This is a genomic window from Kitasatospora sp. NPDC059408 (genome assembly GCF_042751525.1).
GTDB lineage: Bacteria > Actinomycetota > Actinomycetes > Streptomycetales > Streptomycetaceae > Kitasatospora.
In genome coordinates this window covers 1-57,311 of sequence record NZ_JBHYWI010000047.1, presented here as the reverse complement: position 1 = coordinate 57,311, position 57,311 = coordinate 1, and the positions used below count along the sequence as shown (strand labels likewise).

The window sequence follows — 57,311 nt, the reverse complement described above, 5'->3', positions numbered from 1 at the left end:
CGGCCGCCGAGGGAGCTCTCCTGGTCGGGAGCCCAGCTCGTACTGCCGGCGTTCGCCGGGTTGATCAGGACGTGGCTCTTGGCGCCGACCCGCTCGATCGGCCCGGTGCCGGCGGCCGGTGCGGCGGACGAGACCGGCACGGCCAGGCCGAGGGCCGCCACCGATGCCACCAGTGCTGTGAGGAGACCGCGCATGCGCATGGGTGTCCTTTCTTGACTGCGGGATGTCGGGATGTGCTGTCCCGTCAGCTTGGAAGTGGCACGTCAACAATGGGTCAACAACGTGCCAACGACTGCGCCGGCGACCACGGCCGGCCCGGGCCGGTGGCCGGCGTACCGGAAGGTCCCCACGGTATTTCCGTTCGGCTGACGCGAGTTGGCAAATTCGGCATACTAACTGTCCATGAGAGTGGCTCTGTTGACCGCCGGCTCGCGTGGTGACGCGGCTCCCTACACCGGCCTGGGGCACGCGCTGGAACGGGCCGGGCACCGGGTCACCCTGGTCACCCACGCCCGTTTCGCCTCCCTCGCCGAGGACGCGGGCATCGGCTTCCATCCGCTGCCGGTGGATCCGCGGGCGGAGCTGGAGACCGAGCGGGGGCGTGCGCTGCGGCGCAGCGCCAACGACGTGGAGCAGCGGGCCCGGGCCTTCCTGCTCGCCCGGCAGGGCGCGCGGCAGATGGCGGAGGGCCTGCTGGCGGCCGCCCAGGAGGCCGATGTGCTGCTCGTGTCGAGCTCGTTGCAGTTGCCGGGTCACACCCTCGCCGAGGGGCTCGGGCTGCCCGGCATGGGCGTTTACCTCCAGCCTCTGCATGCCACCGGTGAGTTCGCTCCGAGTGTCATGAGTACCCGGTCCTTGGGGCCGGTCGGCAACCGGATCGCCGCGCGGGCCGTGAACGCCGCCGTGGACGCCGTCTACTCCGAGACCGCCCGCACGTTGCGGGCCCGCCTCGGCCTGCCGCCCCGCAGTACCCGCGCCGCCCGCCACGCCCGTGAACGGCAGCGCTGGTCCGTCCGGCACGGCTTCAGCCCGCTCGTCGTCCCCCGGCCCCGCGACTGGCGCCCGGAGCTGACCGTCGACGGCTACTGGTGGCAGTACGACCCGCCGGGCGCCGGACTGCCCCAGCGCGTCCGGGACTTCCTGGCGGCCGGCCCGCCGCCGGTCTTCGTCGGGCTGGGCAGCATCCCGGTGCGCGATCCGGCGCGGCTGGGCGCGACGGTGGTGCGGGCCCTGCGCGCGGCCGGGCTGCGCGGGGTGGTCCAGCGCGGCTGGGGCGGTCTGGAGGCCGACGGCGACGACATGCTCACCGTCGACGACCTCCCGCACGCCGTGCTCTTCCCGCAGACCGCCGCCGTGGTGCACCACGGCGGAGCGGGCACCACGGCGGCGGCCCTGCGCGCGGGGGTGCCCGCGGTCCCGCTTCCCCTCCAGCTCGACACCGGTTTCTGGGCCGCCCGCCTGGCCGCCCTGGGCGTCGCGCCCCGGGCCGTACCGTTGCGCGGCCTCACCGCGCCGGCGCTGACCGCCGCGCTGCTGCGCGTCACCACCGACCCGTCCTACCGGGAGCGGGCCCGTGCCCTGGGCGCCCGCATCCGGGCGGAGGACGGGACGGCCCCGGTCGTCGCCGCCGTGGACCGGCTGGCCAACGCCTGAGGCCGGCGACGCCACCGCCACCGCGGACCCGTCCGAGGGAACGCGGACCGCGGCGCCGGCACGCCGTCCGGCAACGCCTGGAGGCCGCCACCCCGCAGGGTGACGGCCTCCAGTGCCTTCTCGGGGCCGCCGTAGCGTAGCGCGCGCCTCGGACAACGGCCCCGGCGAGGCTCGGCCGGGAAGGGGGGCAGGCGGTGGCCTTGCCCGCGGTGACCAGGGCGGCGAGTGCGGTCCGCTGGACGTACACCAGCAGGCCGACGGTGACGCCGGCCATCACCAGGGCCATCAGGACGTGGCCGAGTGCCGAGACGAGGGCGAAGCCGAGGGCGCCGAGCAGGACGTGGGTGCCGATCCGCAGTCCCACGAGGGCGAAGGCGACCTTGCGGGTGCCCTTGCCGCGCCACAGCAGCTTGGCGAGCTTCAGCCGCTTGCGCAGCAGGGTGAGGGAGACGGTGATGTTGGCCGCGACGAGGACGACCAGGGCGGGCCAGGCGGCCGGGAAGGCGCGCAGCAGGTCGAAGGCGCCGGCCAGGACGCCCTCGAAGCCGAAGAACCAGGCAGGCAGCCGCATTTCGCCGACCGAGGGCAGCACTTCACCGGCCGTGCCGGTCGCGCCGGTGGCGTCGTGGCCGGCGTCGAGGCCGGCGGCTGGTTGGGATTCACGCGCGGCCGGGCACGGCCGCCGCTGCCGGCGGGTTCCCCACCCGGGTCACTCGCGGTCGGTCACCGCGAGCACGATCTTCCCGGTGGTACGGCCCAGTTCGCCCAAGCCCGCCATGCCTTCGCCTAAGAGCACCGTGCCGGCGGCGGCGAGGATGTCGCGGCGCACCTCGTCGGCCGCCGCCGTCCCCGGCCCCGTCGTGCCGGCGCGCCGCCCTCCCCTGCCGGGCCGGTACTCGGGCCCGCGGGGTCCCGGCCTGACGATGCGTCTGATGGGGCGTCCGCCAGATGATGCCCCGTCAACCTCCGCTGTCCGTTTTGCGATGACCAAGACTCGGCAGTGCAGAGATCAAGCCAGTGCGTGCACAATCAGACAATCTGAAAAGATGTTCGAAATTTGGTCAGTGTACAACTATGCTCCTCGCGGTGCCGGGACAACTGTCCTGCTGCAAAGGGGCCCTGACGGGCCAGGGGGAAAACGTGAGGGGTCATGACCTACACGACAAATCGGACAGGATTGCCGCAGGAGCGGCGGGTCCGCAAGAAACTTTCTACTCTGATAGCACTCACTCTTGCCGCCACCGTGGCCGGTACGACCACCGCCCAGGCCCTGCCGTCCGATGTCGGGCCGGCGCCGCTGCCGGCTGACGTCCGCGGCAAGGTCGTCGAGGCCTGGGAGTTGGGCGGCGTCTCGACCAAGGACGCCGCCGCGAAGGCGCTGGTCGGTTCCGATGCGGACCTCACCAGGTTCCTCGGCGAGACCCTGGCCCGGGCTTCCGCCGAGGACGAGCGCTTCGCCGTCCTGAAGATGCTCAGCGACACCGGTGTGGGTGTACGCGAGGCCGCCACGAAGGCGCTGAACGGTACCGACGCGGACGTCCACGCGTTCGTCACGTCGGGCTGGCAGAAGCCGATGAACGAAGACCGCCGGGCGGCGGTCTTCTACGTGCTGAACAACAGTGAGGCGGGTGTCCAGGCGGCCGCCGCCAAGGCGCTGAACGACGGCAGCCAGAAGGCGCTGGAAGACTTCCTGACCACGGGTCAGGCCAAGGCGCAGGAGGAGGACGACCGGTTCGCCATCTTCGCCGCGCTCGGCCAGAACCCCGGGCCCGAGTACACCAAGCAGGCGCAGCGGGCGCTCGCCGGGACGGCCCAGGACGTCCGCGCGTTCCTGGAGAAGGGCCAGTACCTGGCCCGGACCCGGGACCAGGAGACGCTCTCGATCGCGCAGCTCGCCCAGGCGGCCAAGGAGGCCGGCCAGCGCGCCAAGAACGAGACCGAGAACGCCAAGCAGGCCGGCGCCCGGGCCGAGGACGCCGCGGGCAAGGCGAAGGACGCCGCGCAGCGGGCCGCTGCCGAGGCCGCCGCCGCCAAGGACGACGTCAACAAGGCGGGTGCGGCGGCCAACAGCGCCGCGCAGGCCGCCGAGGGCGCGGCCGCCGCCGCGGAGACGGCGATCTCCGCCTCGAACGCCGCCGTCGCCGCCGCGCGCACGGCCGCCTCGGCCGCGCAGTCGGCCGCCTCGGCTGCGGCCGCGGCCGAGCAGGCCGCCTCCAAGGCGTACCGGGCCGCGGCGTCTGCCGCGGGCAACCGGAACGAGGCCGGTGCCGCCAGCGCCGCCGCCCAGCAGGCCCGTGACGCCGCCAAGGGTGCCCGGGACGCCGCCGGTGCCGCCTCCGCGGCGGCCGGTGCGAGCGCCGACGCCGGGCGCTCCGGTGCCGCCGCCGCCCGTGCCGCGCGCGATGCCGCCAGTGCCGCCGAGGCCAGCGCCCAGGCCGGCAGCTCGGCCGGCGCCGCCGGTGCCCAGGCGGCCCGGGCCCGGGACGCGGCCGGCAAGGCGCGCTCCGCGGCGGACCTGGCCACCGCGGCCTCCGGCCGGGCCGAGAGCCTGGCCAACGCGGCCGCCGGGCACGCCGCCGAGGCGAACCGGAGGGCCACCAGCGCCGCCGACCACGCCGACAAGGCGGCTGCGGCCGCCGAGCAGGCCGCCGCGTCGGCCGGCCAGGCACAGGACTGGGCCAACGTGGCGACCGCGCACGCGAACGCCGCGATCGAGGCCGCGACCGCCGCGAACGACGCCGTCACCGAGGCTCAGAGCATCGAGCAGCTGGCCCGTCAGGCCGAGGCCGCCAAGCTGGAGGCCGACAAGCAGCAGGGCCTCAAGGAGGCTGCCGCCCTCGTCAAGGCGGAGGCCGCGGACCAGGCCAAGCTGACCGGCGACCAGACCTCGGCCGCCGCGCTCGACACGGCCACCAAGGACCTGGTGCAGAAGGCCGCCGCCCCCGGCACCGACCCGAAGACTGCGGCGGGCTTCGGCCGCAAGGCCGCCGTCAACCTGCTGGGCAGCGCGGGTTACTGGACCCGGGACGCCGCCCGCGCCGCGCTCGCCGACAACGACGACGGCGTGGTCGCCTGGGCGAAGAAGGAGTACCAGGACGGCCTGCGGCTGGACGACCGCGACAAGGTGACCTACCTGTCCACGATCGGCACCTCCACGCTCGCGGGCGCCGCCCAGCGGACGCTGGAGAGCACGGACCCGACCGCCGTCGCGAAGTTCCTCTCCGGTGGCGCGCTGGACGTCCAGGCCGACGACCTGCGGTACACCATCTTCACGATGCTCAACGGAGCCGGGACCGCGGTCCAGCGGGACGGCGCCGCCGCACTGAGCAACGGCAGCGCCAAGGCGATGTCCGACTTCGTCCACACCGGCTACCAGCGCGCCGTGGCCGAGGACGACCGGGTGACGATCTTCTCCGTCCTGAACGGCCAGGCCGGTCCCAACGTCAAGGCGGCGGCCGAGGTCGCGCTCGCCGGGCCGGCCTGGATGCAGCACGACTTCGTGACCACCGTCCAGTACAAGGCCGCCGTGCTCGACTCGGACACCGACACCCACGTGTCCTCGGTCCTCGCGCTGATCGCCAACGCGGCGAAGGACGCGGTCACCGCCACCCAGAACGCCCAGCTGGCGTACCAGGTCGCGGCCAACGCCCGCAACGCCGCCCAGGAGGCCAACGACTGGGCGAACAAGGCCCAGGCGTCGGCCCAGCAGGCCAAGGGCTACGCGGACGACGCGAAGGCCAAGGCCACCGCGGCGGACGCCTCGGCGAACGCTGCGGCCGCCTCCGCCCAGCAGGCCAAGTCGGCCGCCGCGACCGCGCAGAAGGCGAACCGCGCGGCCAACTACTCGCTGAACCAGGCGGTCGCCTCCGCCGACAAGGCCACCGCCTCGGCGGCCAGCGCCCGTGCCTCGGCCGCCAGTGCGGCGGCTTCGGCTACGGCCGCCGGCAAGAGCGCCTCCGAGGCCTCCGCGGCCGCGCGGGAGGCACACAGCATCGCGGCGGACAAGCGGGCCCAGGAGCAGGCGGCGGCGGCAGCCGCGGCGGCTCAGGCGGCCCGTCAGGCCGAGGCCGCGAACGTCAGCCCGTCCAACAACCCGGCCAACGACAAGGTCAACGAAACGGCGTCCGCCACCCCGCCCGGGGGCTCCGGCGGAAGTGGTGGAACGGGTGGAACGGGCGGCGACGGCAAGGACGGTATCCGCAACTTCGCCACGGAGACGGGGCACTACAGCACCATCTGGGGCCTGGCCGCAGTCGGTTCGCTCGTCGTCCTTCCGCCGCCCCTCGGGGAGATCAGCTTCGGCGTCTTCGGAGCGTTCTCCCTCGGTGCCGGTCTGCTCAGCACCGGTGCGTGGCTCCTCGCTGACGGCTTCAACAGCAAGGATTTCCTCAACGCGGCGACCAGCACGATCCTCGGCACGATCGGAGGCCCCTACGGCAAGATCTACGGCGAGATCGCCGGACCGGCCGTGAGGACCAGCATCAAGGGCGCCAAGGCAGTCGGTCAGAAGATCATCGAGGGTGGGTCCGCCGTGGCCTCCGGCATTGTCGGCCTCTTCACCTGGTGATCTCCTGAACCGTCCGGCGGTCTAGGCTGCCGAAAAGCGGCGAGTCAATTCGAACGGGACCGTGGGGCCGCGTCCGGCGCGGCCCCACGGTCGACAAGGGGTGGACATGTACGTACTCGACCTCAGCACGACCTCCTGGTGGCTGATCGCGGCCCTGTGCGCGGCCGTCAACCTCGCGCTGCTGGTGCCTTCGATGCCGACGCGCGCGACCCGGATCCGCGTTTCGACCATGCCGGTGGTCTTGGCGACGTTCACCTACATCGCCTCGATCGCCAAGCCCGACTACCCGCCCCAGCTGCTGCTCTCGATGTACTCGATCGTCTGCCTGATGATTCCCGCGAGCCTGCTCGGATTCCGCAAGAAGATGGCGCGGATGGTCCTGGAACGCCCCGAGGACGGCAGCCTGCCGCTGGAGCACTACGGCCTCGCCCAGGAAGCCATGATCCGTTTCGCCCTCGCGGCGGTCGCGATGGGCGGCCTCTTGTACCTGTTCAAGCCGTAGCTGCCCGGCAAAGGGCCGTTCGGAATATCAATTCGCCCATAGACTTCGTATACATACTCACGTTTCGATGATTCTTCTCCCGGCCGGAAGAATGATCTTCCGGAACGTCATCCGTTCGTGATAGCAATACTCCCGGTGACGGCCTCCGGGTCATTCGCGCAGATGCCGTGAACCACCGACTCCGAAACGTTCCAGGGGGGATTCCCATGCGCTCCATTTCCAAGCTGCTCGTCGCCGGCGCGGTCGCCGGCTCCGTCGCGTTCACGGGCGTCGCGGCCGCCAACGCGGCGACCGGCGCTCCGGCCGGCTCCGCGGCCGTCACCGCCGACGACACCCCGCCGCCGCCGGCCGTCGAGGACTTCGCCTACCCGGGCGCCGACAAGATCTTCACGGACCGCGGCATCAAGCTCATCACCGGTGACGGCCACATGCTCCTCGTCGACTGCCCCACCCCCGGCACCACCAAGCCGGGAGTGCTGCAGATCGACACCCGCGGCATGGGCGACCGGGACACTATCGGCCACGGCAAGTTCTGCTTCCAGATCACCGGGAACAGCGCCTCCCTCAAGCTGGAGCTGCCGTCCGTCTACGGCATCACGACCCCCGACTACGCGGTGACGGCCCACATGGTCACCGGCACCGGCGACCAGGCCGTGGACAAGACCTTCACGCTGCAGCGGAACATGCCGAACGCGGTCGGCGAGGCCACCGAACCGCAGCGCCGCCCGTACACGCTGCTGGACCTCACCGCCGTCAAGTGACGCCCCCCGGGCCCCGCCGCGCGACCGCGGCGGGGCCCGCGCCGTCCCGCCCCGATACCGGGCGGAACACCCCCGGCCGGCTGCCTCCGGGGTTGCTTCCGAGCCTGCCATGTCATGCGACCTCCACCCTGAAGGCCGTCTGAGTGACCGGGGCGTCACCTTCCGTGCTCGGGCGTGCAACGTGTGGTGCGATGCCGACGTGAAGTCCGGGGGCGGGCCCGGAAAGCCGTGCCCGCCCCGGATCCGTGGACGATCGAAGGGAAGCCCATGGTGCTCCGCGTGCTGGCCGCGACCGGTGTCGCTACATCATTGTTCGGTTCGTCGGCTCTCGGCGGCAGCCCGCCTCCGCCTCCGCCCCCGCCGCCGGACCGGATGGTCATCGACAGCGTGGCGGCCGCCGGTTCCGGCTGCCCGGCGGGGACGGCCGCCGTGGCCGTGTCCCCCGACAACACCGCCTTCACCGTCACCTACAGCAACTACATGGCCCAGGTGGGACCCGGGTCGGCGCCGACCGACTTCCGGAAGGACTGTCAGCTCAACCTGCTCGTGCACGTCCCCGGTGGTTCCACCTACGCGATCGTGTCCGCCGGCTACAGCGGCTTCGCGTCACTGGCGCCGGGCGCGTCCGGGACCGTGCGGGCCGGATACCACTTCCAGGGCGACCCCCGCACCATCCACAAGACCCATCACTTCAAGGGCGGATTCAACAACGACTGGCAGGTGACCGACACCGTGGACACCGCCGCCCTGGTCTTCGCCCCCTGCGGGGAGGAACGCAGCCTCGGCATCGACACCGAACTGCAGGTCGATCCCGGCACGTCGAGCCCGGGCGCCACCAGCTTCCTGGGGATGGACTCGACGGCCGGCGGGATCAAAACCGTGTACCACCTGGCCTGGAAGCAGTGCCCGTGACCTCTTGGCGCTGCGGCCGGTGGGTGCGTCCGGGCCAGCGGCTCCCGTGATCGGTGGCAGCACCGCGTCGGGGCGGCCCGAGCCCGGGCCGCCCCTTCGCCGTTCCCGCCGGGCGTCGTCGGAACCTTCCTCGGGTAACTCCGGTCAGCGGGGTACCCGGTTGTCGGTCGCCAGTACGTCGCCCGGCACCGTCGAGCCCACCTGGCGCCGCAGCGCGCCGATCGCCGGATCGGAGATGGAGACCGTGAGCCGGTAGTACGGCTGGCCGGTGATGGTGTTGTGCGAGTCGGTCGGTGCGATCAGGCGTTGCTGGAGGGCGAAGCCGTCGAAGCCCGGGCACAGGGCCGCGGCCGGGAGGCTCACCTGGACGGACGCGCCGCTCTCCGGTCCGACGTGGACGGTGCCGCCCGCGCCGGACGGGGCGTCACCCGACGGGGCGTCGCCGTCGTGTGTGAGCGGGAGTCCGTGGGCCCCGCCGACCAGGCCGTCCGGGCCCTCGATCTCCACCGCCACGCCCTGCGGACCGAGCGGCGCGGACAGGTCCAGCGCGTTGCCGCCGGGGCCCGGTGCGAGGTCCAGACCGATGGTGAAGCGCCCGGGGTCGTTCGCCGCGTCCCGTGAGAACCCGTAGGAGCCGAGGGCGAGTTGCGGTCCCGGCGGCGGGGCGTCCGCCAGTGACCCGGCGAAGGTGAAGGATCCGGGCGCCGGATCGAAGTGGTGGAAGCCCTTGGCGCCGCACCTGGTGCCGTCGGAGACCCCGCCGCCGGGCAGCGCGACGTCCGCGGTCGGCCGGGGCGAGGCGGGCACACCCCGCGGGTGGCGCGCCACCGGGCCGGCCCCGTTCAGCAGACCGGCCGGGTCCGTCCCGACCGCGACGGCCACCAGCGCCGCGAACGCGGCGACCGCGATCAGCGCGGTGCGCCGCCGTCCGGGCCGCAACCACCGTGAGCGGGCCGTGCCGGAGGCGGCCCCGGGCGTCCAGCGGCGGCCTCCCGGGTCCACCGGCGGCTCCTGCCGCCACCGCGCGGCGAGCATCCGGGTCCGGGCGGTCGGCTCCTTGACGGCGGCGTCCTTGACGAAACGCTCGTCCAGGACGAGCCCCTCGAACGGATCGGGTGTCGCCCGGCCCGGCTCGGCCGGCTCCGGCTCGCGGGACGGGTGCTGGTGGGGGTCTTCGGCGGTCGGCACGGCGCCAGTATGCCCGCCCGTTCGGACACACCGACCTGTGAGGCGGCCGGGAGCCGCCCCGCTGCCCCGACGGGGACTCACGCCGGCGGGCGGGTGCTACCAGTCGGCCAGGTTCCAGCCGCCGAGGCCGTTGTCGGGGGCGACGGTCTTCTCCTTGGTGTTCACGACCTTGACGACGTCGCCGATCAGCGAGCTGTTGAAGAACGACCCGGCCGGGGAGGTGTCGCTGCCGCCCTCCACGTCCTTGAGCGCGACGCAGCCGTGGCTGGTGTTTTCCTTGCCGAACGGGTCGCCCTTGTACCAGTAGTTCCCGTGGAGGTAGGTGCCGCTCCTGGTCAGCCGCATCGCGTGCGGGGCGTCGGGGATGTCGTACTCGTTGCCCATGCCGACGGTCTGGGAGTTCATGTGGGTGACCTTCTCCTTGGACATGACGACCATGGTTCCGCCCCAGGAGGGGTGCTTGTCGTCGCCGAGGGTGGCGGGCACGGTGGTGGTCCGGCCGTCCCGCACGATCGTCAACAGGTGCGTGGCGGCGTCCGCGGTGGAGACCTGGGAGCGGCCGATGACGAACGGCTCGTCCTTGTCGACGTCGCCCCAGACACCGGGGGCGACCTCGACGTTCTTCAGCCGGTAGTGGATGGTGACCTTGGTGTTCGGCTTCCAGAACTGCGCCGGGCGGAAGTCGATCCGGTCGTCGCCGAACCAGTGGCCCTTCACCTCGGTGCCGTCGTCCGTCTCGAAGGTGATGGCCTTGGCGACGGCGTCCTTGTTCACGATCCTGCTGCCGAAGTCCACCTTGACGATCATGCCCACGCCGTAGGTCTGGCCGTCGGCGATGTTGTCGTTGCTGGACACCCGCTTGCCGGGGGAGACGGTGGTGAAGGCGCTGGTGGCCGCGGAGACCAGGCCGTCGGCGTCCTTCGCCTGGGCGTTCACCGTGTACGCCGTGCCGGGGGCGAGCGCGGCGGCGGGCTTCCAGCCGGTGCCGTCCGGGGTGATCGAGCCCTGGACGGGCTTGCCGTCCTTGTCGGTCACGGCGACGGCGGTGAGCGTGCCGTGGGAGACGCTCACGTGGAGCGCGGTCGGTGCGACCGCCTGGGCCCCGTCCTTCGGCTCCACGTCCAGCACCGCGGTCGACGTCCTCGGCGTCGCCGCGGTGGCCGCCCCGCCGGGGGTGCCTGAGGGGGTGTCGCCGGGGGTGCCCGAGGGTGCGCCGGAGGCGGCGGTGTCAGCGCTCTTGTTTTGGCCGTCGCCGCAGGCCGAGGACATCAGCAGGACCCCGCCCATCGCCAGTGCCACCGCCCCGCGGTGGAAGACGACGTTGGTGCGTATAGCGGCCCGGGCCGCTCGAACAGTGCTCACAGTTGCTCCCTCTCGGTGTTCGACGTCAGCTTGTGCGCCGATTCGTCCCGGCTGCAACGGTGGGCCGATGATCAGGGACGCGGGGACGCTTCTACCGTGTTTGAGCTGGGAAGACGTAACCTTCCTGGGACGCGTTCGCGGGCGCCGGGACGGCGCGGCCGATGCCAATGCCGATGCCGCCGGTCCGCGTCCAGGTGATCCGGCTCCGGCGACGGCCGCAGCCGGGGGGCGCGATCACCGCGGGGGTTCAGGAACGGGGTGGAGGATCAGTGTCAGAGGGGACCGGGGAGTTGAGGGAGGCGGACGGGGCAGCGCGGCTGCTCCAGGAGCTGAAGAGCCGTTCGGGCCTCAGTTACGGCGCGCTGGCCAAGCGGCTGCACGTGAGCACGTCGGCCCTGCACCGCTACTGCAACGGCGACGTGATGCCGGCGGAGTTCGCCCCGCTGGAGCGCCTTGCCCGGCTGTGCGGGGCGACCCCGGAGGAGCGCACCGAGCTCTACCGGCTGTGGGGCATCGCCCACGAGCCGCGGGGCAACCGGCAGGCCTCCGCCGCGGCGGCACCGGCACCGGCGCCGACGCCGGAAGCGACACCGCAACCGGCCGCGGGAAGTGTCACAGAGGACGAGACGGCTGGCCCGGCGCTCACCCCCGCAGCGCCGCCACGCAGGCGTTCGCGCCGGAGCGTACTCGCCGCCGTGACGGCAGTCGTCGTGCTCGCCACCATCGGCGCCGTCGCCACCGATCTCAAGACCCACAGGGACGGTGACCCCGTGTCCGCTCCCGCCCCGGCGGGGCCTGTCGGCACCGCGGACCAGGGTGCGAGCGCCCCGATCACCGTCACGGTCCGCCCGTCCCTCCGCGACGCCGAGTGCGACCAGTACGTGGTCGACCGTCCGCCGTCGGAAGTCCCCCGGCCGCCCGCGGTGGCGGACGTCCCCGCCTGGGCCTCCGAGGTCGGTGCGGTCCCCGGCCACTACCAGTCGATCGAGCTCACCGTGCAGGGCACCGGCGGCGACACCGTGGTGCTGACCGCCCTCAACGTCCGCGTCGCCCGGACCGCGGCCCCGCTGGCCTGGAACGCCTACTCCATGGGCCAGGGCTGCGGCGGCGGAATGGACGTCCACTCCTACGACCTCGACCTGGACGCGGCCCGCCCCCGTCCGGTCCTGACCGGGGGCAGCACCGGCCTGCCGCTCAAGGTGAGCGAACGGGACCCGGAGGTCATCGAGGTCACCGCCGAGACCACCTCCCACGACGTCAGCTGGTACCTGGAACTGGAGTGGTCCAGCGGCAACCGGACGGGCACACTGCCCATCGGCCTGGCCGACGGCGCGCCGTTCCGCACCAGCGCGGTCAAGGGCCGACCGCTGTACAGCTACCCGGCCGGCGGCAAAGCCTGGGAGCCGAGCCCCTTCCAGAAGTGACGGCCGCACGGGGGTTGTGAACTGCTGGGGATCGAGGTCGTCTTGGTGCACGTGGGTGTCCGTGAGTTCGTTTTCGATCATGGCTTGTTGGATCGATGAAGCGACTGTCGGTGGCGTGTGCCAGGGTGGTGGCACTGACGGAGAGGGGGAAGCCGCTACGGCTGATCGACGCACCGTTCGTTTCCCTTGGCCCGTCGGGTGTGACGGTCCGTGACCGTCTCAAGGGCCTGACCCCCGAGGACGAGAAGGTGCTGCGGCTGGTCGGCGAGCACCTCGGTTCGCTGGCGTCGCGGGATCTGCTGGGCACCCGGCACACCTCGACGCCGCGGACCTGACCGAGGCCCGGTGGCGGGAGAAGTGGGAAACCGCCCGGTGGTTCCTCGCCACCGATGGCGAGTCCGGCAAGCGGTTCGGCAACGAGACGATCCGCGTCACCCCCGACGGCGAAGTCAGCATCAAGTTGCCCGCCCCGCTCACCGGTCTGGCGAAATCGACGCACGGCCGGTACGTCCTCGCCGCGAAGGTGTCCTTCTCGCACAGGGGCACCGAGTGGGCCGACCGTGTTGACTGCTACGTGTGCCCTGCTGACGGGCCTCCGGCAGCAGGAGATCGCCAGGGGGAGCGGTACGGTCGTACCGCCGTGACCGGTTCGGCGTCGTCGGCACCTTCCTCGGGTAACTCCGGTCAGCGGGGGATCCGGTTGTCGGTCGCCAGTACGTCGCCCGGCACCGGAGCCAGGTCCGCTTCGGGCGGGCCCGGCCGGAGGACGGCCCGGGTGTCCAGCGGCGGCCCCCGGGGTCCACCGGCGGCTCCTTCTGCCACCGCGCGGTGAGCATCCGGGTCCGGGCGGTCGGCTCCTTGACGGCGGCGTCCCCGATGAAGCGCTCGTCCAGGACGAGCCCTTCGAACGGGTCGGGCATCGCCGGGCCCGGTGCTATCGGCTCCGGCTCGCGGGACGGGTGCTGGTGGGGGTCTTCGGCGGTCGGCACGGCGTCAGTATGCCCGGTCGTTCGGACACACCGGTTCCTGCGGCCGGGCCGCCCGGCATCCCGGGAAGCCGGCCGGGAGCGACCGCCCCGGCGGTCACCGCGGTGACCGCCGTCGGGACGGGCCCCGAACCACCGGACCGACTCCACGTTCCCGCCGCCGCTGTGGCCGTGCCGGGCCGTCAGGCCGTCCGGCTCCGTCCAGGCACAGGTACAGGCCCGGACACGGACACTGGGCCCGTTCGGTGCTCCCTGGGCATCCGCGCCGGCCTTTCACGGAGGGCCGGCAGGCGAGCGGTCCTCCGCCGCCCGGCTACCGCCGCCGGGGAGGCGGCTGTCCCGGCGGCGATCCGAAGGTCCGGCGCAGCCTGGCGGCGTCCCGGCGGCGTCCCAGGGCCTCCAGGACGTCGGCCTGCACGGCCAGGGCGTGGGCGAGTTCGGGTGCGACGGCTTCCGGGGCGGCCGCCGCGAGCAGCCGGTACAGCTCCACGGCCTCGGTGGCCGCGGCCAGTGCCGCGGGCAGGTCGCGCCGCGCGCGGCTGCCGATCCAGGCCACGGCCGACAGCGACCGTGCCAGTTCCGGCGCGCACCGGGCAGGGTCCTCGCCGGCCAGGGCGCGGGAGCGGTCCGCCGCCCCGGTCGCGGCGGACAGCGCCTCCTCCCAGTGCCCGGCCATGGCCAGCCGGATGCCGAGGTCGCTCTCCGCCCGCGCCAGCTCCGGCCCGTACCGGACGGGCCCGGAGCGGTCCAGCCACCGGTAGGTCGTGACGGCCCGTCGGGTGGCGTCGGCCGCCTCCTCCCACCGCGCGAGCGCGTGCCGGAGGTCCCCGAGGCGGGCGCAGGACTGCGCGAACCGGGGCAGGCAGCGGGGATCGTCGGCCGCCAGGCCGAGGTACAGGGCCGAGGCCAGGGCGGCGGCGAACTCCGCCTCCTTCCACCGGCCGCCCGTGTCCGGGAGCGCCGTCGCCCACTCGTCCAAGGCCGCAGCGGTCTCCCACTGGAGCCGGCGCGCGCCGAACCCCGTGACGAACCGCGCCGCCTCGGACACCCGCGCCGCCTCGGACACCCGCTGCGCGTCGGACACCCGCTGCGCGTCGGCCGGCCCGGCTTCGCCCGAGGCGAGCCCGCCGACGGCGATGCGGAGGACCGAGGCGGGAACGTCCAGACCGCCGGCGCCCTCCGCCGGGGCCTGCGGGGGGCGGATCCGCAGGGCCGCGGCCGCGAGCGCGAACGCCTGCTCCCAGCGCTCCAGACGCACCAGGAACAGGCTCAGGGTGGTCAGGGAAGTCACCAGGTCGTCCGAATGGACCGGGAAGTCCGCCTCGGCGAGCTGGCACCGGATGCGTACCGCGGCGCTCATCGGGGCGACCGCATCGGCGTCCCGGCCGAGCCGTCCCAGCATGTGCCCGAGGTCGTGCAGTGCTACGGCGAGGGGCTGTTCGAACCGCTCCGGCGAGGTGGCGGACAGGTCCTGCCAGAGGTCCACCGCCTCGCGGGTGGCCGCCACACCCTCCTCGGGTCGGTCCAGCGTGCCCAGCAGGTGGCCCTGATCGGTCAGCGCGGCTGCCAGCGCCGACCGGTGCTGCTCCTCCCCGCCGCGGGCCGGCCCGCGCCGGGCGGCGATCTCCTCGGCGACGGCCTCCAGTGCCTCCGGCAGGCGTCCCTGCTCACGCAGCAGTCCGGTCAACTGCCGGAGCGCGTCGGCGGTCTCCGGGACGGGGGACGGCTCGCCCGGCGGGGCCGGATCGTGCGGCTGGGCGGGCTCGTGCGGGGCCGGATCGTGCTGGGCGGGCTCGTGCGGCTGGGCGGGCTCGCGCGGGGCCGGGACGGCCTCCCACGCGCGCAGGACCCGGACGGCCTCCCGCAGCTGCGCGATCGCCTCCGGCCGACGGCCGAGCTCCCGCAGGCAGCGGCCCAGGTTCGCGAGGGACTTGCCGAGCCGGAGCCCGAAGGCGGCGGGATCGCCGTGGGCGAGCTCCCGGAAGGTCGCGGCCGCCTGCTCCAGGTGCGCCAGCCCTTCCTGAGGACGGCCCAGCACCGCCAGGCGGCGGCCGAGTTCGAACAGGCAGTTCCCGAGATCCGCCCGGTGCCGCGCCGGATGCACCGCGCTGAGCGGGCGCAGCAGCGCGGCCGCCCGCTCGGTCGGTGCCACCGCCTCCTCCAGCCGCCCGACGTTCTCCAGGCAGCGGCCCAGGTCGTACAGCGAGGTCGCCAGCGACTCCTGGTGGGCGACGGGGTCGGTGTCGGCCAGCTGCTGCTGGATCCGCACGGCCCGTTCCGTGACCGCCAGGGCCTCCTCCGGCCGTCCGGCGCGGGTGAGCCGGTTGCCGAGATTGGTCAACGCCGCCGCGAGATCGTCCTGGTGCCCGGCCGGGTTGGCCACGGCCAGCCGTTCCAGGATCGCCACCGCCTCCGCGGCCGCCGCCAGGGCCTCCTCCAACCGTCCGGCGCGGGCGAGCCGGTTGCCGAGATTGGTCAGGGAAACGGCCAATCCTGCCTCGTGGGCGGCCCGGTTGCCGCGTGCCAGCACCCGCTCGATCTCCACCGCCCGCTCGGCCGGGGCGACCGACTCCGTGCGGCGGCCGAGCTCTCCCAGGTACGAGCCCAGAGTGGCCAGCGCCACCGAGAGCCCGTGGTGGTGCGCATCCGGGTCGGTGGCCGCCAGCGGCTCCAGGAGCTCCACCGCTCGCTCCGCCGTTCCGACGGCCTCCTCCCACCGTCCCGCCCCCGCGAGCTGGTTGGCCAGGGTGATCAGCGCGACGGCGAGCGACGACGCGTGCTCCCCGCGCCTGTGGTGGATCTCGACCGCCCGCCGGGCCGCGGCCGTTGCCTCCTCGGTGCGCCCCAGCTTCCCCAGGACGGAGGCCAGGTTGCCGAACACCGTCCCCAGACCCTCCTCGTAGCGCTCCGGCTGCCGCTCGGCCAGACCCCGCAGGAGCTCCACGGCCTGCCCGTAGGCGATCAGTGCCTCCTCCTGCCGCCCACGGTCCGTCAGCCAGTGACCGTGGGCGTTCAGGGCCCTGGCCGCCTCGGCGCGGTCGGCCGGAGGGCCGGGAGCCTCCTCGCCGCCGAAGCCGTCCTCGCCGCCAACGCCGTCCTCGCCGTCAACACGGTCGATGCCGTCAACGCCACCGGAGCCGCCGACGCTGCCGATCCCGCCGATGCCGGCGACAAGGGCCCCCGTCAGCCGCACACCGAGGGGGCCCAGCACGTGCGAGGGGAACGGCAACGCCGAGACCGCCCGGGCCAGCGCCGCCCGGTGCAGGGGCGTGGTGTCCAGGGCGTGGTGCAGCGCCAGCAGGGTGTGATCGCTCTGGGTGAGCCGGTGGGCGTTGTAGTGGGCGGTCGCTGCGCGGGCCAGGACGGTGACGAGCTGCGCCTGCTGCTGCGCCGAGGCCCCGGCCAGCAGCGCGGCGGCCGGCCGGTCGCCGCCGGTCAGCAGGCCGGAGGCGTGGTACTCGGCGACGCGGTCCGGCTGGAGCTGCCCCCAGTAGCTGTCCGCCCCGGCCGGGTAGAGCGAGTGCAGCCACGCCGCCAGCTCGCCCGCACGTTCCCCGGGGAGCCCGGGCACCCGGCGGAGCGTGGACCGGGCCTGCGCGGGGTCGGCGGCACCGCAGACCGCGGCGACCGCCACCGCCCGCGCCAGCGTGCTCCGGGGAAGGTCCGCCAGCCGGAACGGGGGAAGGCCCGCCGTGTCCTCCCAGTAGCGCTGCTCGTGGCGGAGCAGGCTCGCCTCGGCGGGCTCGCCCGCGGTGCCGGGCAGGGGCGCGGGGCCGGCCTGGAGCAGGGCGACCAGTGCCGTCATCTGCAGGGTGAGGACGGACTCGTACGCGGCGTCGGCGAGTTCGGCCGGGGCGGGGACGGAGCGCGCCAGGGTGGGCCAGTCGGTGCCCGCCAGTCCCGGGACGTGGCCGGCGATTTCGGCGAAGTCGTCCACCGCCTGGGAGAAGGCCGCTCTGCGGGCGGCGACGGCGTCCTCGGCGTCGCCGGGAGGAAAGAGCGCGGTGAGCTCGACCAGGGGTGCGGTGGCGAGCAGTTCGCGGGTGAGCGCCGGGGCGCCGAGCACGTCGGTCCGCCACTCGCCGTCGGCCCGGGCCAGCAGGAGGAGGCGGGCGCGGCCACGGGTGCCGGACAGCAGCCGGATGACCTCGCGCACCAGCCGGGGCCGGCCGTCCGCGTAGTCGACGACGAGGGCCAGGGGGAGCGCGGTGTCCAGACCCGCCGGCTCCAGGCCCGCCGGCTCCAGGCCCGCCGGCTTCGTGCCTGCCGGCTCCAGGCCCGCCAGGTCCTCCGTCGTGTCCGGCAGGTCCGTGCGCAGCCGGCCGGCGATCCAGCCGTCGCGGTGCATCGTCTCGCTCCAGCGGCGGGCCAGCCGCGTCTTGCCCTGCCCGCCCGGCCCCACCAGGACGCGCACCGAGATCCGCTCGGGGCCGTCGGACCAGGCTCGGAGTTCGGCCAGTTCCCGCGCGCGGCCGTGGAAGCGGACCGTCTCCGCGTCGGCGCGCAGCAGCATCGCGGCCGACCGCAGGTCACGGCTCCTGGCGGCCGGCTCGAACAGGCGGCGGCACTCGACGGCCTCCAGGAGCGGTTCCCACGGCGGATCCGTCGCCAGGGCCGCCCGGAACGCACCGTCCTCCAGCAGCGCCCGGGCCGGGGTGGCCGTCAGCCGGGTGCCGGAGGCGGCCCGGCGGTCCTGGCGGATGACCCCCACCAGCAGGTCGCCCGCCAGGACCGCGGCGCCCGACATCCCGGACCAGCGGCTCACCGTGGCGGCGGGCCGGCCACCCAGCGGCACGGTCGGCGCGCTGCTGGAGACCTCGTACCGGCCGGCCAGGGATCCGGTGCCGGGCTGGATGACGCCGGTCAGTTGCTCGTCCAGGCGCCGCCCGTCCGCCGGGTCCCGCTGCATCCGGGGGAAGCCGGCGACCGTCACCTCCTGCGGACGGGTCCCGATCAGCCGGCCCCAGCGCTGCGGGGGCCGCGTCCGGATCTCGCCCAGTGACGGCGGCACGGTCCAGCCCGGCCCGAGGACCTCCAGGAGCGCGGCGTCGACCGCCTCGTCCTTGCGGTACCAGAGCACCCGGGCCGGATGCTCCTCGCCCGGCCCCGCCCCCGCTCCCGGCCCCGGCCCCGCTCCCGCTCCCGGCCCCGCTCCCGGCCTGGACACCGTCACGCCGGCGGCGTTCGTCCCCGCCGGACCGTCCAGGACGTGGGCCGCGGTCAGGACCAGCCGGGGGCCGACCAGGTACCCGGTCCCGAAGCTGCGCGCGCCGGCCTCCGGCGCCCCTGCCCTGATCTGCACCCGACGGTCGAACTCCACGGTGCCCCCCGCCGACGATCACGGCCCGGTTACTCGGTGTCGCTCACGTCGATGGCGCCGCCGGCCGGGAGGTGGGGCTGCAGCCGCAGCGTGACCCGGTGCGAACTCGTCTCGGTGCGCTCGCGCTTGCCGCCGAACCCGACCACGCTGAACCGGAGCCCCGCGTCCGCGCCCTGGGAGCGGGCGAGTTCGAGGCTGAGCTCCAGGGTCACCTCGCCGAGCCCGAAGAGCACGCCCTGGTCGCCCTCCGCAGCCACCCGGTCCAGCGCTTCGGCCAGTTGGTCGCGCAGCAGCGAGACCGCGTCCGCGAGATCGAGCCAGTCGCCGGGGGCCCCTTGCACGTCCGACACCACGACTCCCTTCGTGCGTGGCCCGTGGGCGTCAACTGCCCCCGGGGTGGCCTGACTTCACAAGCTACCAGCCGGATCCCGGAGGCGCTGGCGGAGCGGCGGATCACGCTGCCGGGTGTCCTCGGCCGGACCGCACGGCGCACCGGGCCACGTGTGCCACCTGCCGCCGGTCGTCACCGCCGAGGGCTTCCCCGCATTTCCCCACGGCTTCCCGCGTCCTGCCCGGCGCGAGAGCCTCGACGTCCTGGGCGCGGTCCTGGCGACCGGCGGAGTCGGGCCGCCGGCACCGCCTGGAACTGGACGCCCCCGGCGACCTGATGTCGGTCACCTCCCGCCACGGCACCCGCCTCGAAAGGCGCACCGGCACCCCGCTGACCGCACGGTGGTCCGGCAGCCCCTGCCGGACCACCCCCGTCCGCCGCAGGGCGTCCGCTCGTCGACCGGGTCAGCGCCGCAGGCCGAGCAGTTCGGCCGTCTCGGTGCGCCGGTTCCAGGCGATGACGGCCAGCGGCACCATGAAGATGAACGGGGTCCCGGCGTTCTCCCCGTGCATCGCGGTGAGCTGGGTGAGGAACGCGAACGCCAGGAAGACGATGAGCGCCGCCGCGGCCGGCCCGGCCAGCCGCCCGACCAGCAGGCCGATCGCCCCGGCGAGCTCCACCAGCCCGGTGAGGTACATGAACCAGTGGCCCCAGCCGATGGCGTCGAAGACGGTGGTGGCGGCGGGGAGCGCGAGCAGCTTGGGCAGCGCGCTGGCCAGGGCGAAGAAGAGCGCGAGCAGGACCCGCAGCGTCCAGACCAAGCGGACGGCGGCCTTGCCGGACTTCACGGCGGTGGCGGTGGTGGCGGTGGTGGCGGTGGTGGCGGTGCTGGACATTTCAGGTCTCCCCGGTGCGGCTGTCGTTGCTTTCCCAGGTTTGACCGCCGCCACCGTCCGAACTCATCGGTCCGGTGAGAAGAAATTTCCCGGGCCTTCCAGCAGCCCGACGCTTGGGCCGGCTAGATGGGCTCCCCGACCTCCAGGACGACCTCGCGCGGCGTGCCGGACGTCTTGATCTGCGCGCTGACGACTGCGCCACGCTGGAGAACCACCCAGGTCTCGTATCCGCTCGGCGTGGCTTCGAAGATCATGTACTCGCTGCTCGACACGCTGTCGACAGCCCGGGCCGATCCGCTGACGGACCCGTAGCCACCGAGGAGTTCCTCCCCGCCGATGGACTTGGTCGGCGGGCCGAGGGTCTCGACCAGCCGGTCCCTGGTCATCCCCACCTGCAGTCGAGCCGCCGGGTGGTCCTGCCAGTTGCTGCTGTTGCTCTCGGCCTTGGCCTTGCGCTTGAAGAACGGCATGTCGTACGGGCTCCCCTCCGTAGGCCGCCCGCCCGCCCGGAACAGGCCGTACCCGTCGACGGGCGGTTGCACCAGGAAGTCTGACCCGGGATCAGGATCGACGGCAACACCGAAGCCGGGCCGGACGGGGAGAACGGAACACGGCCCACTGCTTCGCCAACGCGGTCACCGGGTGAAGGAGCTGTGGGCGGTCGGGTCGAGCAGGTGGCATCCCAGGCTCATATCTCGCTCAAATCCCTTCCATTATAGGTGAGTTGAGCCACATCCTCGACGTGTCCGTGATGTGCACCATCCCTTCTGCCGGAGGCAGTGATGAGCACGAAGCGCATGGGAGTCGCCCGGAAGGTCCTCGTGGCCGTGGGAGTGGCCGCCGGCCTGGCGTTCGCGAACGTGAGCACCGCGAGCGCAGCCGGATATCCCGAGGGCGTCTGGAACACCAACCACAACTTCGACGTGCACTTCTACTCGGGCGGCTGCCGCGTGGAGGCCAAGTTCAGCTATACCGGCGGCCTCATCTCGAACACGCCCACCTGGGTCGGCACCGCCGTCCGCTCGGGCGAGCGCACCTGCAACCTCTTCGTCTACACCGTCTACAAGGGTGCGGACGGAAAACTCCACGGCGTCTACGACCGCGGGCGCCGCGACGTCATGGTCGCCGGCCGCGGCCAGCGCTGCTGGATGGTGGTAGGAGTCCAGCGGCCCGACTTCACCTGGTTCAGCCAGACACTCTGGTCCACCAACCCCGGCAACTGCGCCAAGGCGACGTTCTAGGGGCGGGAGAGACCCGGGCGAGCCGAGCGGGCCGCACGGTGACCGGGCCGCACGGTGGCCGGGCTGCCTCGGGATGAGACCCGAGGCAGCCGCCCGCCTGTCCACCATCGTCGCCTCCGGCCGGCCCCACCGGGCCGCCTCGTGCTTTCCGCGCCGCCCCGTACAGCGGGGGCACCCCGGTCGACAGACCCCGTTGTCCCGGACGACACCGAGCAGCACGCGTCGGCCGCTCGGCTGCGAGGCGGCCGCGCCCGGCGACCGCCGCCGTCCCGACCGCCAACTCCGGGAGGACGCCTACCGGAAGTCCTCCGCGTGGTCCCGCACCCACGAACGGAAGCTGCGCGCCGGGCGGCCGAGCACCTGGTGCACGGTGTCCGTCACGCGTTCCGGCTCATGGGTGAACGATTCCCAGGCCCGCAGCCGGGATTCGACGAACGCCGCGTTCCCCCAGGCCGCGGTGAGCTCGGTGCGGGCCGTCTCCGGTGCGAGCTCCTCCCAGTCCACCCCGGTGCCGGTCTCCTCGCCGATGATCCGTGCCAGTTCGGTGTGCGAGAGCGATTCGGGCCCGGTGACCACGTACTTCGCGCCGTCGTGCCCCTCCTCGGTGAGGGCGGCGACCGCCACGTCCGCGATGTCCCGTTCGTGGACCAGGGAGCGTCGCGCCCCGCCGTACGGCCAGCGGACGACGCCCTGGCGTACCTGGTCGGCCCAGCCGAGTACGTTGCCCGCGAAGTCGATGGCCCGGACGAAGGTCCAGCGCAGGCCGGAGGCGCGGATGAGCCGCTCGATCTCCTGGTGGAAGATCACCGGCGGTTCGTCGTCCGCGAGGTCGGCCACGTCCGCCGACAGGTAGACGACCCGCTCGGCGTGCTTCGCGATCAGCTCCACGACCCGCGGCTGCACCGGGATCCCGGGCCACATCAGGTAGACGGCCGCCACCCCGCCGTCCAGTGCACGTTCCAGGCTCTCCGGAACGGCCAGATCGCCCCGCACGGCCTCGACTCCCGCGGGCACCACGGCCGTCGAGACGTCCCGCACCAACGCCCGCACGTCGTGCCCGCGTTCGGCCAGCGAGGCCACGACGTGCCGGCCCACGCTGCCGTTCGCACCGATCACCAGAATCTTGGTCATGACCGCCCGAACGCCGGGCGGCCCCGCCCTATGCCCCGCCCCGCGTCTGCCCCGCACCACCTGTCGGCCCCTCGGGCTATCGTGTCGGCCCACGCGGCGCCCGCCTCGCGCGGTGCGAGGAGCGGCCGCCGACGAGGGGGAGTGCACATGCCCAAGGGGCTGGCCCAGTTCGGCTCAGGGCTCCACGCGACGAGGGCCCGGGACCAGCGCCTCGGCCCGGCCCCGCCGGGCAGCGGCGACAGAGGCCTGCTGCGCAGCGGGGCCGTCCCCTGCCTGCTGACGGTCCTGCGGCTGACGGCACACCAGCAGGCCGACAGGGGCGTCGGCATGGACTTGGCGGCGGCGCTCGTACGGGCGGGTCGGCCGGGCCTCGGTCAGCCCGTGGTGTGGCGCAGGACGTCCAGCACCTCGCCGGTGATGGCCGCCTCGGCGTGCTCGAAGTCGGGGGCGGTCAGCTGTGCGGGGTCGGCCGGCAGGCCGGTGAGCACGGGTGTGTGCAGGTGGCCGCCGGGGATCTGCGGGGCCAGGGCGAGCCGGAGCAGGTTGGAGCGGTAGGCGACTTCGTTGGAGAGGTAGCCACCGCCGCCGCCCTCGACGGAGCGTGAGCCCGGAGTCGGGCCGTCCTCGCGGTGGACGGGCTGCGTGCCGCCGACGGGGATCTCGGTGACGTCGGTGTTGAGCTTGACCGGGTAGGGCTGCTGGACGGTGGTCATGGCGGCGGTCGGCAGGCTGGTGGCGATGAACTCGGCGCCGGGGGCGAGGCCGGGCGGGTCGGCGGGGTGGTCGGGGCTGCCGCCGCCGAGGGCGTCGAGGTTGTCGGGGTAGGGATCGGCCGAGCGGGCCCGGCCGGCCCAGGCCTCCAGGGTGAACAGGCCGGGGTAGCCCTGGCTGACCGTGGTGATCAGGTCGGCCGCGCGCGGGCCGGTGCCCAGGCGCGGGGCGAAGGCGCGGTCCACGACCCCTTGGTCGAAGTCCGCGTAGCGGACCGGGAGGACGACCGTACGGATCTCGGCCCGGTTGCCGTCGGTCAGGGTGACCTGGCGGCCGTCGAGTTGCAGGGCGGCCGAGCCGGAGGGGTTGGCCCCGCGGAGTTCGGAGTCCAGACCGAAGGGGTCGAAGCCGCTGACGAAGTACCGGCGCACGCCCTGGGTGCCCCGGAAGCCGTTGTCGACCAGGCCCCGGGAGGCGTCCTCGAAGCCGCGGCGCAGGGCGGCGCGGTCGGCCGGGAACCCGGGCTGCCACTGCGCGAGTTGGAGGCTCATCGCCACCCGGGTCCAGTACAGCGGACGGTCGTCCCGGGCCGGCAGCGTGCCTGCGGGGCGCCGGCCCTGGGCGCGGTCGACGGCCGACGTCCACAGCGCCTCGCCCCAGTCCCGGAGCAGGCGCTGCGCGTCGGCGGCGGTGCGGGCGGTGCACAGGGCGGCGGGGAAGCGGCGCACGAAGTCGCCGAACCCGCCGCCGTCCACGAGCGCCGCGGTGCGGGGGTCGGAGAGCCGGGCCTGTTCCTGGTCCGGTGTCACGGTGACGTCGGTGCGGCATCCGCCGTCGGCGACGGCCGGGCCCGCGCCGGGCCCGAGCAGGGCGGCGAGGGCGGTGACGGTGCCGAGGAGGGCGAGCGCGCCCTTGGGTACCGGGCGGGTTGTACGAGAGGTCCGCATCATGGCGTGTGACATTACACATGGCACTGAAGGGGCACCAGCACGCATGCGGCGGACCGGCGTTCGTGCAGACGCCCCCGGACCGGTGACGCGGGCCCGGCCGGTCGAGGGCCTTTCCTGCGGGGTCCGTGGTTCGCGCCCGGGACCCCCGCAGGCCCGCCGTCCCGGCCCACCCGGGCCGGGACGGCGGGTGACCGTCAGGCCCGGTGCCGGAATCGGAGGGTGGGCCGCGGTGTCGCACTTCGATTCCTTCGAATATAGGACACGTCGTGCCCACTCCTGGTGTGTTGAAGGTCTTCCTCCCTGCGCTCCCGCTTCTGCCCCTGCTGCTGTCCGTCTTGCTGTCGGCGCCGGCGTGGGTTTGCCGGCCCTTCATGCCGGAGCGGAAGCAGCGGGTCGTGATCGAGGTGGTGCAGAAGCTGATCGACTGGACGCGTGCTTGCGCCAACGGCCGATAGCCGCCGGAGGAAGCGACGGGGGCGGGTGGCTGCCGGCAGCCCCCCGCCCCCGGCCGGTTCCGGGCGGCTCAGTGGTCCGGGACGGTGTACGCGGCGCGGATGCCGCCGTGGACGGGGAGTTCGGAGGCGGTCAGGTAGCCCGAGTCCGGGCCGGCGAGGTACGTGACGGCGGCCGCGATCTCGTCGAGCGTGGCGAAGCGGCCCATCGGGATGTGGGCGAAGCGCCGTCGGGTCTCCTCTTCTCCCATCCGCTCGAACATCGCGCGGGTCTCGGGGGCTTCGACCGGTCCCAGGGCCAGGGTGTTCACGCGGATACCGCGGCGGGCCAGGTGGGTGCCCAGGTCGCGTCCGAGCTGGGTCACCGCGGCCTTGGCGGCGGAGAAGGCCATCTGGGCGGTCGCGGCGCCCATGCCGGCGAGGAAGGAGCCGGTCAGCACGACCGAGCCGCCGGGGTTCATCACCGGCACCCCGTAGCGGCAGCTGAGCACCGCCGGGGTGAGAACGGCCCGGAAGACCCGCTCCCAGACCTCGGGGGACGTCTCCAGCAGGCCGTGGTCCTCGCGGTCCATGGGGCCGGCGTTGACGTGGAGCACGTCGATCCGGCCGGACTCCGCGTGGATGCGTTCGAACGCCAGTCGTGTCTCTGCCTCGCTCCGCAGGTCCGCAGCGACCACCGGGAAGGGGACGTCCAGCGGCCGCCGGTCGATTCCGATCACCCGCCCGCCCTCGGCGGTGAGCCGCGCCGCGACAGCACCGGCGATGGCTCCGCCCGCGCCAGCGATGACACAGATCCGCCCGCTCAACCGCCCCTGGTCCTCGCTGTTCCTGCTCACGGTCGCCCCTCTCGTCGTTCCGCTCGATGCCGCCAGCAGTCTCCCCGCCCGGTCCGGCCGCCGTCGATGAGCCGGGAACCGGGGAGTCGTTCGGCGGCGGCCGCTGTTGGTGGCCCCGTCCATGGAGGGTGCCGGCGGTGTGGGCGGGCCCGGCGGTGGGGTGGTACATCCCGGTGTCGGACGGCAGTTCGGGGGAAGGGAAGAGGCCCGGTGGGCCGCAGGCCCGCTCCTCGCGGCGCCGCCCGGAAGCTGCTGCCGGTACGGTGGACCGGCCGGGCCCGCGGCCGCTCCGCAGTTTTTCGCTCGTGGCCCGGAGGGGAGGCTGTCCGTGGAACCACCGGAGCGCAAGCACGAGCACGTCGCCGACACCGTCGCCAACACCGTGAGCGGCGGCACGTTCCACGGGCTGGCGGTTCAGGGCGGGGTCGTGCACGTCCACGTCTCCGAACCGCCCGCCTTCCGGGGGCCGGCGGGCGTGCCCCTGCGCTCCGTCACCGACCACGGCGGCGACTTAAGGTGTTCTTCCTGGGGCTCCGCCGGTTCTCCGGCCCGGGACGCTAGCGGAGCGCATTGGCCGGCGACTGGGTCAGGACGCAGGTGAACCCGACGCCCCAGTCGTCGCGGTCGTCGCAGCGCAGTTCCCGGTTGCCGAAGGCGTCCAGCAGGTCCTCCAGCGGGATGACGGTCGCCTCGGCGTCGGGCTCGGCGACGTGCCGCACTTCGATCCAGCCTTCGCGGACGAACCGGACCACCGGAGCGAGGTCCGCCGCCACGTACGCCCGCAACTCCTCGCCGGCCAGCCCGGACGGCAGATCGTCGAGGATCCCGAACGGTCCGGTCAGCCAGCCGCTTGCCTCCATGGCGCACACCCGGACCCGGTCCTCGTCCTCCGTCAGGTCCAGCTGATGGATGGTGGGCGGGGCGCCCGGAGCGTATGCCGCGGCCTCCCACTGCCGGTGCCCCGCCTCGGTCGCCCGCAGCGAGAGGTCCGGCGCCTTGGACCCGCCGTCCGGCGTCCGGATCCACGTCGCCGGGTCGGCCGCCATCTGCTCCAACTCGGTGCCCACCACCTCTGGGCTGTCCTCCTGGACGAACATGGTGTCGAGCGCCCGACGCAGCGTCAGCCACCCGCCCGCGACCAGTCGAAGCGCCGCCGACGCCAACTCGGGTACTCGCGCCGCCTGCTCCTCGAGCGAGGCACCGCGCCACCTCGGCGCCTCGGGCGAGCCCGCCCAGCGCAGCACCGCCGCGACGTGCTGCGCGGTGCCACGCGGATTGGTACCGCGAACGGCGCGGCGGACCAGCACCTGCTCGGTGAGGGTCAGTTCGTCCCAGGTCTTCACGGCACAGGATCTTGACACATTCGCCCGCTTCGACCTGCAAGGTTTCCCCCTGCAGGACCGTCTACCGGCCCGGCGCCACGGCATCCTCACGTGGCAGCTCGCACCGGTCAAGATCGCGTGTCAGAGGACACTCACTGCCCCCGCCGGGTGTCCTGTGACACCGAACCTTGAGCGCGTGCCATCGAGGTTTGATCGGGGACCGGGCATCTATAGGGGTGAGTAGGTCTGGTACTTGCCTTGCAAGGATGAGGCGGCTGCGCTGGCCACGTCGGTGCGGGGGCTGGCTGCGCATTCTTCGAGGAACGTTTTGACCGCGGGGCCTGGCCATCCCGCTGCGGCGGCCGTGGCCCAGAACCGGAGTCCGTCGTGAGGGTCCAGGGGGCCGAGGAAGTCGAGGACGTAGTCGATCGTGGCCGCGTCTGGAGTGAGACGCTGCATGGCGACCGATCGCAGGGCGCCGTCGGCGAGCATCGGGGTTCCGCTGTCGAGGCACCATCGCAGGGAGCCGGCTATGTCCTCGGGCGTGCTCAGCCGGACGATGGCGTCGCCGAGGGCGACATAGACCATGGTGGCCCTGATGGGGCGCTGGGCCAGTTCCTGAAGCAGACCGAGCGCAGGTCGGTGGCCGCACGTGCCGAGAGCCATGACGATCTGGTACTGCGTCTCCCATGTGCGGGTGTCGCGAACCTCCCGTTGAAGGGCCTCCAGCAGCGACGGGCCTGCGATGGGGTCGGCAAGCCGACGCAGGCGCGTTGCAGCGGAACGCCGCTTGGGTGAGAGCCGGTGGCCGAGCTGGGCCACAGCCTCGTCCAACGTCAGTGCCATCTCGGTCCCTATCTATTCGGTTCCATCTCGGTGACAACGTAGGTCTTCGCACTGACAGGCGCCCTGCTGCACCTGATCACCAGCCATCAAAACCGATCAAACTTCGATGGCATGAACTTGCCGATGGTCAAGCATCACTGGCAAAGATCAAACTTCGACGGCACGGGATACCGGCCTGCGGACCGCGGCCAGCCTCACCCTTGAGGGTTCTCGATGCCGAGGATCTCGCGGTGCCCGTCGGCGTTGACACCGACCGCGACCAGGGCGTGGACATTCACCACCCGGCCGCCCTCGCGGACCTTCGGGGTGAGCGCATCGACCCAGACGAACGTGTAGGGGCCCTGGTCGAGCGGGCGGTTGCGGAACTCGGCCACCCGGTCGTCCAAGTGCCTTGCCATCTCCGATACCTGGGACTTGGACAGCTGGGTGACGCCGAGGCTCTCGGCGAGCTTCTCGACCCGCCGGGTGGACGTCCCGAGCAGGTAGCAGGTCGCCACGACGCTGATCAGGGCCTGCTCGGAACGACGCCGGGGCTCCAGTAGCCAGCCGGGGAAGTAGGAGCCGGAACGAACGCGCGGGATCGCCAGGTCGATCGTGCCGACGCGGGTGTCCCAGCCTCGATTGCGGTAGCCATTACGGGAGTTGACGCGGTCCTCGCCCGGGCAGCCGTACTCGCCGCCACAGGCCCGGTCGACGTCGGCGGACACCGTCGCCTCGGCGAAGGTCTTCACCATCGCGCGCAACAAGTCCGGACTCGCCGAGGCCAGGTTCTCCTCCAGCAGGGCGGCAAAGGGCAGACTGCCGGGTGCAGTCATCGTGCGGATCTCCTTCAAGAGCTTGGTCGTTCTCGAAGAATCAGTCGGTGGCCGTCTTATGTTCTCGGGCGACACCCGCTACCGGGACGAAACCCCCGGATCAGGTGTAACCCGTACACCACTTCCCTGGACGCTACCTGGGACTCGGCTCCGGGTCGATCGGAGTCGCCGGGGACCGGCGCGCTGCCGGCCGTGAAAGCCTGTGGATCTGTGACTGGCGCCCATGATCGACTGAGGGCATGAGCTTGTCGGTTTATGTGTTCGTCGTCGGTGAAGGCGGCAAGAGGAGCCTGCTGGATGTCCCGGAGGGCAGTTCCTGCCTAGCGGGATTCGAGAGCTGGCGCACTTCCGTGTGGGGGTCCGAGGCCGTGCGCTCGTTGGGGGTGACCTTCTTCCCGGTCCTGGCCGACAGTGACCTCACGGTCAGGCCGGACCAGGTGGCGGATTTCCTGGATGAATGCGCCTTGATCCGGAGCAACCTCGAACTCGTCGCGCCCAGCGCCGACCCGGCGAAGTCGCATGCGGAGTACGTTCGGCAGATCTCCGAGCGCCTGCGGAACATCGAGGACGCCGCCGCGCGTGCGCGGGGGGTCAGCGGAGGCGTGATCATCTGGTAGGGCGTCCGTGCCGGACTATTCCGGTGGGAGGGATGGCCGGGGCCGGGGGAGGCCGAGGTCGACGGCGGGCCGACGGTAGCGGCGGCCGGCTTCGTCTCTCTTGCCGCGAAGGACGGTGAGGGTGAGGTCGATACCTTCGATCCCACCGATCCAGCCTTCGACTTCAGCACGCTGGCGCCGGTCGAGGAGGCCCCCGCCGGTCTGGCCTGCCCGCCGCCGTCCCGTCGTCGTTGCCGTTCCGCGCTGACTGGATCGTGCTGCTTTCAGCGTGAGGCGCCCGGGTCCGTAGGCCTTGAGGGCGTTTCGACGGCGTCGGGCAGGGCGTCGGGGTCCTGCGACACCGGGACGCGCAGCAGGTGTTGCTTGCCGGGGCGAGGGGCAGAGGATCTGCCCGACTGCCGTGAGCGCTGCGGATCCTGAAACCCGATCACCGGCCCGAACGCGCCGCCCTCCATCGGTGTATCGTTGCCCCGAGATTAAACGGGGAGCAATCCCCATTTCTGGGGCTGGGGAGAGAAGGACGCCATGAACGGCACGGCACTGGTACTGGGCGGCGGCGGACCGGTCGGCGGCGCGTGGCTGACCGGCGTACTCGCGGGCCTCACCGCCGGCGGGATCGACCTGACGACCGCCGACACCGTCATCGGCACCTCCGCCGGAGCCGTCTTCGGCGCCCGGCTCGCGAGCGGCGAACCCGCCCGCGAGCTGTACGAACGTCAACTGGCCGACCTCGACCGGGTCGAGATGGACGTCACCGCCGCGCAGACCTTCCGCTTCCTGTGGGCAGCGATGGCCACCCGCAACCCGGATCGCTCCGTCCGGCGCCTGGGCCACGCCGCCCTGACCGCGCGCACCACCCCCGCCCACGACCTGTCCGAAACCGTGCGCACCCTGCTGCGCGACGCCACCACCTGGCCCGCACAGGCGCTGCGCATCACCGCCGTGGACGCGGAGACCGGCAGCGTCGAGGCCTTCGATGCGGGCTCCGGGCTCGACCTCGCGGACGCGGTCGCCGCCAGCTGCGCCGTCCCCCTGGTCTGGCCGCCCACCGCCGCCCTGGGACGGCGGTGGATCGACGGCGGTACCCGCTCCACCGGCAACCTCCAGCTGGCCGCCGGCCACCGGCAGGTGCTGGCCGTCTCGCCCGTGCCCACCGCCGTCGGGCCGCATCCCAGCGCCCAGCAGCAGGCGGCGGAGCTGCGCGCCGCCGGCACGCACACCACCCTGATCACCCCGGACGCCGACGCCCGCCGCGCGATGGGACGCAACCTGACCGCCAACGCCCGGCGCCCGGCCGCCGCCCGGGCCGGCCACCGCCAGGGCGCGGCCCTCGCCGCCTCAGTCGCCCGCATCTGGCCGGCCGAGCACACAATCGGAGGGTGAGCGGCGGGTCCGGGCGGCGGCCGGGCCCGCCACCCGTTGAGCAACGGCCTCGCGTTCAGGTGACCGCCGCCCACGAGTACCAGCCCTACGCCCACTCAACTCCGTGCTCGGCGAGCTCGGCGAGGCCTGCGGCTGCGGGTCAGGAGCAGGTCTTGTCCGGGTGGTCATGGGTGATGGCGCAGATCATCGCTTTGGCCCGGCCGTTGTTCGGATACTTGCGCTGGAGCTCGTCCTCGAAGTTCCGCCACTGGCGTGCGATGTCTTTGACGGCGAGGTCGTAGGCGCGGTCGAAGTTGTGGTCGATGACCGAGCGCGGGCTGTCCTTCGTGTCCTTGTTCAGCACCCCGTCGTGGGTGACGCGCCCCGCGCAGTTGGAGGCCGTTCCGCTGTGGTCGCGGTCCGGATAGCAGCCGGTCGCCAGGTCGTGCGGGATGTGGCCGGTGGCGTCCTTGATCCAGTCCGCCTTGCTCATGGAGCTGTAGCGGCTGATGGAGAAGAACGCGGGGAGGTCGGTCCTGCCCAGCCCCGGGGGGTTCTTGACGCCGATGGCTCCCGGGCCGGCCCGGTCGGCCCAGTTGCTGTGGGCGTAGAAGTCCTCGATCTGGTGCCAGCCGCGGCCCAGGTCCTCCAGGACCTCGCACTTCGCCCGTCCCGGTTGGTCGTTCCAGTCACAGGCCGGTGAGATGGAGGTCTGGGCGGCGACGACGTGCCCGTTCGCGTCGACCAGCCGGTCCGCGGCGGCGACGGCCCGCTTGAAGTTGTGGACGGAACTGTCGATGCAGTCGATGATCTCGGCGTCGGCCTGCCCGCGGGTGCGGGGGTAGCCGCCGCCGTACCGGGGGTCGAGGTAGTCGGCGTTGTCGCAGTGGAGCTTGCCGATGTCGAAGTACTGGCCGTGGTCGTTGGCGACGATCGCGCCCGAGCTCCCGTTCGCCATCGCCGTCAGCGAGTTCGGGTGCCAGCCCGCGGCTCCCAGGGCGGCCCGGGTGATCTTCTCGTGGTTCTCCCCGCTGAAGGCGTGCGCCGGTGCCGCGGCGCCGAGGACGACGGAACACGACAACGCGAGGCAAGCGGCGCCGGGTCCGCGCAGGCGCCGCCGGCGGGAAGCGGAGGTGGAATTCATGAGATCTCCAGGTGCGTGATGGACGTCTTCGGCGGGCATGCATCCGGGCACGGCGTCTCGTCAGTGCCCGCCCAGGTCCGTGGCGATATTCGCTGACGAACCATCAAGGTTCGCACCCGATACGTTAGTTGCCGGGATCGACTTCCGATAGACCGCCAGTGCCTCACGATTTCCGGCCGCGCGCTTGCGCCGTCCCTCTGCCACGAGGCTGTCGCCGTGCTGCACCGGGCCCGCCGGCCCTGTCAGCGCTGCCGGCGTCCCGGCCAGCGGCGAGCGAGGCCCTCCCGTAGACGGTTCACACCGGTCAGGATGGGGCCGAAGAACGGAATCGCCGCTGCCAGCAGGCACTGGGCGCTCGCCGCGACCGGCAGGTGCAGGAGAAACAGCCCGTAGGCGCACGCCAGCGGCAGGACGAACGACGTCCCTGCCACGGCACGGCCGGTCCGCTTCAGGCCGCGGGGGACCCCGCGGCCCGTGTTGTCCGCCGCCCACGCCTTGACCGCGATGGCGAAAAATGCGAGGACCACGGCGGTTACTTCCACGGTGGTCAGGACAACGGTCACGAGAACATCGATTACCAACTGCGACATCCGGTCATCCTTGCTCGGATCGCCGGCCCCGTCTTGAGTACGGGTACTCAAGTCTGTTACTGCTGATGCGTTTTGCCTCTGGCTACGGCAGTCGCGCTGGTCCGTGGTGCTCGCGATGGGCACGTGGCCGGAAGGGAGGCTCACCAGCCGGTCACGGTGCCGTGTCGTCGGGAGCACCGGACCCACGGTCCGCGCAGCGATCGGCCGGTGGAAAGCTCGGCCAGGACCCGCACCCTCCAGCGCCGGCCCTACGCCCACTCGACTCCGTGCTCGGCGAGTTGCGCGAGCTGACCGGGGCCGATCTCGGCCCGGCGGGCCTTCGTGTTGTTCCGGAGCGCCCCCAGGCCGACCGGCCGCCCTTCCGAGCCGTCGCCGGCCCGGTCCGGGGTCCGCGCCCGCTCCCGCTGCGCCGGGCGGCGGGGGCTGACCCCGCCGCCCGGCCTGGCCCCTCGCGTACGGGGCGCAGCCGGTGGGCGGGGCTACTGGAACGGTCGGGCGAGGATGCCCAGCTGTTCCTCGGCGAGGGCGCCTATGGGGCCGGGGGTGCCGAGGTGGGCCACGATGGTGGTCTCGAACAGCTCCAGCATCGAGTGGGCCTCGTGGACGGTCTGGAGGGTGTAGCCGGCGTGCTTTTGTCGGTCGCCGCCCAGGGCGGGGATGCGGCCGGTGATGACCTCGTTGTGGATGGTCTCGGCGGTCTTGATGGTGTGGCGGTACTTGTCGCGCAGGAAGTCGACCATCGCCTGGGTGTCGTTCATCGTGTCATAGTGGCGCACTGGCCGCCGGAGCACACACTTTGGAGGCGAGGAGGGTTTCGTGGGCTGGCTCCCGTGTGCGGTGTCGGCACACCGTTCTGCGGGCCCGTCACCGACACCCCCGTGCCCGGTCCGGCCCGAGTGCTCCGCCCGCCCCTCCGAACCCGAGAACGAGGGCTGACCTCACCGCCCGGCCCTCCTCGTCTGGGACGGAACCGGTGACCGGGGAGGGGGCGACGGGAGTGTCCGACCGGCCACCGGATCGCCGGACGCGTCCTCGACGATGCGGTCATCCCGTTCGACGCGGTGCCCGGTACGCCCTGTACAGGTCGTCGAGGCGCAGTGGCGCGGGTTCGGGCAGCGGTGTGTCGTCCGTCGGCCGGCAGGACTGGAAGAAGTAGGCGAGCAGGCGGCGGGACGCGGCCATGGAGGCCGCCGGGGAGTCCCGCAGGACGCCGTTGTTGGCCAGAAGCAGCAGCGTGACGTCGCTGCTGTCGAAGTCCTTGCGCAACTGTCCGGTGTCCTTCGCGCGCTGGACCAGCAGGGCGAGGGATTCCCCGGCGCGGGCACGTTCACGCCGGACGTCGGGCGCGTCGGGGAATTCGGCGAGGAACGCGGCGCTGAAGCCGCGGTCCTCGGCCTGCATCCGGCAGATCCGGGTGAGGGCGGTGCGAAGTCCGCGCCAGGGATCGTCGTCCGCAAGGGCCTCGTCGACGGCCGCGACGCACTGGCCGAGTTGTTCGGAGAACGCGGCCGCGATCAGCGAGTCGCGCGTCGGGAAGTGCCGGTAGAGGGTGGCGGCACCCACACCGGCCCGGCGGGCGATCGCGCTGGCAGGCACGTCGGGGCCGTCGAGGGCGTACGCGTCGCGAGCGGCCCGCAGGAGCCGGGCGCGGTTGTTCCGGGCGTCGGCCCGCTGCGCCGGGGCGGGGGTGCCGGCGGGGGAGGTGGACGGGTTCCGAGACAGTCCGTCAGGCATGTCTCCCACTTAAACACAAACGGAAGAGGTCGACCGTTTAGCGGGTTAGCGTGACGCGATGCCGCGGGTTCCCGCAGCCGGCCTCCTGCCGCGGAGGCCGGCGACCGCGGGTTCTCCCGTCGAATGCCGTGCCGTGTGTATGGAGGCTTTCCGTGTTCGCTGTGCAGTACCACCGCTACGGCGGTTCCGAGGTTCTTGCCGTCGAAGAGGTCGAGGAGCCGCACGCCGGGCCCGGTCGAGTCCGGATCGCCGTGCGTGCCACCGGCGTCACCCCTGCCGACTGGTACCTGCGTTCAGGGATGCTGCGGGACTTCGTTCCCTTGAGCCTGCCCCACATACCGGGCATGGATGCCGCGGGCATCGTCGACGAGGTGGGGGAGGGGGTGACCGGCACCGCCGTGGGAGACGCGGTCTTCGGTCTCGTCCCCTTCGCGGACCGGGGCGGCGCCGCGGCCGAGCACGCCGTGCTGGAGGCGTGGGCGCCCAAGCCCCGGTCGTGGTCCTTCGGGGAAGCCGGCGGTGCCGCGGGCAACGTCGACACGGCCACGCGCGTACTGGAAGCCCTGGACGCCGTCGAGGGCATGACCTTGCTGATCGAGGGCGCCGCCGGCGGCGTCGGGACCATCACCGCACAACTCGCCCGGGCCCGCGGCCTCACCGTGATCGGCACCGCCGGCGAGGGCAATCACGGTTTCCTCGAGGGGCTCGGCGTCGTACCCGTCACCTACGGGCCTGGCCTGGCCGATCGCCTCGCCGCACTGGCTCCGCGCGGTGTCGACGTGGTCCTGGACGCGGCGGGCAAGGGCTCCCTCGCCGAACTGGTGGCCATCGTCGGCGACCCGAACCGCGTGGTGACCATCGCGGACTTCGACGCCGCCCGGCACGGAGTGCGGTTCTCCCGCTCCGAGGCCGGAGGGTCACCGGGCTGGGCAGGGCTGCCGTTGGCGGCGGACCTGGCCGATCAGGGCCGCCTCATCGTCCCCCTGCACGCCGCGTTCCCGCTGAAGGAGACCGCCGCGGCCCATGACGCCAGCGCCGCCGGCCACGCACGCGGAAAGATCGTCATCACCGTGCCCTGAGTGATCGCCCTCGAACTGCCCCGTTCACCAATGCTGTTGGGACCGGCGGCGGCAACGCCGCCGAGCGCACACCGCACGCCGACCCCCGCCTGCACAGTGGCCGGCACCGGCCCCTCCCCGACACCGATGACCGGTCGCACACCAGGCCGGGAATTTTCCGCGGCCCGACCCGGAGACAGCGCGCCCGGCCGTCGTCATGATGTTCTCCGGGACGCTGGCTACGCGTTGGTAACAACGAAGCGTGGTCACACGCGTCCTCCGACAGGTCATCAGGAATCCCAGCCACCCGGGGGAATCATGCGCAAACGCACGTCCAGGCTGCTCGCAGCCGCCGTCACCGCCGCCCTGACCGCCACCGCCACGGCCGCCACCGCCGGCCCGGCGTCGGCGACGGCGCGCTCCACCACCGCCACCACCGCGAGCGACCCCTTCTACTCCTACGACGACAGCACCCCGCTGGCCTCGTTCGCGCCGGGCACCGTGCTCAAAACGCGGACCCTGCCGTACCACGTCCTGGGGCTGCCCACCCCGGTGACGGCGGTCCAGCTGCTCTACCGCACCATCGACGCCCAGGGGCGCCCGTCCGCCAACGTGACCACCGTGCTCCGCAGCCTGACCGGGGACAGCGGCAGAGCCGTCTCCTACCAGTCCTTCTACGACTCGCTCGACCCGGAGGACGGCCCCTCCCGGGCAGTCGCCGGGAACCTCAGCCTGGGCGGCGCGATCCCGAACATCGAGGCGATGTACATCGTGCCGCTGCTCGCCCAGGGCTACAACGTGGTGCTCCCGGACACCGAGGGCCAGAACGCCGACTTCGGAGCCGGGCCGGAGTACGCCACCACCACCCTGGACTCGATCCGGGCCGCGAGCGCGTCCCCGGCGACCGGCCTGACCCCGGACACCCGCTTCGGGCTGATGGGGTACTCCGGCGGCGCCGTCGCCAGCGCCTGGGCGGCCGCGCTCGCACCCGGCTACGCGCCCGAGGTCAACGCCAGACTGGTCGGCTACGCCGAGGGCGGGCTGCTGGTGGACCCGGCGCACATCAACAGGTACATCGACGGCTCGCTGGTGTGGAGCGGGATCATCCCGATGGCGCTGGTCGGGGCCTCGCGCTCCTACGGCACCGACCCCACGCCCTACTTGAACGACTACGGCCTGTCGGTCCTGCGGCAGCTGGAGCACGGCTCACTCACCGACGCCGTGGGCCACTACCCCGGGCTGAGCTGGAAGGCGATGGCCAAGCCCCAGTACGCCGACCCGAACTCGGTGGAGCCCTACGTCATGGCCGTCAACCGGACCAACCTCGGTTCGGCCCCGACCCCGACCGTGCCCGGCTACCTCGCCCAGGGCAACGCGGGCATCCTCGAAGGCACCTTCGCCAACCCGGCCGGCATCGGCACGGGCGACGGCGTGATGGTCGCCGGGGACGTGCGGGCGCTCGCCCGTCAGTACTGCGCGACCGGCACCGCGGCGGTCGCCTACCAGCAGTACGACTTCCTCAGCCACTTCGGCGTCCCCGCCGTCTGGGCCCCGCAGGCCCTGGCCTGGCTGAACGACCGCTTCGCCGGCCGCCCGGCCCCCTCCGACTGCGGTCACATCCCGGCCGGCAACTCCCTCGCCCCGGAACAGCCCGTACCGGCCTCCTGACCTCCGGCCAGGCGCCGATAAGGCGCGCCGGGGCACCCCGGGAAGGCACGGGACCTGGTGATCACGGGGCAGCGACGCCCTGTGATCACCAGGCGGTGCAGGGGACCAGGCCCACGACGAGCCACGCCCTGCGGACCCGCGCCGCCGGGACCGGCAGGGCGACTCGCCCCGACCCCGGCGCCCCCGGCCCGAGGGGACCGGGCGAGACCGCCGCAGGCGTGTCACCGTCCCGGAGCAGGCCTGTGCAGGGCAGCTACTGGCAACCGGTCAGAGGCGCCGACAGCGTCCGGCGGAAGAGGCACTCAGGTAGGGGGCCACCCGGCTACGGCTCTCGTGGGGGCGACGACGCCTTCCAGACCGACGACGGTTCCGTCCCACTGCGCATCGACAGTTCAGGCGAATGCCCGGCCGGATGATCCCGGCCGGGCATTCGCCTGACGGAAGGGCTAGAAGGGCGACCCTCCGTGTCCGATGATCGACTTGAGCATGCCGGGCGATCCCACCCCGTATGCGCCGACGAGTGAGTAGCCGAGCGCGGCCTCACCAGGAGTGAGGGGGGCCTGGGATGTCCAGGAAGCCTCGATCGAGCCCAGGGATGTCCGCTCGAACACGGCCAGCTCAGCCCCGTTCCTGCTGAATCGGGTGAGGCATTCCGAGACGGGCTCGAATGCGTAGGAGGCGTCGCGAAACTCGACGCCGACGCGATACGACCTGCGGGTGGCGAACCCTGTTCCGGGGATGGCCCGGCCCGATCTTGCCGCGCCCGGCCCGGACGACGGCGACCAGGGCGCCGCCCACCACCGGGCGGACCGGACGGCGAAGGCCTCGCCCGGCCGCGGACAAGGGGCCCGGTTCGGCCGCCGAGGCGAAGCGCCACCGGTTCTCGGCGGCGCCGGTCCTGACTTCCCGGCGCAGGCCACTGACCTGCGGTGGGGAGTTTCACCGGGAAGGCGGTGAGTTTCGCTCCGGGGCGCCGGTGAGTGCCCGTCCGGCTCCTCCCCTGATCGGGGGAGCGCGGTTTCCCTCCCGCCCGGGAGGCGCGCACGGGGCGCCGTGTTCCAGGATCGGTCAGGGCCGGAGCGACCGGGCCGAGTGCGTCCGCCGCGACCTCTCCGGGCACTGACCGCGCCGGGAACCCCGGCGAACACCAAAACCGCACGCACACTCCAGAGGTGACATTCCATGAACTCACGTACGCCGCTTCGGTTCCGCGTCCCGCGTCGCAGGACGACTCACGCCGCCGTCGCCGTGGCCGTCGGGGCCCTTGCCCTCGGCGCGCTCGCCCCGTCCGCCGTCGCTGCCCCGGGGGCCGCCGGGCCGGACGCCGTCCAGCAGCGTCTGGACGCGATGGTGAGCCCCGATCACGTGCCCGGCGCTCTGGCCGCCGTCCGTGACCAGGCAGGCCACACCCGTACCTATGCCGCGGGCGCCGGGGACCTGGCCACCGGAGCGAAGGCGCCCCGGGACGGCGAGGTGCGGATCGGCAGCGTCACCAAGACGTTCACCGCGGTGGTCGTGCTGCAGCTCGTCGGCGAGGGCAAGGTCCGCCTCGACGACCCGGTCGAGACCTACCTGCCCGGCCTCCTGCGCGGGCAAGGGATCGACGGGCGCCACATCACGGTGCGTCAACTCCTGCAGCACACCAGCGGACTTCCCGACTACGAGGACGACGTCACCGACGACATCCTCCAGCGCCGCTACCTCTCTCCCCGCGACACCCTGGACATCGCGCTGCGACACGACGCCGTCTTCGCCCCGGGAACGAATTGGGGGTACAGCAACACGAACTACCTGGTGGCCGGGATGATCGTGGAAAAGGTCACCGGACTGTCCCTGGCCAAGGAGATCGACAAGCGCATCATCAAGAAGATCGGGCTGCGCCACACCTACCTCCCCGCCCCCGCCGAGACCACCCTTCGAGGACCTCACCCCCACGGCTACCACAAGGACGGCCCGGACGGATCGTTGCGCGATGTCACCGAGATCGACCCCTCCGCGGCCTGGGCGGCGGGCGCGATGGTCTCCACCAGCGCCGACCTCGCCCGGTTCTTCTCCGAGCTCATGAAGGAAGGCCACCTCCTCGGCGGCCCCGAACTCGAGCAGATGCGCACCACCGTCCCCACGGGCGCGCCCGGCTACGACTACGGACTGGGGATCATGAGGACACAGCTGTCGTGCCACAAGACCGTCTGGTGGCACAACGGCAGCATCCCCGGCTACGGAACCTGGAGCGCCGCCACCGACGACGGACGCGCCGCCAGTGTCACGACGACCGTCGACCCGACCGGCATGGCGGACCTGCAGCCGGCCGAAAACGCCGTCGACGCGGCCCTGTGCGGCTGAACCACGACTCCCCGGCGGCTGCTCCCTGCAGTACGGGCACGGCCACGGATCACACCGCGGTGTGATCCCGGTCGAGGGCCGCACGCGTACGGTACTCACCTGGAGGCATTCCGTAAGCCGCTTTGAACGCCCGGTTGAAAACCGCCGGGTCCGTGAATCCCCAGCGCGCTCCGATCATTCCGACAGGACGCGGCATGAGGCCGGGTGCCGTCAGGTCCGCGCGACAGCGCTCAAGTCGCCGTCCTCGGATAAAGGAACCGACGGTGTGCTTCTCATCGTGGAACAGGTGGTGCAGATAGCGGACGGAGATGCCCTGGGCGTCGGCAACCACCTGCGGCGACAAACCCGGCTCCGACAGGTGCCTCTCGATGAATGCCCAAGGCCCCGCCGGCTTCCACGGCGACCGCGTCCTGGAACAAACCACGATCACCGGTCACGAGAAAGAACCTGGCTGCCCTCCAGACAGAGGAGTACCCGATGAACACGGCAGCAACGAACAGCAAGAGCACCCGGACACGACAGCGGATCGCCGGCACCGGCGCTGCGGCGGTTCTGAAGAAGGTGAAGGTCCTGGCGGTCACGGCCGCCGCGGTGGCGGCGCTCGGCGTCGGCACCGGTGCCGCGCACGCTTCGACGGCGCGGCCGGCCGCCAACCGGTGCCAGAGCGTGCACACCTACCGGACCGGCGGCGAGTACATGGAAGTGCACGGCTGGGGCGGCAAGGGCGCGGTCGTGGACACCTGGGAATACGCCTCCCAGAACGGCCACATCCAGGACAACGAGCGCTGGTGCCTGGAGCCCGCCAGCGGAGGCGGCTGGTACCTGCACCCGTACTACAACCTGGGCCTGTGCCTGGACCTGCCCAGCACGGACGAGATGGTGGTCTGGAGCTGCAACGGCCGGAGCAACCAGCGGTTCTCCTTCAGCAACGGCGCCCCGACCGGCGGTCAGATAACGCCGAAGTCCGACCCCGGCCTCAGGATCAACGCCGGCTTTGCACACGAACAGCTGTTTGCAATCTCGTGGAACAGTACCGACATCACCTTCTGGCTGTAGGCCGTAACGCGAACAAGGCCCCGGGCTCGCGGTGGAGTGGGGCCCTCGCCTCCTGCCTCACCTGATCACCGGCCGCCATCACCATCGGCCGACGCCAGAAGCGCGACCACCAAAGCACTGGAGGCCGGCTGGTCAGACCCGGTGGCGTGGGGTGAGCAGACCGCTCTCGTACCCGACGATCACCAGCTGGACCCGGTCCCGGGCGCCGAGTTTGTCCAGCAGATGGCTCAGGTGGGTCTTCACCGTCGCCGCGGAGACGTGCAGTTCCTGCGCGATCTCCGCGTTGGACCGTCCGGTGCCCACCAGGTGGAGCACCTGCCGCTCCCGGCCGGTCAGACCGTCCAGTGCGGGCGGCGGACCGGCCGGTTCGGTGGCCGGGTGACGGCAGAACTCCGAGATCAACCGCCGGGTGACGCTCGGCGAGAGCAGGCTCTCCCCACCTGCCACCACCCGGATCGCGTGCAGCAGTTCGGCGGGCGGGATGTCCTTGAGCAGGAACCCGGCGGCTCCGGCCCGCAGCGCCGCGAAGACGTGCGCGTCCAGGTCGAACATGGTGAGCATCAGGACCCGCACGTCCGGGTCCCGCTCACAGATCGTCCGGGTGGCCTCGATGCCGTCCGTGCCGGGCATCCGCACGTCCATCAGCACCACATCGGGCCGTTGCTCGGCGACCACCTCGATCGCGGCGGCGCCATCGGCCGCCTCACCGACCACGATCAGGCCGGGTTCGGCGTCGATCAGCATCCGGAAGCTGCCGCGAAGCAGCGCCTGGTCGTCCACCACCAGGACACGGACGGGCTCGGTCACACGGTTCTCCAGACGTTCGTCGTTGCGCCCGGGGGTGGGCGCCCACCCCCGGGCGGTCCGGCGCCCCGGCGCCGGGTGGTTCATCACGCCGGCCCTGATCAGGGCTCTTCCCTCGCCGACGCCAGGGCCTGGTACGGCAGTTCGGCCCGAACGGCGAAGCCGCCCCCGGAAAGCGGCCCGGCCTGGAAGCGTCCACCGAACAACTCCACCCGCTCCCGCATGCCGATCAGACCATGGCTGTGACCACTCCCGTGCCCGGCCGCCTCGGCGGGCCCGGCCGCCTCGGCGGGCCCGTGCCAGGTCAGGTACCCACCGTACCGGCCCGGTCGGCGCGCGCCGCGGCCTCCCGCACCACCCTCGTCGGTCACCTCGATCCGCAACTCCCGCCCGTCGGCGACCAGTTCGACCCGGCAGCGGGTCGGCCCGGCATGCTTGAGCACGTTGGTCAGGGCCTCCTGCACCACCCGGTACGCCGAACTCTGCACCCCCTGCGGCAGGTCGGCAGTGCCCTCGGTGCGCAGTTCGGCGGTGAGCCCGGCCGCGGTGGCACCGGCCACCAGCTCGGGCAACGCCGCGAGCCCGGGCGCCGGCCGGAGCCCGTCCACCCCGTCGGCTTCCGGCTCGGACCCGCCGGCCCGCAGCACACCGAGCATCTGCCGCATCTCGGCCAGCGCCGAGCGGCTGGCCGTCTCGATCACGCGCAGGGCCTCGCCGGCCCCCTCCGGCACGCGCAGGGCCTCGCCGGCCCCCTCCGGGCGGGTGGCCAGCAGGTGATTGGCCACGCCCGCCTTCACCGCGATCACCCCGACGTGGTGCGCCACGATGTCGTGCAGCTCCCGGGCGATCCGCAGCCGTTCCTCGGCGACGGCCTCCACCGCGACCCGCCGGGCCGAGCGGGCGGCGTGCGCACGACGCTCGCGCACCGCCCGGCCGAGCACCCAGGCCATCCCGGCCAGCGCCAGGCCGGCCACGTGGAGCACGAGGTCCTGCCCGCCGCCGGCCGGGGAGCCCGAGACCAGGAGCAGCACCAGCGCGCCGGCGCTCACCACCCCGATCACCGGGGTGGGCACCCGCCGGGCCGGGGTGGTGACGGCCACCTGGTAGAGCGCGAAGGCCACCGCGAGGAACGGCTCCCGGACGGCGCCGGCCACCGAGGCCACCACCGAGGCCACCGCGACCACCGCACAGACCGCGGCCGGACGGGCCCGGCGCAGGGCCAGCGGCAGCCCCATCGCGGCCGCGAGGGCGATCCGGGCCGACCACCCGCCGTGGGAGCTCCACGCCGGGCCCGGCAACGCCAGGAACAGCGCGGTCAGCACCACGGCCGTCAGGCCGTCGACGGCCACCAACTCGCTTTGGCGCAGCGCCCGGACGGCACCGTCGCGGTACAGCGTCGGCCAGGTCGGTGGGAGTTGAGCCATGCGCCCACCGTATCCACCCGGCCACGCGGACGCCTCAGCCGCGGGAATGACCGACCGTGGTAGGAGACGGCGCCGGCGGAGCTGCGCCGCCTCCACCGCGCGGCGGAGGCCACGGTTCGGATCGCCGGCCGATGCGCCGCGGCGCTGCTTCACGGCAGCCTGATGCCGTGATCGAACTACGGCAGCTGACCAAGCGCTATCGCGGCACCGTCGTCATCGACGGGCTCACCTTCACGGTCCGGCCGGGCCGGGTCACGGGCTTCCTGGGCCCGAACGGGGCGGGCAAGTCCACCACCCTGCGGCTGATGCTCGGCCTGGACCGCCCCGACAAGGGCCACGTCCACTACGGGGGCAAGGCCTACCACGAACTGCGCGAACCGCTGCGGCACGTCGGTGCGTTGCTGGAGGCCAAGGCGGTGCAGAACAGCCGCACCGCCTACCACCACCTGCTGTGGCTCGCCCGGACCAACCGCATCGGCCGGGCCCGGGTCCGCGAGGTGCTCGCCCTGGTGGGCCTGGAGTCCGTCTCCTCCCGCAGGGCCGGCGGCTTCTCGCTCGGCATGGGCCAGCGGCTCGGCATCGCCGCCGCACTGCTCGGCGACCCGCAGGTGCTGCTGCTGGACGAACCCGTCAACGGCCTCGACCCGGACGGGGTGCGCTGGATCCGCACCCTGCTGAGGGGCCTGGCCGCCGAGGGCCGGACGGTCCTGGTGTCCAGCCACCTGATGAGCGAGATGGCGATCACCGCCGAGCACCTGGTGGTGATCGGACGCGGCAGGCTGCTCGCCGACACCAGCATGGACGACTTCATCGCCGACAACTGCCGTCCCCGGGCGCTGGTCCGCACCTCGGAGCCGGACCGGCTGCTGGGCGTCCTGACCCGCGCCGGGCTGACGGCGCACCAGGAGGAGCGCGGCGCCGTGGTCGTCGACGACGCCGGAACGCAGGAGGTGGGCCGGATCGCGGCCGAGGCCGGGCTCGTCCTGGGGGAGCTGTCCACCCGCACGGCCTCCCTGGAGGACGCCTTCCTCCGCCTCACCAGCGGCGCCGCCCAGTACCGGGCCGAGGCCTTCACGGGGAGGAGCCGGCATGTCCTCTAACGCGCCGACGGCCGTGGTCCGGGCCGAACTGACCAAGATCGGGACGGTCCGGTCCACGCTCGTCCCGCTCGTCCTCGCCCTGGTCGTCAGCGTCGGGACCGGCGTGGTGAACGGCGCCTCGGCCCGCTCCGCGATCGACCGGCACAGCCCCCTGCTCCGCCCCGACTTCAATCCGGCCGACGCCGGCTTCGTCGGCGTCCAGCTCGGCCAGCTGGCTCTGATCGCCTTCGCGGTCCTGCTGGTCTGCACCGAGTACGGCAGCGGCATGATCCGCACCTCGCTCGCCGCGGTACCCAGCCGCGGCCTCTTCTACCTCGCCAAGATCACCGCCACCACCACGGCGGCCCTGCTCGTCGCCGTACCGACCACATTCCTCGCCTTCCTCGCCTCCCAGACGGCCCTGGGCCCGCACGGCGTCGAGCTGAGCCACCCCGGAGCGCTGCGCGCCGTCCTCGGGGCCTGCCTCTACCTGACCCTCATGTGCCTGTTCTCACTGGGCATCGCGACGATGCTGCGCAGCACGGCGCTCTCACTCTCGCTGCTGTTCGCCCTCGTCTTCGTGCTCTCGCCGGTGGCCAACACCATCCCGGCGCTGCGCACCCTCGCCCGCTACCTGCCCGACCACGCCGGTGCCGAGGTCATGAAGGCCGATCCGGCCCTCAGTCCGGGAACGGGTCTGCTGGTCCTCACGGCCTGGACGGCGGCGGCCCTGCTGGCCGGCTATCTCACGCTGCGCAGCCGTGACAGCTGAAGACGGTTGTCAGAGCCCCGGCAGCCTGCCGCCGGGCAACGGCACCGGACCCTCGGCGCAGCCGCCCACCACCCGCCCACCACCTGGCCGGCCCCGGCTGCTCCGGCGGCCGGAGGCGGACGTGGCGGACGTGGCGGACCCGGCCGTGCCGGCGAACGCGGCGGTGCCGCCGACCCCCGTGCGTCGGCGGCACCGTGCTGCGGGCCCGGTCAGCCCGCAGCGGCGAAGGCGGCCTTCAGGTGCGGGACGTAGTCGGCGACGGCCGGGGCGAAGCAGGTGTAGCTGTGGGTGCCGGCACAGGCGGGCGACAGGCTCGCGCCGTTGCCGTAGTCGACGTACCGGCTCGGGATGCCGAGCCGGTCGAGGCGGATCTTGACGTTGTTCGCGGCGATCTCGGTGAAGTGCTCGATGGTGTCGTTGTTGCCGGTGTAGAGGGTGACGTCGGTGTTGGCGAGCCTGGCCAGGTTGGCGGGGTCGGCGGGGTTGACCTCGTTCCAGATGTGGTCGGCGTTGAAGACCGGGTACGGCGAGCCGAAGATCGCGTCACTGTCGACCACCGGGCCGTAGTCGGCGCACGGGCCGGCGCCCGGCACGGAGCTGCTGGCCCCGCGCATCGCACCGATCACGTTGAGCTCGGTGGCCAGCACCGCGGCCCGGATCGCCGGGAGGCCGAAGTCGATGCCGCCGGAGAACGAGACGCTGTGCCCGAACAGGTCGGGCCGGTTCTCGGCGTAGCGCAGTGCGCCGTAGCCGCCCATCGAGACGCCGATGACAGCCCGGTGGCTCCGGTCGGGCAGGGTGCGCAGGTTGGCGTCGATGAACGGGACCACCTGGTCGAGGTGGAAGGTCCGCCAGTTCGCGGCGCCGACCACGGTGTTCTGCATGACCCAGTTGGCGTACCAGCCCTTGAGGCCGCCGTCCGGAGTGACGGTGATCATGGAGTCGTCGCGCAGGGCGGGCACCGCGGCGGCGTCGTCCGGGTTGCCGGGGCCGCCGTGCAGGAAGTAGGCCACCGGCCAGCGCTTGGCGGGGTCGGCCGCGTAGCCGGACGGCAGGAAGATCCGGATCTTGTGGGTGCCGGCCAGCTGCGGGGTGGTCACGGTGATGGTGAAGTCGGTGGCCGAGTGCACCTCGGGGGTGCCGACCTGGGTCAGCCGAAGCCGTCGGCCAGCGCGGGCGGGGTGGCGGCGGTGTCCGCGTGGGCGGGGGCGGCGCCGAGCAGGGCGGAGACGGTCAGCGCGGCGGCGGCCAGGGCCGTGCCCAGGTGGCGCCGGGTGGGCGGCGGGGTGGTGGTCATCGTGCGGTCCTTTCGCGGTGGCTGAGGGTGGCTGAGGGCGGGTCAGAGCACGCAGAAGGCGTCGGAGTTCGACTGCCTGGTGTCCCGCTGGCCCTTGGTGCCGCCCAGCAGGTGGTACTCGGTGTTCGCCCGGACGATCTGCTTGGTGCCGTCCTCGCTGCTCAGCCACTCGCTGTCGTAGCCGAGCACGTCGCCGCCGTGGCTCCAGACCCACTGCCCGCAGGGCAGCTGTTTGTGTATGAGGCCGAGGCCGTAGGCGCCGATGCTGGCGATGGCCGGCACGGTGGTCTTGAGTTCGGCCTGCTGGGCGGGCGGCAGCAGCTTGCCGGTGAGCAGCGCCCGGCTGAAGGTGGCCAGGTCGTCGAGGGTGGAGACCATCGCCCCGGCCGCGCCGAAGACCTGGACGTCGGAGGTGGTGACGTCGAGGATCACGAAGGCGAACCCGCCCGGGTACTCGTAGCCGTGCAGGTAGTTGCCGTGCAGGGTCGGGTCGCTGGTCGGGAAGCTGGTGTCGGCGAGCCCGAGCGGGGTGATGATCCGCTGCTGGATCTCGGCGGCCGGGCTGTTGCCGGTCACGGCGGTGATCACCATGCCCGCCAGCACGTAGTTGGTGTTGGCGTAGCCCCAGGTCTGGCCCGGGGCCGAGGTGGGCGCCTGCTGGCGCAGCGCCAGATCCACCAGCGCCTGCGGGGCGAAGGCCTGGTACGGCTGCTGGTTTGCGGCGTAGTTGAGCGCGAGGATGCCGTTCATGTATTCCGGCAGCCCGGAGGTGTGGTTGAGCAGCTGACGGATGGTGATCTTCGAGCCGTCGTAGCCGTTGGCGTTGACGGCGCCGGGCAGCCACTTGGCGACGGTGTCGTCGATCGAGAGGCGGCCCTCGGCCTCCAGCTGGAGCAGCACGGTCGAGGTGAAGGCCTTGGTGTTGCTGCCGATCCGGAACTGGGCCTTCGGGTCGGCGGGCGTACGGCTGTCGCGGTCCTTCACCCCGGCGGCGACGTACTGCACGGTGTCCCCCTGGCGGACCAGTCCGACCACGGCCGGGTAGCCGTCGGCCACGCCCTTGGCGGCGCCGGCCTGGAGCAGGGCTTGGGCGCTCGGCACGTCGGCCAGGGCCGGGGTCGCGGTGGCCGGCGCGGCGAGCGCGGCCAGGATTGCGGCGGCAGCGGTAGTGCGGACCAGCTTCATCGGGTTGTCCCCCCTCGGACGATCTATGACCATGCCCATGACATCACGGGCCATGGAACGGCGGAACCCACGCTGGCCAGAGAGGGCACCGGGCAACAGGCCAACCAACCGGCCATTTACGACCGGACACATAACAGCTGCTCAAACCACCCGACACAACCCCCTACGCCCACTCCACACCGTGCTCGGCGAGCCGCGCGGGCTGGCCAGGGGTCAGCTTCGACCGACGGGCCTCCTGGTCGTTCAGCCAGGCACCGAGCGCGACTTCCACCACCACTCGCTGCTCCTCACCCCCCCCGGGACCGGCCTCCAGGGTTTCCACCAGCTCCCTGTGCAGGCGGGGAACTCAGGGACGCCGCTCCCGCTCGACGAAGACCGCCAGCGCCGCCAGGCCCTGGGCGAACCGGTTGGCGCGGGACACCCTCGGCTTCGCATCTGCCGCGGCCTTCGCGTCCGCCAGCTCGGCGTCGGCCTCGATGCCGACCGCCGACAGCAGGTCCCGCTGCTCCTCCGCCAGCTCGGGCCAGCCGGCCCGCTGCGCCCGTACCCAGCGGCCGAGCTGCTCGCCTTCGTGGACGGTGTCCTCCGGCAGCGCGGTCCAGTCGGCCAGGCCGTCGGTGCCCAGCCACCACAGCCGGGCGACGGCGCAGGCGCGCTGTCAGGTGATCGGCCAGGCGGGGTACCACCAGGGGGCGATCTCCTCCAGCGCCCGCCGCCGCTGCGCCGACGCCCCCGGCCGGCTGTTGGCCCGCAGCTTGCAGCTCCGAGAGCCTGGTTCCGATCGCGTTCCCGCCGTGCTGCGCCGCCAGGTTGCCGTCCTGGCCTTTGGCCCGGATTGGGGCCCGGTCGAGGCCAGTCTCGAACCGGGCGTCGGACACGGACCAGATCATCCCGAGCTGCTCCAGCATGTCGACTCGGTGGTGCGCCGGCTCACCGGCCGTGTGCTCCCCATGACTTCGATAGGACTCCGCCTCCAGTCAGCCGATGAGGTCAGCCGGCGGCGCGGGCACGGCCCTGGCCCTGACCGGGCTGGCCACTCTGCGCGGGCTGCGCACCACCCTCAGCAGGTACGGGCCTGTCCCGGAGACCGTGAGCAGTTCTGCTTGGCGGCTGAGGGAGTTGACGGGTCGGGGGCGCCTGGGAGTGGTCCTGCATCGGCTTGTGCGTCTGAGCGCCGTATCCCGGGAGAGGAAGGTGTGTCAGGCTGATCTTCGTACGGGGGAGCGGCTTCCGATGGGGTTCCGTTAGGTGACGAACCAAGCGGCAAGCAGTCCCCGCGGGTGGCCGGACCGAGGCCTATATGGCTGTGCTGTGCCCGGTGGTGGGCCTGCCGTTGAGGAAGGGCAGTTCAGCTGGTCGTCGCCGGATCGTTGAGCTACCTGTCAGTCATTCGCCATTCACAAACGGCGCCCCTCGCACGGACGGATGTACCAGCGGTGGCTATGGGTGGTGCGGGCAGGTAACGACCCGGGGGAGGGCTCCATGGACACGCGAGTGACCGGCTATTACACGGCGAAGACCGCACAGATCATGGAGAAGTACGGACCAGGGCCGCGGGTGCACTTCCACATCGGTCACTTCACCCCAGGGGCGCAACCCCCGACTCCGTCCTCCCTGGCCGAATTGCGTGCGGGCCTCGTCGCCGCGCAGGAGCGCCTCGTCGCAGAGGCCGTCGCGCACTGGTCGGGCGTCGCCGCGCTCGGTCACCGTGGCCTGGACGTGGGGTGCGGTCTGGGCGGGACGAGCCTGTGGTGGGCCAAAGAGCTCGGCTGCGAGGTCACGGCTGTGACCGCGGTGCCCGAACACGCCCGGCTGGTGGAGGAACTGGCCGGATCCGCCGGGTTGACCACCGTACGATGCCGGGTCTCGGACGCGCACGACACCGGGGACCAGGCCCGTTACGACACCGCGATGGCCTGGGAGGCGGCCTGCTACTTCGACCGGCCCCGCTGGTTCGCCGGCCTACGCCGGACGCTGCGGCCTGGGGGAATGGTCTTCGTCGAGGACGTGTTCGTCCGCGATCCCGTCCCCTGGAAGCCCGTCTTCGACAGGTACTGGCGGACCGACGTCGCCTCGGTAGACACCTATCGGCGAGCTGCGCACACGGCAGGGTTCACCCTCGTCGACGAACGGGACCTGACCGCCGAGACCTCCGCGTTCTGGGACTGGAGCATCGCCTGGAACGCGGAACGTTCTCGCCTCCCGGGTGCCGACCTCCCCCGGCTGCGCGCCTCCACGGCCGCGCACCGGCGCATGCGGACCGCCTGGAACGAGGGCGGTATCGAAGTCCGACTGCTGGCCTTCGAGCGGACCGGGGCATGATCTCCCTCGATGGCGTCGTCCTCGACGCGCTGCGGACCTGGGCGCGCGGCCTGGACATCGCGGAGGACCATCTCGTCGGCGGGCTGACGATGGCCCACTACGTCCGCGACGGGACCGAGGAGTCAGGCACGGGCCTGGGCGGCGGATCCGGCCCGCTGTTCGCATTCGCCGCGGACATGGCTTTCCTCGTCTGGCTCAACGACCACATCGAACGCGGCGAACCCGTTGTGCCCGGGCGACCAACGGTGGACGACCACGTCGAGCGGCTCGCCGTCGTGGTGCTGGCCGGGCATCAACTGCCCTACGAGGAACGGCACTGGTGGCATGCCACTCTGCGCGCCGCATGGGCCGCCGACCGGGCGGCCACCGGGCCGGCGGTCGGCAGGTGGTCGTACGCCGAGTACCTCGACAACGGCGTTGACAGCATCAACATGCCCCACGTCCTATCCACGATCAGCGTCCTGTGGGGGAGCGGCATCGCCGCGCGCCGCACGGAACCGGACGTTGCGGCCACGATCCGCGTCCTCGGGATCCGCCAGCGGCTCTCCAACGACCTGGCCAGCCTCGCCAAGGAACAGCTCTCCGGCGACCCCGGCAACGCGGTCCTGCTGATGGAGCGGTGGCTCGGCCAGGAGCAGGCGGCCCGGTTCGTTGCGGACGAGCTGGACGGCCACGACCGCCTGCTGACCACAACCCTCGCCCGGCTGCCCCCAGGTGACCCGGTTGTCGCCGCCGCACTCGCGATTGTGACGGGACTCCAAGGAGCCCAACGCGACCTGACACGCTACAGCGCAGCGCCGTAGGAGCCCTGCGCCGCCAGCTCCACTACCCCCCGAGGGAACCGAGCGGCACCAACATCGCCGCGCCGGCCCGGACGGGGCTGGGGCGCCCGCAGCGCGCGAGCGACCGGGAGGCGGAGAAGGTACCGGTCGTCGTCGGTTCCGGCGGTGTACGCGAGCTCGGCGGCAGGCTGGTACACCCCGGTGCCGGCCGGCAGTCCCGCCGCCTTCGCCGCCAACGCCCTGGTCCAGCGTTTGCGCCCCTGCTCGCCCAGGTCCGCGCGATCGCCTGCGGCCGGACCGTACCGATCGCGTCCGGACCGGTCACCGCAGGGCCGGCTTGGTCGGACCGGCCCTCATGAGTTGGGCGAGGCGGTCCCAGGCCGGGGATGAGGCCCCTGCCTGGGTCTGCGCGGCCAGCTGGGCGATCCTGGGGTTGTCGACGGGTCCGGCTTCGGACGAGCCGTGGTGGCCGGCGAGCCACGTGCGGGTGCGCTCTGCGAGCGCGGGCAGGCGGGGGTCGTCCGGCGACCAGTCGTAGGCGGCGTCGGTCTCACGGTAGAGGGCGCTGAACTCGCCGTCGGTGATCAGCTCCTGCTTCTGCGCGAACCACCGGTCGGCGTCCTCGGGTGAGGCGGCGTGCAGGAGGATCCAGCCGTCACGTTCCAGACGCACCTGGCGCTCGCTGACGCCGAGCTCGCGCAACCGGTCGAGGTAGTCGGCGACCTCCGGGGAGACGAACAGCCGATCGCCGCTGCGCAGCCGGGCGAGGTTCGCACGGGCTTGCCGTAGGTGCGCGATGCGGTCCCGGAGGTCTTGGTCGATCTCGGCGATGGCCGTGGCGAGCGTGTCGGGGTCCCCGTCCAGGAGGTCCTTGACGCGGGCCAGCGGTACGCCCGCGCCTGCCAGCGTCCTGATCTTGACCAGGGTGAGGGCTTGTTGGGCGTCGTAGCGCCGGTAGCCGGACGAGTCGCGGTCGGGCTCGGCGAGCAGGCCGCGCTCGTGGTAGTGGCGGACGGCCTTGGCGGTCACCCCGGCGTAGTCGGCGAGTTGGCCTATCGTGAGCATGCTGGAGATCCTCTCACCCGGGGGCCGTGCGGGGGCCGTCCCGGGGGTCGTTCGGGGGGCCGTCGCGGGGGGCGTTCCGGGGGGTCGGACCGGGCAGGTCAGACCCGCACGGTCAGTCGGCCGCCGCCGTTGCGGAAGCGCGCCCGGCCGTCGCTGACGTCGTGGTAGGACACCAGCAGCAGGCGCAGGTACCCGTCGAAGGCCTCCAGCGGGAATCCGGCCGGCGCGAACAGGCCGGGCCTGATCGGCACGAGGCGCTGCGGCGGGGCACAGACCCTCCCGCCGGCGAACTGCGTGAAGATCCGCTCCTGCGAGGCGTCCGCCGGCTCGTACGTCACCCGCTCCTCGAGCCGGCCGTCGACGACGCTGACGTCGACGCGGAGTTGGTTGGAGCGGTACGTGCCCACGTACGGAGTGAGGTCGACGTCCTCCTCCAGCTCGGTGATCAGCACAGGGACCTGCACACCGAGGTGCTCGCCGAGCAGCCATCGCAGGATCCGGTCCTGCAGCATGATCGCCCCCGGGGCGTTGCCGAACGCGGTGAACACCAGGTCGTGCTCGGGAAGGACGCACAGGATGGACACCCCGCCCGGCGAGGCACCCGACATGGCCAGGACGGTCGTGTCGCCGAACGGATACCGCACCCAGCCCAGGCCGATCGGCGGGGTGTTCGGGGTGCCCATGTCGAACGCCACCTGCTGCATCAGCGCGGTCGACTCGGCCGACAGGACGCGCGCGCCGGACGGGGACACACCGCCCGCGAGGTGGGTGCGCCCGAAGGCGAGCAGGTCGGCGATCGTGCCGATCGGCGTGCCGCCGGCCGGCCCCCAGGTATCGGGCAGCATGAACATGCTGGTGGGCCTGGCCGCCATGGTCTGCGGATCCGGGAAATGGCCGACCGCCGTGCTGCGCAGGATGGCCTCCTCGGCCGAGGCGCTGGAGTCGGTCATGCCGACCGGCGTGTAGAGCTCACGCTTGAGCAACTCGGGGAAGGGCAGCCCGGTCACCGCCTCCAGCAGGCGGCCCGCCACGATCATGCCGCCGTTGGAGTAGCTGAGCCGCTCTCCGGGCTCGAACAGGGCACCGCAACTGCCTGCGAGGCCCTCGACGTAGGTCTTCAGGGCGTCACGGCCCTTGGCATCGGGGAAGAACAGGTCCGCGTCGATGCCGTTGGTGTGCGAGACCAAGTGCCGGACCAGGATCTTGTCCGCCACACCCGGCGTGGTCAGGGCCAGTTCGGGCAGGTACCCCACCACCGGCGCGTCGAGGTCCAGCACCCCGCGCTCGACCTGCTGGAGGACCAGCGTGGTGGTCAGGACCTTGGTGACGGAGCCGAAGAGGAAGCCGGTGTCCTCGCGCATCGGTGCGCCGGTGGCCGTGTTCGCGCAACCGTGGGCGACGACGACCTGCTCGCCCGCGTGGTAGACGCCGGCGACGAACCCGGGGACGTTGTCGGACTCGCAGTAGGCGGCGGCCTGCTCGCGGATCCGGGCTTCGAGGGTGCTGAACGAGTTGTCGGTCATGCGGACCATCGTCGAACCCTGCCCCTGGGACAAGGTCAAGCCCGGAACCCGGAAAGCCCGCGCCTGGTACGACCCGGCGCTCTTCGATGACCGGCGCGACGCCTGGTCCGGCAAGGTCCCGGGCAAGGCCGGGTCGACGCCGCGGGAGCCCTGACGATCAGTCGGCGAATCGTCCGACAACGTTCAGCGGAAGTTCATCGGTTCAATTTCGTACACATTTCGCGTGCCTGTGATTCTCGTCGCATCCACACCTTCTGACGGTCTTTTAGCACGGTTGCGGTCCGGTGCACCGATGCGTGAGCGTTACTGTGGTGGAGCGGCAACGTGGCTGCTCGGACCGGGCACGCCTCCTTGCGACCTAAGTTTCTTTCGTGGTGCGCACGCGATGAACCGTGTTCGCGCCGCCTTTTGGGAGAGGCGACTTGGCCCTCGAATTCATTCCGGCCCGTCTTGATGACGTGGACGCTCTGTTGACGCTCTACCGCCAGGTGTACGGGCGGAGCTACGCCCTGCCGCTCGGCACCGACCCCGAGGTGATGGCCCGTGAGATCACGGCCCCGGACACCACCTGGCTGGTGGCCCGGGAGCCCGGCGGCGACCGGTTGCTCGGGTCCATCCTCGGTACGGTCGACCCGGCCGCGCGGATCGGCAAGCTGCAGGGCCTGGTGATCCATCCCGACGCCCGTGGGCTCGGCGGGGCCAATCTCGCCGTACAGCAGCTCGCAGACCAGCTGCTGACGGGCGACCACCCGGTCGACTCCGTGTACGCGACCGCCCGGACCGACACCACCGCCCCGCAGCGCATCTGCCTGAAGTCCGGCTTCCGCGCGCTCGGCGTCCTGCCGAACCTGCGCAAGGCCGCCTGGCACGAGACCATGGTGCTGCTGGCCAAGCACCGCGCGGGCGTACTGGAGCAGCGGCTTCCGGTGTACAAGGTCCCGTCCGCGCTCGACGGGCTGGTACGGGCACTGGCGGACCTGCCGGGGCCCGCGCAGCGACCGGAGCGCGTGGACGAGCCGCTGCCCAGGCCGAGGAAGGGCGGGCGCGCCGTCCGGGAGCTGGAGTTCATCGACGCGCCGGCTTTCGTGAGCCGCCGGTTCGGCGGGCTGGGGGAGTGCTTCTACCCGTTCCACGAGCCGAACGTCATGCTCTCCGCCGCCGACGGCGCCTACGAGGTGTACGCGCACCTCAGCCCCGCCGACGGGTACTGCACGCTGATCGGCATCGAGCTCGCGGAGATCGGCGAGGAGCTGGACACCATCACCGACCGGCTGGCCGCGCACGGCGCCCGGTACATCGAGGCCCTGGTGCCGCTGGACAGTTACCACTCGCTGCGCCGGCTGCTCGGGCACGGCTTCCTGCCGGTGGCGGCCTACCCCGCGATGCGCCGGGAGGCCGAGGGCTTCCGCGACTACGTGGTGCTGGCCCGGATCCTGCAGCCGCTGGACTTCCGGGGCCTGGCCATCGACGCCGCGTTCCAGCCGTTCACCGAGCAGTACATCGAGCTGTGGAAGCAGCAGCACCTCGACACCCACGGGATATTCCAATGAACAAGTACCTCCAACCGGTCTCGGTACCGGACCCCGAAGCACTCGCCCGCGTACAGCAGCTGGCAGACCTGGCCGAGCCGTACCGCGCCGGGGACGACGTGGACGCCCTGTTCACGGCGGCGATGAACGAGATCAACGCCTGGCACGCCGAGCGTTCGCCCTACTTCGGCAAGCTGTGGGCGGCCGAGGGGCACACCCTGGAGTCCATCGAGGACCTCCACCGACTGCCGTTCGTCCACGCCAACTTCTTCAAGCTGCACGAGGTGCTGTCGCTGCCGCGCGAGGAGACGCTGCTGACCCTGACCTCGTCCGGCACGACCGGCCAGAAGTCGCAGATGGCCTTCGACGACTTCACCCTGCGGGGCGGCCAGCGGATGGTCGCCCGGGTCTTCGACCACTACGGCTGGATCAAGTCCGAAGACGACGAGCCGGTCAACTACCTGCTCTCCAACTACCAGCCCCGGCCGGGCCTTAACCTCGGCACCTCGTTCACCGACGAGTACCTGTGCCACTTCGCTCCCGTCCGCTCGGTCGAGTACGCGCTCAAGCACACCGGCAGCGGCCACGAGTTCGACCCGTTCGGCTGCGTCCGCGCGCTGATCCGCTTCGCCGAGGAGGGCGCGCCGGTCCGGATCCTCGGCTTCCCCGCCTTCCTCTCCTTCACGCTGGACCGGATGCGCGAACTCGGGCTGCCGCCCCTCCGGTTGAACCCGGAGTCGCTGGTCGTCTTCGGCGGCGGCTGGAAGGGCAACGCGGACAAGCAGGTCGCCAAGCCGGAGCTGTACCGGCGCATCCACGAGCAGCTCGGCATCCCGGACGAGCGGATCCGCGACGGCTACGGCGCCGTGGAGCACTCCGTCCTGCACATGGAGTGCCCCAACCACCGCCTGCACGTCCCGGTCTGGGCCCGCCAGCTGGTCCGCGACGTGCGCACGCTCCAGCCGCTGCCGTACGGCCGGAGCGGCTACCCCCAGTTCATCTCGCCGTACATCACCTCGGTGCCGGCCCAGTCCGTGCTGATGGGCGACCTGGTCACCCAGCACGCGCCGGAGGAGTGCGGCTGCGGCCTGCCCACGCCCTGGTTCGAGGTGCACGGGCGGGCCGGGATCAGCCGCAACCGCAGCTGCGCCGTCGCCGCCGCCGAACTGCTCAAGACCGAGGGGAAGAAGTGACTCAGCACTACTGGCAGGGCGCGTGGGTGGACGACGCGGAGGCGGCTGCCCGCCTGGAGCGCCTCGACGAGTACGCCGCCGGCGCGCTGGCCGAGCGGCTCAGCCCGATCACCGTGCTCGCCGCCTGCGACCGCCTGGCCGGCGCGCTGGCCGACCCGGCGAGCGAGCACTCCGTCCGGCTGGCGGGTCTGCTGCGCGAGGCGGGCGTGCCCGAGGACGAGACCTCGCGGACGATGCGCGACCTGACCGAGGCGCTGTCCCGGGAGGAGCTGGAGGTCAAGCTGACCCGCGAGCTCGGCGGCATCGACCCCGGGCGGCTGGCGCGCTTCGACTTCCGCCGGGAGGTCTTCGAGGGCTGGCTGCCGGTCGGCCTGCTGGTGCACATCGCGCCGGGCAACGCACCCGCCGCCGGGGCGCTCACCGTGGTCGAGGGCCTGCTCGCGGGCAACCTCAATGTCGTCAAGACCAGCGGCGAGGGGCGGTTCACCCATGAACTGCTCGCCGCCCTGGCGCAGTTCGACGCCACCGGAGCGATCGCCCGGCAGGTCGTGGTGCTCGGCTTCCCGTCCTCGCGCACCGACTGGCTCGAACGACTGTGCGCGGCCGCCGACGCCGTCGCCGCCTGGGGCGGCGAGGAGGCCATCGCCTCGATCGCCGCGCTGATACCCGCCGGCTGCCGACTGGTCGACTGGGGACCGAAGCTCTCCTTCGCGTACCTGACGGCCGATGCCTGGTCCGCGCCCGAGACGCTGGACGGCATCGCCGACGACATCTGCCGCCTCGAACAGCAGGCCTGCGCCAGCCCGCAGGTGGTGTACCTGGACACCGAGGACCAGGACGAACTCTTCGCCTTCGCCGAGCGGTTCGCCGCCGTGCTCGCCGCCCGCGCACCCGCACCGCACGACCGCGAGCCGCTGGAGAGCGCCGAGATCACCAACACCGTCCTGGTGGCCCGGCTGGAGGAGCACCTCGGGCTCACCAAGGTGCATGCCGCTCCCGACGCGAGCTGGCACGTGCTCGCCGACACCCGCAGCGCGCTGCGTGCCTCGCCGCTGCACCGCACGGTCTGGGTCAAGCCGCTGCCGCGCAAGCGGATCGCCGAGGTGCTGCGCCCGATGCGCCGCTACCTGCAGACCGCCGGGATCGGCGCGAGCCGCACCGACACCGCGGAGCTGGCCGGCGCCGTGCTGGCGGCGGGCGTGCAGCGGGTGACGGTGCCCGGCGGAATGCTCGGCAGCTATGACGGCGAGCCGCACGACGGCGTGTACGCGCTGCAGCGCTACAGCCGCCGGGTGGACGTCCAGCTGGACGGGCGGTTCACCGGCGACGCCTGCCTGGACGACCTGGTCGGTGCGCGTGAACTCGCGCCCCCGGCGGTCGCGGTGACCGGCAAGACGGAGTTCGAGCAGCTGCAGAGCGACCTCAGCCGTGCGGAGGTCTTCTTCCGCAGCGGCGGCAGCTCCGGCGCGCCCAAGCTCTCCGCGTTCAGCTGGGACGACTACCACGAGCACATGCGGTCCGGCGCGGAGGGCCTGCTGGCGGCCGGGTTCGACCCGCGGACCGACCGGGCGATGAACCTCTTCTTCGGCGGGCAGCTGTACGGCGGGTTCTCCAGCTTCTTCTCGGTGCTGGAGACGCTCGGGGCGGTCCAGTTCCCGATGATGGCGCAGGACGACCACGCGGCGGTCGCCCGGTCGGTGGTCGAGCACGGGGTCAACACCCTGTTCGGCATGCCGAACTACCTGCTGCGGGTCTTCACCGAGGGCGCGGACCTGCTGCGCGAGTACCGAGGGGTTCGCAAGCTGTTCTACGGCGGCGAGCACTTCCCGGCACGCCAGCGTGAGTGGCTGCGCGAGGAGTTCGGGGTCGAGCTGGTCCGCGCCGGCGCGTACGGCAGCGTCGACGCGGGCCCGCTTGGCTACCAGTGCCCCACGGCGCCGGACCGGGTGTACCACCTGTTCAGCGGGCTGCACACGCTGGAGATCCTCGACCGCGAGGCGGACCGGCCGGTGCCGGCGGGTGAGGCCGGGCGGCTGGTGTTCACCGCGCACACCCGGCGCGGGCAGCGGCTGGAGCGGTACGAGATCGGTGACCTCGGGCGCCGGCTGACCGAGGACTGCCCGTGCGGTCGGCGCACCCCGCGTTTCGAGCTGCTGGGGCGCTTCGGCGACATCTTCCGCAGCGGCAGCCACTTCCTCAACTACCGGCGGTTCGTCCAGGTCGCGGAGGAACGGCTGGAGCACCACGGTGCGCTGCAGATCCTGCTGGACGAGGACGACGCCGCCAACGAGACGCTGACCGTCCGGCTGGAGGGCCGGCCGCAGGACGGGCAGGGCATCCGGGAATTCCTGGACGGGTACCCGGATCTCGCGGCGGCGGTGGAGCGGGACCGGCTGGTGGAGCTGCGCGTGGAGCGCGTACCGGCCGCGGACTTCGCGCAGACGGCGGCGAGCGGGAAGCTGCTGGCCGTCGTGGACCGACGGTCCAGGAACCGCTGACGTTCCGAAAGACGCGGAGGAACCGCGCGACCGGCCATGCGGCTTGGGATGCCGCATGGC

General features: G+C 72.6%; 46 protein-coding genes and 2 pseudogenes (1 of these 48 running past the window's edge). 22 read left to right on the top strand and 26 right to left on the bottom strand.

Annotated elements, in window-relative coordinates; all coding sequences use genetic code 11:
- On the bottom strand, positions 1-194 hold the start of the coding sequence (locus ACFXDE_RS27865; RefSeq protein WP_380497436.1) for a trypsin-like serine peptidase. It extends 706 nt beyond the left edge of the window; the window shows 194 of its 900 coding nt (coding positions 1-194); the start codon lies at positions 192-194; the stop codon falls past the left edge of the window.
- Positions 195-402: 208 nt separating this feature from the next.
- On the opposite strand from ACFXDE_RS27865, the gene ACFXDE_RS27860 reads away from it, so the two are divergent.
- Positions 403-1,653 (top strand): glycosyltransferase, encoded by a 1,251-nt coding sequence (locus ACFXDE_RS27860; protein WP_380497435.1) that lies wholly within the window; start codon positions 403-405, stop codon positions 1,651-1,653.
- Here the strand turns inward: ACFXDE_RS27860 and ACFXDE_RS27855 are convergent.
- Positions 1,541-2,224 (bottom strand): hypothetical protein, encoded by a 684-nt coding sequence (locus tag ACFXDE_RS27855; protein ID WP_380497434.1) that lies wholly within the window; start codon positions 2,222-2,224, stop codon positions 1,541-1,543. The genes ACFXDE_RS27860 and ACFXDE_RS27855 overlap by 113 nt on opposite strands.
- Before the next feature lie 672 nt (positions 2,225-2,896).
- On the opposite strand from ACFXDE_RS27855, the gene ACFXDE_RS27850 reads away from it, so the two are divergent.
- From ACFXDE_RS27850 to ACFXDE_RS27835, 4 genes are all read left to right on the top strand, one after another.
- A complete protein-coding gene (locus tag ACFXDE_RS27850; protein ID WP_380497433.1) occupies positions 2,897-6,220 on the top strand; it encodes an ALF repeat-containing protein in 3,324 nt (1,107 codons plus the stop codon).
- Between the two features lie 106 nt (positions 6,221-6,326).
- Positions 6,327-6,722, top strand: coding sequence for a hypothetical protein (locus ACFXDE_RS27845; RefSeq protein WP_380497432.1), 396 nt, complete (start codon positions 6,327-6,329; stop codon positions 6,720-6,722).
- A gap of 206 nt (positions 6,723-6,928) precedes the next feature.
- A complete protein-coding gene (locus tag ACFXDE_RS27840; RefSeq protein ID WP_380497431.1) occupies positions 6,929-7,483 on the top strand; it encodes a hypothetical protein in 555 nt (184 codons plus the stop codon).
- 267 nt (positions 7,484-7,750) lie between these two features.
- The gene (locus ACFXDE_RS27835; protein ID WP_380497430.1) at positions 7,751-8,395 is read left to right on the top strand and encodes a DUF4360 domain-containing protein; all 645 of its coding nucleotides are present in this window, start codon (positions 7,751-7,753) and stop codon (positions 8,393-8,395) included.
- 144 nt (positions 8,396-8,539) lie between these two features.
- On the opposite strand, the gene ACFXDE_RS27830 is transcribed toward ACFXDE_RS27835, so the two are convergent.
- Together ACFXDE_RS27830 and ACFXDE_RS27825 are read right to left on the bottom strand one after the other, a co-directional pair.
- The gene (locus ACFXDE_RS27830; protein ID WP_380497428.1) at positions 8,540-9,583 is read right to left on the bottom strand and encodes a hypothetical protein; all 1,044 of its coding nucleotides are present in this window, start codon (positions 9,581-9,583) and stop codon (positions 8,540-8,542) included.
- A 96-nt stretch (positions 9,584-9,679) separates the two neighbouring features.
- A complete protein-coding gene (locus ACFXDE_RS27825; protein ID WP_380497427.1) occupies positions 9,680-10,882 on the bottom strand; it encodes an Ig-like domain-containing protein in 1,203 nt (400 codons plus the stop codon).
- A gap of 332 nt (positions 10,883-11,214) precedes the next feature.
- Between ACFXDE_RS27825 and ACFXDE_RS27820 the strand changes: the two genes are divergently transcribed.
- Both ACFXDE_RS27820 and ACFXDE_RS27815 read left to right on the top strand, forming a co-directional pair.
- The gene (locus tag ACFXDE_RS27820; RefSeq protein WP_380497426.1) at positions 11,215-12,369 is read left to right on the top strand and encodes a helix-turn-helix domain-containing protein; all 1,155 of its coding nucleotides are present in this window, start codon (positions 11,215-11,217) and stop codon (positions 12,367-12,369) included.
- A 95-nt stretch (positions 12,370-12,464) separates the two neighbouring features.
- A pseudogene (locus tag ACFXDE_RS27815) lies at positions 12,465-12,934 on the top strand (hypothetical protein); the annotation flags it as partial.
- A 734-nt stretch (positions 12,935-13,668) separates the two neighbouring features.
- On the opposite strand, the gene ACFXDE_RS27810 reads toward ACFXDE_RS27815, so the two are convergent.
- From ACFXDE_RS27810 to ACFXDE_RS27795, 4 genes are all read right to left on the bottom strand, one after another.
- Positions 13,669-18,675 (bottom strand): tetratricopeptide repeat protein, encoded by a 5,007-nt coding sequence (locus tag ACFXDE_RS27810; protein WP_380497425.1) that lies wholly within the window; start codon positions 18,673-18,675, stop codon positions 13,669-13,671.
- 29 nt (positions 18,676-18,704) lie between these two features.
- Positions 18,705-19,025 carry a trypco2 family protein gene (locus tag ACFXDE_RS27805; RefSeq protein ID WP_380497424.1) on the bottom strand — a complete coding sequence of 107 codons (321 nt, stop codon included), beginning with the start codon at positions 19,023-19,025 and terminating at the stop codon, positions 18,705-18,707.
- A gap of 445 nt (positions 19,026-19,470) precedes the next feature.
- Entirely contained in the window at positions 19,471-19,902 is a 432-nt protein-coding gene (locus ACFXDE_RS27800; protein ID WP_380497423.1) for a DoxX family protein, read from the bottom strand.
- A 122-nt stretch (positions 19,903-20,024) separates the two neighbouring features.
- Positions 20,025-20,444, bottom strand: a complete 420-nt coding sequence (locus ACFXDE_RS27795) for a hypothetical protein (protein WP_380497422.1) — start codon at positions 20,442-20,444, stop codon at positions 20,025-20,027.
- Positions 20,445-20,684: 240 nt separating this feature from the next.
- Between ACFXDE_RS27795 and ACFXDE_RS27790 the strand changes: the two genes are divergently transcribed.
- Entirely contained in the window at positions 20,685-21,143 is a 459-nt protein-coding gene (locus ACFXDE_RS27790) for a hypothetical protein (protein ID WP_380497421.1), read from the top strand.
- A 294-nt stretch (positions 21,144-21,437) separates the two neighbouring features.
- Here the strand turns inward: ACFXDE_RS27790 and ACFXDE_RS27785 are convergent, their stop codons facing one another.
- The 6 genes and pseudogenes from ACFXDE_RS27785 to ACFXDE_RS27760 form a co-directional block, all read right to left on the bottom strand.
- A complete protein-coding gene (locus tag ACFXDE_RS27785) occupies positions 21,438-22,274 on the bottom strand; it encodes an NmrA family NAD(P)-binding protein (RefSeq protein ID WP_380497420.1) in 837 nt (278 codons plus the stop codon).
- A 374-nt stretch (positions 22,275-22,648) separates the two neighbouring features.
- Positions 22,649-23,935, bottom strand: coding sequence for a pyroglutamyl peptidase (locus ACFXDE_RS27780; protein WP_380497419.1), 1,287 nt, complete (start codon positions 23,933-23,935; stop codon positions 22,649-22,651).
- A gap of 523 nt (positions 23,936-24,458) precedes the next feature.
- Positions 24,459-25,223 (bottom strand): SDR family oxidoreductase, encoded by a 765-nt coding sequence (locus ACFXDE_RS27775; protein ID WP_380497418.1) that lies wholly within the window; start codon positions 25,221-25,223, stop codon positions 24,459-24,461.
- 557 nt (positions 25,224-25,780) lie between these two features.
- A complete protein-coding gene (locus ACFXDE_RS27770; RefSeq protein WP_380497417.1) occupies positions 25,781-26,566 on the bottom strand; it encodes a hypothetical protein in 786 nt (261 codons plus the stop codon).
- Positions 26,567-26,773: 207 nt separating this feature from the next.
- Positions 26,774-27,391 (bottom strand): HEAT repeat domain-containing protein, encoded by a 618-nt coding sequence (locus ACFXDE_RS27765; RefSeq protein WP_380497416.1) that lies wholly within the window; start codon positions 27,389-27,391, stop codon positions 26,774-26,776.
- A 209-nt stretch (positions 27,392-27,600) separates the two neighbouring features.
- Positions 27,601-28,206: pseudogene (locus ACFXDE_RS27760) on the bottom strand (transposase); the annotation flags it as partial.
- A 239-nt stretch (positions 28,207-28,445) separates the two neighbouring features.
- On the opposite strand from ACFXDE_RS27760, the gene ACFXDE_RS27755 reads away from it, so the two are divergent.
- Both ACFXDE_RS27755 and ACFXDE_RS27750 read left to right on the top strand, forming a co-directional pair.
- Positions 28,446-28,823 (top strand): hypothetical protein, encoded by a 378-nt coding sequence (locus tag ACFXDE_RS27755; protein WP_380497415.1) that lies wholly within the window; start codon positions 28,446-28,448, stop codon positions 28,821-28,823.
- 525 nt (positions 28,824-29,348) lie between these two features.
- Entirely contained in the window at positions 29,349-30,206 is an 858-nt protein-coding gene (locus tag ACFXDE_RS27750) for a patatin-like phospholipase family protein (RefSeq protein ID WP_380497414.1), read from the top strand.
- Between the two features lie 139 nt (positions 30,207-30,345).
- Here ACFXDE_RS27750 and ACFXDE_RS27745 read toward each other — a convergent pair whose 3' ends face one another.
- The 4 genes from ACFXDE_RS27745 to ACFXDE_RS27730 form a co-directional block, all read right to left on the bottom strand.
- On the bottom strand, positions 30,346-31,329 hold the full coding sequence (locus ACFXDE_RS27745) for a CinY protein (protein WP_380497413.1): 984 nt from the start codon (positions 31,327-31,329) through the stop codon (positions 30,346-30,348).
- A 242-nt stretch (positions 31,330-31,571) separates the two neighbouring features.
- The gene (locus tag ACFXDE_RS27740; protein ID WP_380497411.1) at positions 31,572-31,919 is read right to left on the bottom strand and encodes a hypothetical protein; all 348 of its coding nucleotides are present in this window, start codon (positions 31,917-31,919) and stop codon (positions 31,572-31,574) included.
- 479 nt (positions 31,920-32,398) lie between these two features.
- A complete protein-coding gene (locus tag ACFXDE_RS27735) occupies positions 32,399-32,677 on the bottom strand; it encodes a hypothetical protein (RefSeq protein WP_380447010.1) in 279 nt (92 codons plus the stop codon).
- A 286-nt stretch (positions 32,678-32,963) separates the two neighbouring features.
- A complete protein-coding gene (locus ACFXDE_RS27730) occupies positions 32,964-33,653 on the bottom strand; it encodes a TetR/AcrR family transcriptional regulator (RefSeq protein ID WP_380497410.1) in 690 nt (229 codons plus the stop codon).
- Between the two features lie 152 nt (positions 33,654-33,805).
- Here ACFXDE_RS27730 and ACFXDE_RS27725 point away from each other — a divergent pair, with 152 nt between their 5' ends.
- From ACFXDE_RS27725 to ACFXDE_RS27715, 3 genes are all read left to right on the top strand, one after another.
- The gene (locus tag ACFXDE_RS27725; RefSeq protein ID WP_380497409.1) at positions 33,806-34,732 is read left to right on the top strand and encodes an NADP-dependent oxidoreductase; all 927 of its coding nucleotides are present in this window, start codon (positions 33,806-33,808) and stop codon (positions 34,730-34,732) included.
- 297 nt (positions 34,733-35,029) lie between these two features.
- Complete coding sequence (locus ACFXDE_RS27720; protein WP_380497408.1) at positions 35,030-36,379, top strand: lipase family protein; 1,350 nt, start codon at positions 35,030-35,032, stop codon at positions 36,377-36,379.
- Between the two features lie 1,182 nt (positions 36,380-37,561).
- Complete coding sequence (locus tag ACFXDE_RS27715) at positions 37,562-38,722, top strand: serine hydrolase domain-containing protein (RefSeq protein ID WP_380497407.1); 1,161 nt, start codon at positions 37,562-37,564, stop codon at positions 38,720-38,722.
- A gap of 49 nt (positions 38,723-38,771) precedes the next feature.
- Here ACFXDE_RS27715 and ACFXDE_RS27710 read toward each other — a convergent pair whose 3' ends face one another.
- On the bottom strand, positions 38,772-39,053 hold the full coding sequence (locus ACFXDE_RS27710; RefSeq protein ID WP_380497451.1) for a helix-turn-helix domain-containing protein: 282 nt from the start codon (positions 39,051-39,053) through the stop codon (positions 38,772-38,774).
- A gap of 146 nt (positions 39,054-39,199) precedes the next feature.
- Between ACFXDE_RS27710 and ACFXDE_RS27705 the strand changes: the two genes are divergently transcribed.
- A complete protein-coding gene (locus ACFXDE_RS27705; protein ID WP_380497405.1) occupies positions 39,200-39,778 on the top strand; it encodes an RICIN domain-containing protein in 579 nt (192 codons plus the stop codon).
- Positions 39,779-39,910: 132 nt separating this feature from the next.
- On the opposite strand, the gene ACFXDE_RS27700 is transcribed toward ACFXDE_RS27705, so the two are convergent.
- Together ACFXDE_RS27700 and ACFXDE_RS27695 are read right to left on the bottom strand one after the other, a co-directional pair.
- Positions 39,911-40,585: a response regulator gene (locus tag ACFXDE_RS27700; protein WP_380497404.1), complete on the bottom strand. Its 675-nt coding sequence runs from the start codon at positions 40,583-40,585 to the stop codon at positions 39,911-39,913.
- Between the two features lie 98 nt (positions 40,586-40,683).
- On the bottom strand, positions 40,684-42,006 hold the full coding sequence (locus ACFXDE_RS27695) for a sensor histidine kinase (protein ID WP_380497402.1): 1,323 nt from the start codon (positions 42,004-42,006) through the stop codon (positions 40,684-40,686).
- A 167-nt stretch (positions 42,007-42,173) separates the two neighbouring features.
- On the opposite strand from ACFXDE_RS27695, the gene ACFXDE_RS27690 reads away from it, so the two are divergent.
- Positions 42,174-43,106 carry an ATP-binding cassette domain-containing protein gene (locus ACFXDE_RS27690; protein WP_380497401.1) on the top strand — a complete coding sequence of 311 codons (933 nt, stop codon included), beginning with the start codon at positions 42,174-42,176 and terminating at the stop codon, positions 43,104-43,106.
- Entirely contained in the window at positions 43,096-43,857 is a 762-nt protein-coding gene (locus ACFXDE_RS27685) for an ABC transporter permease (protein ID WP_380497399.1), read from the top strand. The genes ACFXDE_RS27690 and ACFXDE_RS27685 overlap by 11 nt, the downstream gene beginning before the upstream one ends.
- Positions 43,858-44,066: 209 nt before the next feature.
- Here ACFXDE_RS27685 and ACFXDE_RS27680 read toward each other — a convergent pair whose 3' ends face one another.
- The 3 genes from ACFXDE_RS27680 to ACFXDE_RS27670 are packed head-to-tail and all read right to left on the bottom strand — an operon-like array spanning position 44,067 to position 46,339.
- Positions 44,067-44,987 (bottom strand): alpha/beta hydrolase, encoded by a 921-nt coding sequence (locus ACFXDE_RS27680; protein WP_380497398.1) that lies wholly within the window; start codon positions 44,985-44,987, stop codon positions 44,067-44,069.
- Between the two features lie 20 nt (positions 44,988-45,007).
- On the bottom strand, positions 45,008-45,154 hold the full coding sequence (locus tag ACFXDE_RS27675; protein ID WP_380497397.1) for a hypothetical protein: 147 nt from the start codon (positions 45,152-45,154) through the stop codon (positions 45,008-45,010).
- A gap of 42 nt (positions 45,155-45,196) precedes the next feature.
- The gene (locus ACFXDE_RS27670; RefSeq protein ID WP_380497396.1) at positions 45,197-46,339 is read right to left on the bottom strand and encodes a serine hydrolase domain-containing protein; all 1,143 of its coding nucleotides are present in this window, start codon (positions 46,337-46,339) and stop codon (positions 45,197-45,199) included.
- A 1,482-nt stretch (positions 46,340-47,821) separates the two neighbouring features.
- Here ACFXDE_RS27670 and ACFXDE_RS27665 point away from each other — a divergent pair.
- Together ACFXDE_RS27665 and ACFXDE_RS27660 are read left to right on the top strand one after the other, a co-directional pair.
- The gene (locus ACFXDE_RS27665; protein WP_380497395.1) at positions 47,822-48,661 is read left to right on the top strand and encodes an SAM-dependent methyltransferase; all 840 of its coding nucleotides are present in this window, start codon (positions 47,822-47,824) and stop codon (positions 48,659-48,661) included.
- A complete protein-coding gene (locus ACFXDE_RS27660) occupies positions 48,658-49,464 on the top strand; it encodes a terpene synthase family protein (protein ID WP_380497394.1) in 807 nt (268 codons plus the stop codon). Before ACFXDE_RS27665 ends, ACFXDE_RS27660 begins: the two co-directional genes overlap by 4 nt.
- A gap of 300 nt (positions 49,465-49,764) precedes the next feature.
- On the opposite strand, the gene ACFXDE_RS27655 is transcribed toward ACFXDE_RS27660, so the two are convergent.
- Entirely contained in the window at positions 49,765-50,508 is a 744-nt protein-coding gene (locus ACFXDE_RS27655; protein WP_380497393.1) for a MerR family transcriptional regulator, read from the bottom strand.
- Between the two features lie 98 nt (positions 50,509-50,606).
- A complete protein-coding gene (locus tag ACFXDE_RS27650) occupies positions 50,607-52,031 on the bottom strand; it encodes a serine hydrolase domain-containing protein (protein ID WP_380497392.1) in 1,425 nt (474 codons plus the stop codon).
- Here ACFXDE_RS27650 and ACFXDE_RS27645 point away from each other — a divergent pair.
- The 4 genes from ACFXDE_RS27645 to ACFXDE_RS27630 all read left to right on the top strand — a co-directional run bounded on the left by ACFXDE_RS27645 (position 52,030) and on the right by ACFXDE_RS27630 (position 57,251).
- Entirely contained in the window at positions 52,030-52,185 is a 156-nt protein-coding gene (locus tag ACFXDE_RS27645; protein ID WP_380497391.1) for a hypothetical protein, read from the top strand. The genes ACFXDE_RS27650 and ACFXDE_RS27645 overlap by 2 nt on opposite strands.
- Before the next feature lie 304 nt (positions 52,186-52,489).
- Positions 52,490-53,581: a GNAT family N-acetyltransferase gene (locus ACFXDE_RS27640; RefSeq protein ID WP_380447033.1), complete on the top strand. Its 1,092-nt coding sequence runs from the start codon at positions 52,490-52,492 to the stop codon at positions 53,579-53,581.
- The gene (locus ACFXDE_RS27635) at positions 53,578-54,753 is read left to right on the top strand and encodes an acyl-protein synthase (protein ID WP_380497390.1); all 1,176 of its coding nucleotides are present in this window, start codon (positions 53,578-53,580) and stop codon (positions 54,751-54,753) included. Before ACFXDE_RS27640 ends, ACFXDE_RS27635 begins: the two co-directional genes overlap by 4 nt.
- Positions 54,750-57,251, top strand: coding sequence for an acyl-CoA reductase (locus tag ACFXDE_RS27630; protein ID WP_380497389.1), 2,502 nt, complete (start codon positions 54,750-54,752; stop codon positions 57,249-57,251). Before ACFXDE_RS27635 ends, ACFXDE_RS27630 begins: the two co-directional genes overlap by 4 nt.
- Positions 57,252-57,311: the final 60 nt, after the last annotated feature.

What these genes read in the sequence shown, in the direction of transcription:
- ACFXDE_RS27745 (WP_380497413.1), bottom strand. Translation starts at nt 31,329, where the DNA reads ATGAATTCCACCTCCGCTTCCCGCCGGCGGCGCCTGCGCGGACCCGGC.
- ACFXDE_RS27855 (WP_380497434.1), bottom strand. Translation starts at nt 2,224, where the DNA reads ATGCGGCTGCCTGCCTGGTTCTTCGGCTTCGAGGGCGTCCTGGCCGGC.
- ACFXDE_RS27740 (WP_380497411.1), bottom strand. Translation starts at nt 31,919, where the DNA reads ATGTCGCAGTTGGTAATCGATGTTCTCGTGACCGTTGTCCTGACCACC.
- ACFXDE_RS27650 (WP_380497392.1), bottom strand. Translation starts at nt 52,031, where the DNA reads ATGACCGACAACTCGTTCAGCACCCTCGAAGCCCGGATCCGCGAGCAG.
- ACFXDE_RS27790 (WP_380497421.1), top strand. Translation starts at nt 20,685, where the DNA reads ATGAGCACGAAGCGCATGGGAGTCGCCCGGAAGGTCCTCGTGGCCGTG.
- ACFXDE_RS27665 (WP_380497395.1), top strand. Translation starts at nt 47,822, where the DNA reads ATGGACACGCGAGTGACCGGCTATTACACGGCGAAGACCGCACAGATC.
- ACFXDE_RS27730 (WP_380497410.1), bottom strand. Translation starts at nt 33,653, where the DNA reads ATGCCTGACGGACTGTCTCGGAACCCGTCCACCTCCCCCGCCGGCACC.
- ACFXDE_RS27645 (WP_380497391.1), top strand. Translation starts at nt 52,030, where the DNA reads ATGCGGACCATCGTCGAACCCTGCCCCTGGGACAAGGTCAAGCCCGGA.
- ACFXDE_RS27635 (WP_380497390.1), top strand. Translation starts at nt 53,578, where the DNA reads ATGAACAAGTACCTCCAACCGGTCTCGGTACCGGACCCCGAAGCACTC.
- ACFXDE_RS27715 (WP_380497407.1), top strand. Translation starts at nt 37,562, where the DNA reads ATGAACTCACGTACGCCGCTTCGGTTCCGCGTCCCGCGTCGCAGGACG.
- ACFXDE_RS27835 (WP_380497430.1), top strand. Translation starts at nt 7,751, where the DNA reads ATGGTGCTCCGCGTGCTGGCCGCGACCGGTGTCGCTACATCATTGTTC.
- ACFXDE_RS27655 (WP_380497393.1), bottom strand. Translation starts at nt 50,508, where the DNA reads ATGCTCACGATAGGCCAACTCGCCGACTACGCCGGGGTGACCGCCAAG.
- ACFXDE_RS27720 (WP_380497408.1), top strand. Translation starts at nt 35,030, where the DNA reads ATGCGCAAACGCACGTCCAGGCTGCTCGCAGCCGCCGTCACCGCCGCC.
- ACFXDE_RS27840 (WP_380497431.1), top strand. Translation starts at nt 6,929, where the DNA reads ATGCGCTCCATTTCCAAGCTGCTCGTCGCCGGCGCGGTCGCCGGCTCC.
- ACFXDE_RS27660 (WP_380497394.1), top strand. Translation starts at nt 48,658, where the DNA reads ATGATCTCCCTCGATGGCGTCGTCCTCGACGCGCTGCGGACCTGGGCG.
- ACFXDE_RS27685 (WP_380497399.1), top strand. Translation starts at nt 43,096, where the DNA reads ATGTCCTCTAACGCGCCGACGGCCGTGGTCCGGGCCGAACTGACCAAG.
- ACFXDE_RS27845 (WP_380497432.1), top strand. Translation starts at nt 6,327, where the DNA reads ATGTACGTACTCGACCTCAGCACGACCTCCTGGTGGCTGATCGCGGCC.
- ACFXDE_RS27785 (WP_380497420.1), bottom strand. Translation starts at nt 22,274, where the DNA reads ATGACCAAGATTCTGGTGATCGGTGCGAACGGCAGCGTGGGCCGGCAC.
- ACFXDE_RS27675 (WP_380497397.1), bottom strand. Translation starts at nt 45,154, where the DNA reads ATGACCACCACCCCGCCGCCCACCCGGCGCCACCTGGGCACGGCCCTG.
- ACFXDE_RS27860 (WP_380497435.1), top strand. Translation starts at nt 403, where the DNA reads ATGAGAGTGGCTCTGTTGACCGCCGGCTCGCGTGGTGACGCGGCTCCC.
- ACFXDE_RS27670 (WP_380497396.1), bottom strand. Translation starts at nt 46,339, where the DNA reads ATGAAGCTGGTCCGCACTACCGCTGCCGCCGCAATCCTGGCCGCGCTC.
- ACFXDE_RS27750 (WP_380497414.1), top strand. Translation starts at nt 29,349, where the DNA reads ATGAACGGCACGGCACTGGTACTGGGCGGCGGCGGACCGGTCGGCGGC.
- ACFXDE_RS27800 (WP_380497423.1), bottom strand. Translation starts at nt 19,902, where the DNA reads ATGTCCAGCACCGCCACCACCGCCACCACCGCCACCACCGCCACCGCC.
- ACFXDE_RS27705 (WP_380497405.1), top strand. Translation starts at nt 39,200, where the DNA reads ATGAACACGGCAGCAACGAACAGCAAGAGCACCCGGACACGACAGCGG.
- ACFXDE_RS27695 (WP_380497402.1), bottom strand. Translation starts at nt 42,006, where the DNA reads ATGGCTCAACTCCCACCGACCTGGCCGACGCTGTACCGCGACGGTGCC.
- ACFXDE_RS27735 (WP_380447010.1), bottom strand. Translation starts at nt 32,677, where the DNA reads ATGAACGACACCCAGGCGATGGTCGACTTCCTGCGCGACAAGTACCGC.
- ACFXDE_RS27780 (WP_380497419.1), bottom strand. Translation starts at nt 23,935, where the DNA reads ATGATGCGGACCTCTCGTACAACCCGCCCGGTACCCAAGGGCGCGCTC.
- ACFXDE_RS27755 (WP_380497415.1), top strand. Translation starts at nt 28,446, where the DNA reads ATGAGCTTGTCGGTTTATGTGTTCGTCGTCGGTGAAGGCGGCAAGAGG.
- ACFXDE_RS27765 (WP_380497416.1), bottom strand. Translation starts at nt 27,391, where the DNA reads ATGGCACTGACGTTGGACGAGGCTGTGGCCCAGCTCGGCCACCGGCTC.